This is a genomic window from Haloferula sp. BvORR071 (assembly GCF_000739615.1).
Lineage (GTDB): Bacteria > Verrucomicrobiota > Verrucomicrobiia > Verrucomicrobiales > Akkermansiaceae > Haloferula.
Genome location: NZ_BATP01000034.1, coordinates 115,344 through 173,014, shown reverse-complemented (window position 1 = coordinate 173,014; position 57,671 = coordinate 115,344). Strand labels below are relative to the sequence as shown.

20 protein-coding genes (2 of these 20 cut by a window edge) are annotated in these 57,671 nt (G+C 62.9%); 6 read left to right on the top strand and 14 right to left on the bottom strand.

Annotated features, from left to right (window positions below; all coding sequences use genetic code 11):
- Together BV071_RS19345 and BV071_RS19340 are read left to right on the top strand one after the other, a co-directional pair.
- Positions 1-1,273, top strand: the 3' end of a protein-coding gene (locus BV071_RS19345; protein ID WP_052573599.1) for a DUF1553 domain-containing protein. Its footprint begins 1,955 nt before the window's first position; only the last 1,273 of its 3,228 coding nucleotides appear in the window; its start codon lies off the left edge, out of view; it ends in the stop codon at positions 1,271-1,273.
- A complete protein-coding gene (locus BV071_RS19340) occupies positions 1,270-2,727 on the top strand; it encodes a DUF1501 domain-containing protein (RefSeq protein ID WP_035610789.1) in 1,458 nt (485 codons plus the stop codon). The genes BV071_RS19345 and BV071_RS19340 overlap by 4 nt, the downstream gene beginning before the upstream one ends.
- A 9-nt stretch (positions 2,728-2,736) precedes the next feature.
- On the opposite strand, the gene BV071_RS19335 is transcribed toward BV071_RS19340, so the two are convergent.
- The 5 genes from BV071_RS19335 to BV071_RS19315 all read right to left on the bottom strand — a co-directional run bounded on the left by BV071_RS19335 (position 2,737) and on the right by BV071_RS19315 (position 14,257).
- On the bottom strand, positions 2,737-5,448 hold the full coding sequence (locus tag BV071_RS19335) for a hypothetical protein (RefSeq protein WP_035610787.1): 2,712 nt from the start codon (positions 5,446-5,448) through the stop codon (positions 2,737-2,739).
- Between the two features lie 145 nt (positions 5,449-5,593).
- Entirely contained in the window at positions 5,594-7,810 is a 2,217-nt protein-coding gene (gnpA, locus tag BV071_RS19330; protein WP_035610871.1) for a 1,3-beta-galactosyl-N-acetylhexosamine phosphorylase, read from the bottom strand.
- Positions 7,811-7,824: 14 nt separating this feature from the next.
- The gene (locus tag BV071_RS19325) at positions 7,825-10,776 is read right to left on the bottom strand and encodes a LamG domain-containing protein (RefSeq protein WP_035610868.1); all 2,952 of its coding nucleotides are present in this window, start codon (positions 10,774-10,776) and stop codon (positions 7,825-7,827) included.
- A 111-nt stretch (positions 10,777-10,887) separates the two neighbouring features.
- Complete coding sequence (locus BV071_RS19320; RefSeq protein ID WP_052573595.1) at positions 10,888-12,924, bottom strand: hypothetical protein; 2,037 nt, start codon at positions 12,922-12,924, stop codon at positions 10,888-10,890.
- A gap of 4 nt (positions 12,925-12,928) precedes the next feature.
- Entirely contained in the window at positions 12,929-14,257 is a 1,329-nt protein-coding gene (locus tag BV071_RS19315; RefSeq protein ID WP_052573593.1) for a Gfo/Idh/MocA family oxidoreductase, read from the bottom strand.
- Between the two features lie 85 nt (positions 14,258-14,342).
- Here BV071_RS19315 and BV071_RS19310 point away from each other — a divergent pair, with 85 nt between their 5' ends.
- A complete protein-coding gene (locus BV071_RS19310) occupies positions 14,343-15,248 on the top strand; it encodes an AraC family transcriptional regulator (RefSeq protein WP_035610785.1) in 906 nt (301 codons plus the stop codon).
- 11 nt (positions 15,249-15,259) lie between these two features.
- Here BV071_RS19310 and BV071_RS19305 read toward each other — a convergent pair whose 3' ends face one another.
- Positions 15,260-16,039, bottom strand: coding sequence for an AraC family transcriptional regulator (locus BV071_RS19305; RefSeq protein WP_052573590.1), 780 nt, complete (start codon positions 16,037-16,039; stop codon positions 15,260-15,262).
- A 75-nt stretch (positions 16,040-16,114) separates the two neighbouring features.
- Here BV071_RS19305 and BV071_RS19300 point away from each other — a divergent pair, with 75 nt between their 5' ends.
- Positions 16,115-18,358 (top strand): PSD1 and planctomycete cytochrome C domain-containing protein, encoded by a 2,244-nt coding sequence (locus BV071_RS19300; protein ID WP_052573588.1) that lies wholly within the window; start codon positions 16,115-16,117, stop codon positions 18,356-18,358.
- A gap of 5 nt (positions 18,359-18,363) precedes the next feature.
- Positions 18,364-19,812 carry a DUF1501 domain-containing protein gene (locus BV071_RS19295; protein ID WP_035610855.1) on the top strand — a complete coding sequence of 483 codons (1,449 nt, stop codon included), beginning with the start codon at positions 18,364-18,366 and terminating at the stop codon, positions 19,810-19,812.
- A gap of 22 nt (positions 19,813-19,834) precedes the next feature.
- Here BV071_RS19295 and sulP read toward each other — a convergent pair whose 3' ends face one another.
- The 4 genes from sulP to BV071_RS19275 all read right to left on the bottom strand — a co-directional run bounded on the left by sulP (position 19,835) and on the right by BV071_RS19275 (position 30,746).
- Positions 19,835-21,535 (bottom strand): sulfate permease, encoded by a 1,701-nt coding sequence (gene sulP, locus BV071_RS19290; protein WP_035610783.1) that lies wholly within the window; start codon positions 21,533-21,535, stop codon positions 19,835-19,837.
- 365 nt (positions 21,536-21,900) lie between these two features.
- Positions 21,901-22,587, bottom strand: a complete 687-nt coding sequence (locus BV071_RS19285) for a hypothetical protein (RefSeq protein WP_035610780.1) — start codon at positions 22,585-22,587, stop codon at positions 21,901-21,903.
- The gene (locus BV071_RS19280) at positions 22,584-26,189 is read right to left on the bottom strand and encodes a hypothetical protein (RefSeq protein ID WP_035610778.1); all 3,606 of its coding nucleotides are present in this window, start codon (positions 26,187-26,189) and stop codon (positions 22,584-22,586) included. The genes BV071_RS19285 and BV071_RS19280 overlap by 4 nt, the downstream gene beginning before the upstream one ends.
- Positions 26,190-26,507: 318 nt before the next feature.
- On the bottom strand, positions 26,508-30,746 hold the full coding sequence (locus BV071_RS19275; protein WP_265594629.1) for an autotransporter-associated beta strand repeat-containing protein: 4,239 nt from the start codon (positions 30,744-30,746) through the stop codon (positions 26,508-26,510).
- Between the two features lie 439 nt (positions 30,747-31,185).
- On the opposite strand from BV071_RS19275, the gene BV071_RS19270 reads away from it, so the two are divergent.
- Positions 31,186-33,360, top strand: coding sequence for a PQQ-dependent sugar dehydrogenase (locus BV071_RS19270; RefSeq protein ID WP_052573586.1), 2,175 nt, complete (start codon positions 31,186-31,188; stop codon positions 33,358-33,360).
- Positions 33,361-33,395: 35 nt separating this feature from the next.
- Here the strand turns inward: BV071_RS19270 and BV071_RS19265 are convergent, their stop codons facing one another.
- The 4 genes in view from BV071_RS19265 to BV071_RS19250 are tightly spaced (at most 57 nt apart) and all read right to left on the bottom strand, a layout consistent with a single transcriptional unit that may run on beyond the window.
- Positions 33,396-45,236, bottom strand: coding sequence for an Ig-like domain-containing protein (locus tag BV071_RS19265; RefSeq protein ID WP_035610772.1), 11,841 nt, complete (start codon positions 45,234-45,236; stop codon positions 33,396-33,398).
- A gap of 29 nt (positions 45,237-45,265) precedes the next feature.
- Positions 45,266-46,276 (bottom strand): peptidyl-prolyl cis-trans isomerase, encoded by a 1,011-nt coding sequence (locus BV071_RS19260; RefSeq protein WP_035610769.1) that lies wholly within the window; start codon positions 46,274-46,276, stop codon positions 45,266-45,268.
- Between the two features lie 27 nt (positions 46,277-46,303).
- Positions 46,304-48,928 carry a cadherin-like domain-containing protein gene (locus BV071_RS19255; protein ID WP_035610767.1) on the bottom strand — a complete coding sequence of 875 codons (2,625 nt, stop codon included), beginning with the start codon at positions 48,926-48,928 and terminating at the stop codon, positions 46,304-46,306.
- 57 nt (positions 48,929-48,985) lie between these two features.
- On the bottom strand, positions 48,986-57,671 hold the 3' portion of the coding sequence (locus tag BV071_RS19250; protein WP_035610765.1) for a hypothetical protein. 107 nt of this gene lie beyond the right edge of the window; 8,686 of the gene's 8,793 nt are visible here — the last part of the coding sequence; its start codon lies off the right edge, out of view; its stop codon occupies positions 48,986-48,988.

Here is a 57,671-nt window from a genome sequence, read left to right as displayed (position 1 = left end):
CAACATGATTTCCCATGACAGCGTCCTGCGCGGCCTGGTGGAAGTGCCCGCCGGGAAGCGGACCAAGGAGCAACTCGAGCAGGGATTCCAGCACTACCTGGCCGCCACCGATGGTCCGGCGCGGGAGCTACGCCAGATCGCCAACAACCTGAAGGCCGAGCAGGCCAAGCTGAAGGAAACAGGGAACGTCTGCCTGGTGATGGAGGAGAAGAAGGATGCCAAGCCCTTCGCCCATGTGCTGACGCGTGGCGTGTATTCCGACAAGGGCGAGAAGGTGGAGCCCAATACCCCAGCGGTCTTGCCGCCGATGGCTGCGGATGCGCCCCGCAACCGCCTCGGCCTTGCCCGCTGGCTGGTCGATCCGGCGAATCCCTTGCCAGCGCGAGTGACGATGAACCGGACTTGGTACTACTTCTTTGGTACTGGCATCGTCGAGACCACCGAGGACTTCGGGGTCATGGGTGCGCGCCCGACTCACCCGCAATTGTTGGATTGGCTGGCCGGCGAGTTCATCGCCTCGAAGTGGGATTACCGCCACATGATGAAGCTGCTCGTGACTTCGGCGACTTATCGCCAATCTGCGGCGGCCAATGCCGGGAAACTGGAGAAGGATCCTCTCAACCGCTTGCTGTCGCGCGGCCCGCGGGTGCGGCTTGATGCCGAGCAACTGCGCGATCTTGCCCTCTCTGCCTCCGGGCTGCTGGTGAACAAGGTCGGCGGCCCGCCGGTGAGGCCCTACCAGCCCGAAGGCATCTGGGAAGCGGTGGCGATGAAGCAGTCGGACACGCGGAACTACAAGCAGGACAGCGGCGAATCGCTGTATCGCCGCTCGCTCTACACGCTATGGAAGCGCACGGCTGCGCCGCCCTCGATGGAGCTCTTCAACGCGCCGAGCCGCGAGGTTTTCTGCGTGCGGCGCGAGCGGACCAACACGCCCTTGCAGGCGCTGGTGATGCTCAACGACCCGCAGTTCGTGGAGGCCGCGAAGATGCTGGCGGCGCGGGCGATGGAGAGTGCGCCCGGTTTTGATAGCCGTCTCGACTTCATCACCGGCAAGCTGATCGACCGCAGCCTGAAGCCGGAGGAGCGGAGCATCACGAAGGCGACGCTCGACGAAATGCTGGAAGTCTATCGAGCGCAAACCGAGGAGGCAAAGAAGCTGCTCGCCACCGGCGCGACAGCTGCCCCGCCGACCCTCAATACCCCTGAGCTCGCGGCATGGACCATCGTTGCCAGCCAGATCATGAACCTCGACGAAGCCGTGACCCGATGAACCCGATCGAACAATACAATGCGGCACTGACCCGCCGCCAGTTCTTCCGCAAGTCCGGCACCGGACTCGGCGCAGCGGCGCTCGCTTCGCTGATGGAGCGCGCCATAGGATCGGGCGATGCCGGCACACTGAGTGGCGGGCTGCCGCAGATCCTGCCGAAGGCCAAGCGGGTGATCTACATCTCACTGATCGGTGCGCCCTCGCAGCTCGATACCTTCGACTACAAGCCCGGGCTGCAGAAGCGCTTCAAGGAGAACCTCAAGGACTGGCTGGAGAAGAGCGGCCAACGCCTGACCGGCATGACCTCCGGGCAAGCGGCATTCCCGCTCGCTCCGACGATCTTCAAGTTTTCCCAGCATGGCCAGTGCGGAGCCTGGGTCAGCGAGTTGCTGCCGTGGACCGCCAAGATGGCCGATGACCTGTGCGTCATCCGCTCGATGCACACGGATGCGATCAACCATGAGCCGGCGAACCAGTTGATTTGCACGGGCTCGATGCAATCGGGCAAGCCGTCGATGGGAGCCTGGATGTCCTACGGACTCGGCTCGCTGAATCAGGATTTGCCTTCCTTCGTCGTGCTGCACGCGACGCATTCGTCGCCGTATTCGGATGTGCAGGCGATCTCCTCGCGTTTGTGGGGCGCGGGCTATCTACCCGGGAAGCATGGCGGGGTAGCGCTGCGCTCGCTGGGTGATCCGGTGCTGTTCCTCAAGGATACGCCCGGGATCTCGCGGGAGGTGCGGCGGCGGATGTTAGACGGGCTCAATGATCTCAACCGCCAGTCCTATGAGGCTGTCGGCGATCCGGAGACCCAGACCCGGATCCAGCAATACGAAATGGCGTACCGGATGCAGGCCTCGGTGCCGGAGCTAGCGGATATGTCCGGCGAGCCGGAGGCGGTCCACGCGCTCTACGGGCCGGAGAGCAAGACCCGCGGCACCTTCGCCAACTCGGCGATGATGGCGCGCCGCCTGATGGAGCGCGGGGTGCGCTTCGTGCAGATCTTCCACCGCGGCTGGGACCAGCACAGCAACCTGCCGCGCGACCTGGCCTCGCAATGCAAGGATGTGGACCAAGGGTGCTATGGCTTGATCCAGGACCTCAAGCTGCGCGGGATGCTCGAAGACACGCTGGTGGTCTTCGGCGGAGAATTCGGGCGGACGATTTATTGTCAGGGCGGGCTCTCTGAGACGAACTATGGGCGGGATCACCATCCGCGATGCTTCTCGCTGTGGATGGCGGGTGCGGGGGTGAAGGGTGGACTGAGCTATGGGGAGACGGATGAGATGAGCTTCAACATCACGCGCGATCCAGTGCATATCCGGGATCTTCATGCGACGATCCTCCATGCACTGGGGCTGGATCATGAGCGTCTCAGCATCAAGTTCCAGGGTCTCGACCAACGCCTCACCGGGGTCGAACCGGCGAGGGTGGTGAAGGAGATCTTCGCCTGAGCGAAGAGGTCAGCAAGCCGCGCGCTTCCAGAGGGTATGCAGCGGTGAGCCATTCGGCGAAGCGCCGCGATCCACGTCGACCCGCAAGATCCGCGTTGCACGCGGGGCCAGCTCGACGGAGAAGCGGGACGAATCTGCCAGCAGCAGGCCAGTCTCTCCCAACGCATTCGATTCGGAGACGCGGCACTTGGATAAAGCGGGCAGTTCAACCGCGGTGCTCACCGTCTGGTTGGTGACGTTTTGCAGGATCAGCAACAGGTCCCCAGTGCTATCGTCGCAAGGCGAGAACTGCTGTGGCAAGACCGCCGGATTCTCCACACGGAGGAAGTCGCGTGCTACAGGTGCCGCATTCATCACCGGGTGGACCTCGATCGGGCAAGCGGCATCGAGGCCGGTGCGGGTGGAGAGCACTGGATCGAAGGCAGCGTGGGTGCGGAGTTCGTAGCGGAAGCGCATCGAGCCGGGCTGGCAGGGGCGGAAGTTGGTCATCCAGTAGTTGTTCACCGGCCAGCCGAGCAGCAGCGGCTTCGCGTTGTTCCGGGCGAAGCCTTGGGGACGACCGAAGCCGAAGTCACCGATCTGCACCAAGGGTGCATCAGGGGTCGCAAGCGTCACGCCGGCTTCGGCATTGTGGACACTGGCCCAGGAGCCGGTGGTGACCCAGTTCTTGCATGAGCCTTCGAGCTGTTCCTCATCCCAGCGCACCGGCACGCCGGCGGCATCGTAGTGCGCGGACCACTGCGGGAGATTGAGCGGGAAGGTGAAGTAGATCGCCTCGGCGCAACGGTTCTCGTCCTTGGTGAAGGTGGCGGTCAGCTCAACCACTGGTGCCAAGGCACTGAGCTTGATCCGCTGGATGAGATCGCCGGGCAGGTGGGCGAAGAAACCCTGCGAGGTGCCCGTGGCGCCGCTGTTGTGCTGGACGCCGGGAGCCTCGCGCCGGGTGACCAGGGTGATGCCATCGGCATGACGTTCGATCTGGAGGTCGAGCAGCTTGCCTGCGGCGCGGTGCTGCGCCTTCCAATCGTATTGCCAGCAGTCGATGTCAGCGTGCAGGAGGTCCCAGATGCTCTGGTAGTAGGCATCGCGGCCAAGCTCACCGGTGGTGAGGTCGTGGTGATTGGGGTCCGGCTGCTCGTGGACGAAGCCGAAGAAGGGCCACTTCGCATCGGCATCGATGAATTCACGGCCGAGCTTCTTATCGTAGAGGCTGGTGGCGTAGCCGGTCTGCGGATCGTAGGTGAGGCGATGGAACTCGGTCTCGATCACGTTGCCCTCCGTTCTGAGCGATGCGGATGGTTCAGCTGGCACCAGTTTCTCCACAGGCAGGGAGATGGTGCTGCAAGGCTCGAAGATGAAGGGGCCGCTGAGGTAGGAATTCGAGTCGTCCCAGAGGAAGCGGTCGACCTCGATACGGGCGACGTTGCTGGAGCAGTGGCGCCAGGTGCCATCGGCCCAGGTCTTCGGGATGCGGACGAAGCACTCGCGGCGCTGGGGAGAGGGATTGAAGCAGAGGACGGACTTGGGAGCAGAGAGGTTGGTGGGATTCCCGACCAAGAGGTCCAGCGAGTCGCGGAACAGGAGGCCGGTCATCGAGCGTGCGCGCCACGCGTAAGCGGCATCGAGCACCCATTGTTCGTCGATCGGATCCGAGCTGCCGGACTGTACGGTGCGGTCGGGTCCCCAGGTGTGTTCATCGAAGAGCAAGAGATTGCGCCAAGCATCCAGCGAGCGCACGGTGGTGTCTTCGCAGACTGGCAGGGCGGTCTGGAGCAGGCCAGTGGCCACGAGACGGCGCGCGGTATTGCGGTTCACGCGGGTCTCGGTGGCAGAGCTGGCGGAGCCGAAATTCCAATAGTCCGACCAGTCGCCGCGGACATCCGGAATCGGGATTGCGGGCTGCTCGTGGTAGTAGTCGAGCAGGTCTTCCGGCGTGATAAAGCGGATCGCGGGGAAGCGGCCCTCATCGTTCCAGCGGCGGACCATCTGGACCAGCAGCGGGTCCGGCGGGTAGTTGTCGCTGTAGACCGGATGGGTGGAGGTGAGCATCACGAAGTGGCGCGGATGCCCGGCCTCTTCTAGGCGGCGGAGATAGGCACCGATGCCTTCTTGCATGATATCGGTGCTGCCTTCGGCATAGCGGCTTTCGCGGCCGAAGGTATTGTAGTGCATGCCGTTGTAGGTGAGCAGCGGGCGGCCATCGGGGCTGTGCCAGTTCATCCAGCGCGGGCGCTGGTAGGGGAAGCCGCCGCTGTGGACATTGATGCCCATGAGGAAGGCATCGATACCGGCATCTAACAGGAGGTTGGTGAGCGGCCAAGGGACGCCGTTCACATCATGGCTGATCGCGGTGCGGATCGGCACGCCGAGCTCATCGCGCAGGAGTTTCATCGCGCGCAGGCCGTGGGCGAACTGAGGGGTATTTGCCAGTGGTGAAAGGTGGATGGGCAAGGCGCCGACGGAGATCCGGCCGGCCTTGGCCAAGGCGCGGAAGCGTTCGATCTGCGAGGACTTCGCGCGGTTCAGCCAATGCATCACCGGCCAGGTGGTCTCACAAGTCCAGCGTGCGGCGGAGGCCTCCGGGAAATCCGCGGTGCTCTCGCAAAGATCGAGCGCCTGGTCGATGATGCGCCGCTGGAGCTCCCAGAAGGCCGGCTGCGGGTGGGTATAGCCGACGTCGGTGTGAGAGTGGTGAAGCAGGAGAATCTCTCGGATTTGCATGGTGACAGTGGAAAACTGAGGGCCGGCTGAGGGCGCTCCGGGCTTATAAGGGGACGCTATCGCTTGCGGCCCTGGCGCGCTCTGTCCCATTTGCAGAAAAACGCATACGGAGTTGCGCAGGGATGATGGGAGGCGAACGGGATGCTCAGTTTTGCGGCGAGAACCAAGCGCTGGCGTAGGGAGCCAGACTTAGCTCGGAGGTATGTCCGACTCCGTCGAGCACGGTGGTGAGCTGGGCTTCGGGCGAGTTGTTGATGACTAACAGTTTCGCGACTTCCGGATACCATGCGCATTCTGTTTTGGGGTTGGTCGCGAACCATTGTCCGAGCGATGGTTCCTGGCGGGCGGCCCATACGAGGGTGCGAAGCAGTAGCCGGTAGTTGTCGAGCGTGGCGGGCAGGCCGGCGAAATACACGGCGCGGCCGGCACCGCAATCGCGGGCGGAGGCGAGGACATGGCCGCCGGGACCTGTCGCCAGGATCTGGGTACCCGGCTCGACCGGGGCGACGTAGCTCTGGCTGATGCCGAAATTCAATTCCAGCGCTTCTCCGGCGAGGATGAAGTGATCGCGGTTTTCCTGCCATTCGGCAATGGATCGCTGCGACGGTGAGTGCCCGAGTTCCTGATCGACACCGAGCACATCGGCGAGTTGGAAGACGCGGCCCATCGCGGCGTGAGCGCTCGGCTCGCGCACGCCGATGAAGCCGCCGCCTTGGTGGACGAAGCGCCGCACTGCGGTCACGATTTCAGGTTGTGCCCAGTAGTGCCCGCCGGACTGGGCGGTGCCGGCGTCGCCGTCGTTGATCAGCACGTCGAGATCGTCTGGAATGCCGTCGGCGGCCACCTCGTCGAAGCTGAGGAAGGTCACGTCCACCGGCAGGCCCGCCAGGCATTCAAGCAGGTAGCTGCGGGCCAGCAGGAACATGTTGTCGCTGTAGGAGACGGCGAACTTCTGGTCGCGCCCTTCCATGGGGATCCATGAGCGGCAGGCACCCCAAGCGTTGAGAATACCGACCTTCACCGGGATCCGCCAAGAGCGGGTCGAGCGGGTTACCTCGATCAGGGTGCGGAACTCCTGCGCGAGACCGGATACCTGGGCCACGAATTCCGGATAGCGCGCTGCCAGGCTGAGATAGCCGCCGTAGCCGATCCGGTCCACCGGCGCGCGCAAGAGGCCGCGGCGGACATTTGCCCAGAACAACTGCGAGTCCCGCAGCGGTTGGCCGCCGTGGTCATTGAAGGTATCCGGGAACAAGTACGGGTAGAGCCGTAGTTCCTTGATCTGGCTGCCCGGCGCTTCTGCACAACGCCGAGCCACCACAGCGCCCTCGCAGGCATTGATGTGGATGTCGATGCCCATCTCCTGGAAGCTGGGCAGGTAGGGCTCCATGCCGATCCAGTGATCGCCCCAGAAGATGGCCGCCTTTTTCCCGGCGCGATGGATGCGGTCGGTCAGGTCACGGCCGAAGCGCACGACGAACTTGTGGATGTGCTCCATCCACTGCCGCTGCCGCGGTGTGGGAACGCGGTGGGTATTGCGATAGTAGCCCTGGTCAACAAAGTCCTCGCTTGAGGGGCGGTAGCCATAGGTCTTCTCGAAATCCAGCAGCGCCGGGATACTGACGGTGTCGGCGTAGCCCTGGCCGTCGAAGTAACGGGTCTTGCCATCGGCTCCGCTATCGATGGGAAAATGGTAGCAGAGTGTGGTGAGGCGCACCACGGTGGTCGCCGGATGTTCCTCCAGCCAGCGGTCGAACCACTGCATCAGGTGATCGTAACAGGCGGGGTGCCACGGATCGACGCTCATGATCGGTGCGCAGGTCCAGCCATTCGTCAGATGGTTGTGCATCGAGGTCGAATCCCAAGTCTGCTGGACCAGGAAATTCACCGTGTACTGGTGCCAAGGCGTGATGCCGTTCACCGTCACCATTCCCGACTCTGGATCGAATGCCCATTGCGAGCCGGGCAGCTTCCGGCCGGTCGTGCGGTCGTGGACTTCCCACCAGACGGCGGGATCGTTCAGGGTGTCGATGCGATACTTGCGCGAATCGAAACCCCGCATCGGGTCCAATACCACACTGTAGGTGGTTGCTGTCACCGGATCGGAGCGGAAGAACTTGCGAATCAGGAACTCCGAATGGGCGCGCACAAACTCCTGGTCGGCACGGGTCAGCAGCACCGTCGAGAAGATGTCGAAGCCAAGCGCGGTGAGCGAGGGGGATAGCTCGGTGCCGTCCGAGTCACGGATCGTATCCGCACCCCACTTGGCGGCGAGATCGAGAACCAGATCGTCCTGGCCAGCCTCAGTGGGAAGAGTGAAACGCCCACGCGTCGGCACGGCAGCAGGAGCAAAAGGTTGCATGGTCGGTCGCGCGCTCATTCGAAGGTGACCCAGGTGAATCCTCCAGCCGGCAGGGTGACCGGGATGCGGGCCTGCTCATCCCGATCCAGTTTAAGGCTTGAAGCGGAGCCGTCCTTCTCGCGCACCGACGCGCTTCCCACCAGGCCGGTGTAGTAGAGCGGCACGGTGAGCTCCTTCTTCACCTCCTGATCGAGCGGATTGAAGACCAGGAGCATCCCCTTCTCCTTCCCGCTGGGATTCACGTGCAGGTAGTAGTCGAGCCCGCGGCCATCGGGACGGCGGAGGTGGATGATGTCACCGAGGATGACGTCGGAGTGACGCTTGTACCAGTCCATCCACTTCCGGAGCATGGCCTGGCTTTGCGGGCCGTCGTAGAGCCGGTGGCCGCGGACCCAGACCTGGGCACCCGAAGCCAGCATGCCGAAGAAGGTGCGCTCATACTTGTCGAGGTTCTTCTCCATGCCGCCGTGCAGCACCTCGGTGTTCAGGTTGACCCAGCCCATCTGCGCCGTCTTGTGCCAGGTGGCGTCGTAGATGTACTGGCGGTAGATGACGGTCTGCAGGTTGATGTCAATGTTGTCGGTCGCCTCGCGGTACCCCATGCCGGTGCAGACTTGGCCATTGAGGAAGTACCAGTCCGGGACAGTCAGGTAGAGATTGCGGCGCTGGCCCTCGTGGAGCACCGAGCACATCCACTTCCACTGCGCCCATTGCGAGTCCTCCAGACCCTTGTGGTGCGGGTGGTCTTTCGCCGCGCAGGGGTCGCCGTGGTAGGGACCATCGGGTTTGAAGGCCCCCATGCCGGCAGCCTCGATGGTTTTCCACATGTTGTCGTAGTACATGTCCGCCCAAGCGCTGGCACCACAGGCACTCTGGCCGAAGAGGCTGCCGGGCTTGCCGGTGGCCGGGCTGATGCAGTTGTAGTTGTCCTCCGGTTTGCCCCAGCCTTGCGAGGCCATCATGAGCTGATAGGCGCCAACGCGGACGCCCTTGGTCTTCGCGTAGTCGCAGATGACCTTCATCGACTTCACGTTGCCTTCCGAGCTATCGGCGTAGTTGAAGCTGCCGGGATGTTCCGGCGCCTGGAGCAGGTTGAAGCCGATTTCCTCCATCTGGTCGATCAGCGGCTTGAGCACGTTCGGGTCGCGGGTGACCGGCGCGTGGACTTCGAACATTTTCTCGTTCGTCTGCGGCGCGAGCTTGCGGTAGAAGCGGCGCTGGGCGAGGTGGAAGCGCTCCTTGTCGGTGCTGTCGTTGAGGATCGTGAAAGTGCGGAAGGCATCGAAGGACTCGCCGGCTTTCACGGTCCAGTTCGGGCCGACGGTCGGACGGCTGAGCAGCAGCGCGTTCTGGGGGTCGTTGAGGAAGATGTCCTCCGCCTGATTGAGCGTGGCCATTGAGCCCCAATTCGGATCGCGGACGAAGCGGGTAGTGCCGCCGCCGAAGGAGTAGTCGTAGAACTCGGATTTCCCGCCACTCATGTGGATGCCGAGGCCGCTGCCCTTGTCGGTGGCATTGGCCATGGCGAAGGAGTAGTCGCTCTCCACGTGCATCATCCGCGAGTTGCTGGGCTGCACCGCGAGATGCTCGCTTTCGAACTTGGTGAGCACGACCTCCTTCCCGGACTTGTTGACGAATCTGAAGGTCTTCATCATCACCGGGATGCCGTCGTAGATCTCGTAGCTCACGGCGACGCCGGTACCCTTGTAGGGACTGCTCTCGGGAGCGACGAAACGGAAGGTCAGGCGCTGGCCCTTGGCGGGCCACGCGATGTCCTTCGGCGCGTTGCACTTGGGCTGCCACTCGTAGGGTTTCACGCAGGCACCGCTCTCCATGCCGATGAAGCGGAAGCTGTCGGGCTTCGAGCGCAGCAGTGGCAACCAGCTTGGCGTGAGGAATGCCTGGTCCGGCGTACCGGTGAGACCACCAATCTCCAACCAGTTGCCATCGAGGCAGATGCGCGCTTCCGGCTTGATGGCGCGGACGAACTCGATGTCCTTGTCGATGCGGCGGAAGCTGATGCAGCCGAGGTTGCCATCGGTGAGGTGAAAGGTGCGACTGACCAAGCCATTCGTCAGCAGGACCTGGGCGAACTGCTTCTTGTCATCCACACGGAGCTGGATCGATGAAGGCTGCGTCGGCGGCTCAATCAGCCAATCGGCGGTGGCTGGCTTCTCGACGAAATCTTTCACCACCTTCACCCCGGGTGTTTGCAGCAGCCCCTCCATGAAGCGGGCGCGCTCGGCGAGGTCCGCATCCTTGAGGGACTTCAGCTTGGTCTCGTCGAGCAGGAAGTCGGTAACTTCGAAAGCGCCGGGCTTGAAGGTGGAGACGCGGGCCTCCGAGATCCAGCCGTGGAAGGCTTCCTTGCCGGGTGCGCTGGCACCAAGGGAGAAGTTGGCGGTGCCGCCGCCGAGGCCGGGCAAGTCACCGGCGCGTTCGCCATTTATCCAGGCGCTACAGTTGCCGCCTTCGCGAACGATGGCGAGATGGGTCCACTTCTCGGGGGTGACCTTGCCGATCGGAGTTCCACCGACACCGCCGACGAAGACCTGCCACTGGTCACCGCTCTGGGCGATGAGGAAGCCGCTCGCGCCGTTGCCATTGGCGAGCGCTGCATGGAGACCGGGGTCGTCGCCCTTTGCCGCATAGGCCCAAACCTCGACCACGAAGCGGTCACCGCTGGCGAGGTTCCTGGCGGTGCTGTAGCACTGGTCGTCGTTCTCGAACTTGATCGAGGAGTCGGAGACCTGACGGCGCGGCTCCGGGCTATTCGACATGATCCTGGGGGCACCTTGGCGGGTCAGTGCGGGAGCATCCTTGACCTGCCCCGAAAGGGTCGCCGGGGCGGCGGTGTCACGAACGCCGCCTTCGCCCTGAAGGTTGTATTGGGCGAGCGGCTGGACTTCAGCCAAGGCGGGGTGCGCGAAGGCAAGGGCAGCGATCAGAGAACGGGTGAGCTTCATGCTGGCGAAGAGAGCGGAGTGAGCTTTAGGGAAGCGAAAAGAACCACGGATGAAGGGCAAGGAGGTCTGCCGGAGCTGAGTCTTCATTCGTGTTGATCGGAGCAATGGGAGTCACGCGGGGTCAGCGGCCTTGTCGGGAGTGATGGGCCCGGTCGTTTCAATGGCGGCGGAGCCGGGAACTGTGCCGTCGTCAGAAGCGTGGCCAGTTTCCTTGAGCAAGCGGAACATGGTTTTTAGATCGCGGATGCCACCCATGCCGAGCCAAACCGTGCTGATCACCAGCAAGCAGGCTAACGCGATGAGGTAAATCTTCCAGAATCCGGCCCAGTCCGCATTGCCGACCTTTCCGGAGAGCGAGAGGGCGATCATGATGACGCAGGCGCCGAACCACGCGAAGACCCAAACGTAGAAGGCATACACCGTGCGGCGGTCGCTGGTCGAGAATTCCGGGGTGACGCCACAGATCCGCTTCCACAGCGAAAGCTGCGGCTCGTCATCGAGCGATGAGTCCGCGTCGCGCCAAGCACCGCGGTGGAGCAGGCGATCGAGATCGAAGCTGGCACCGCGACGGGTGAGCAGGGACACGCCGACGTAGGTGGCCGTCGAGACCAGCATGGTGATGAGCAACCACCACTGTGGGTTGAGTGCGATCGCGTGGCCGGCGATCGAGAGCTGTGGCGGCGATCCGGTCCATTTTTCCCAACCCTGCATGAGGGCGAAACCAGCGAGACCAAAGACGCCGCCCACACCCATGGCTGCGTAGGCACCCTGGGTCGTGCCCTTCTTCCAATAGAGCCCGCCGATGAGGATTGCGCCGGAGCCGCCGAGCCAGAGGGTACTGCTGAGCGCAAAGTACATCAGGATCTTCTCGGTCTGGCGGTAGAAGCAGCCGAAGAGCACCGCGAAGACCGTGACCCCCAGCATCGACAGGCGCAGCCAGCGCAATTGCCGCGCGGGTTCCGGCGAGGTCTTGCGGAAGGGCAGCACGACATCCTGCACGAAGATCGAGCCGAAGGAGTGGATGAAGGCACTCTTGGACGAGATCATCGCCGCGATCATGATGGCGAGCAGCAGACCCTTGCCGCCGACGGGCAGAATGAAGGCGAGTGCAGTGCTGACCGTCATCTGACCGCGCACCGCCGCGCCGTGTTGCCGCTCCAGCACGTCGAGCCATGCGGTGATCGATTGGCCAAGCGAGGCGTGGGCGGGGTGCTTGAGCGCCACTTGCGCGGCCAGCACCATCACCATGAAGAAGAGACAGAGGGTCTGCCAGCGGATGAGGCCGAGGACATTGCCCATGCGGCCTTCGTGCGGTGTGCGGGCCGCGGCATCGAAGGCCTGTCCCTGGAAGTTCGACAGGCGGTTGTAGAACATCCCGATGGTGGAGATGACGAAGTACCAGACATTGAAGTCCTTGACGTTCGAGGTGCGCGCCGGGTCGAGCAGAGATGCGTCGGCGGGAGCTTGGTTGAGCACGTCTAACACTTCGCTCCAATTGAGCCAAGTGAAGCCGATCACCAGCACCAGGAGGACGGCAGCGATATTGATGAAGAAGCCCTGGCAGAAATCCAGGACCAGCACGGTGACGTGGCCGCCGTGGAAGACGAACAAGAGGGTGACCGCCATCATCGCGACCATTAGCACGGGAAAGGTCGGCAGGGTCAGGCTGGCCAAGGCGAAGTCCTTCGGCAGGCCGCAGAAGCCCATGACGAAATGGGCGCTGACCGCGGGGAAGATGCCGAAATTGATCATGCCGGCGATCCACGAAACGATGCCAGCGCTGACGCGGACGCCGGGGCTGTAGCGCATCTCGAGGTATTGCGGCACGGTCATGGCCCGCGTTTCGCGGAAGCGATACACGGCCCAACCGGACACAGCCATGATCACGGCAAGCGGTGGCTGGATGATCAGGCCCCAGCTCATCGCCGGGAAACCGCCGACGAAGTACAGCTCGAACATGCCGATGATGTTGATCGCATCGATCCACACCATGCCGGCGGCAATGGTGAGCAGGTAGCGTCCGGCGCAACGGCCGCTGACGAGGAAGCCGGAGACACTCTTGGCTTGGCGGCCGCTCCACATGGCGATCCCGGCGAAGGCCAGGAAGGAAACGATGACGATCAGCCAGTCGATGAGATGAAGGTGCATTCGGTCAGAAGACGGAGGATTGCAGGAGTTCGGCGGGAACAATCACCCTGCCGGTGTGGAAGGCTGCATCTGCCGCAAAGGCGATGAGGTGCCCAGCCATGAAGTGGCTGTTATCGAAGGGACCGGGCGCGGAGATGAGCTCGTGGAGAGAATCGACCAGTCCGAAGTCTCCGCCACCGTGGCCGGCATAGCCGTTTGCGGAGGGGTCTTCGACCTCGATCTGCTCGGCCTCGCCACCGTGATGAAGACGCAGCTCCAGCCGGTGGATCTCGCCGTCGGCATGCAGGCTGCCTTGCAAGATCGCCTCGGTACCGTGGATGCGAATGCGGCGGCCGCGGTCAAATGCGGTCATCAAAAGCTGTGCTGTCACGCCGGACGCGAACTGGAGCGAAACGACCTGGTGGTCCGGCGTGTCATGCCCGCAGGTATACACGCAACGGCCCCAATCGCCCTTGCGCAGCCAGTCGAGGATCTCATCGTCGCTGGCGTTGGCCCAGCCCGGCATGACCTGCGGCAGCCAAGGCTGCTTCTTGTCCGTGAGGTAGCGTTGCGCGGGGAAGGGGCAACTGCTGTCAGCCGCGTGCGGGCATGGATCGGTGCAGCGTGCGGTGGCACCTGCGGGCGCATTTTCCGGGCGAAACCATTGGTTGCCGGCGAAGCTGGAGACCGCGGTGCATTCGGAGCCCGCCAGCCACGAGAGGATGTCCGTGTCGTGGCTGCATTTTTGCACGATCATCGGCGTGGATTTCTCCCTTACCGACCAGTTGCCGCGGACAAAAGAGTGCCCGAAGTGCCAAGGCTCCACGCCCTCGGTGGCCTGGATGCTCACCAGCTTGCCCAGACGACCGCTGTCCAGGACCCGCTTGACCGCGCGATAGAAGGGCGTGTAGCGGAGAACGAAGCACAACACGATCCGCCGGCCCAGCTCGTTGGCGAGGCGCACCAGATCATGGACTTCCGCCGAGGTGCAGGCGGCGGGCTTTTCCAGCAAGAGGTCATAGCCGGCACGCAGGGCGAGCATGGCCTGGCGATAGTGGAACTTGTCCTGGGTGGTAATCACCGCCACATCCCCGAGACGACCTGCCGCCAGCAATTCCTCCCCGGTCTGGAACTCCCGAACTCCGGTGTCACCTAGAAGGCTCCGCACATCGGCGCGCTGGCTGGCGAGGGGATCCGCGATGGCGACGGCCTCAAGGAGTTGCGGCCGGCTGGCCACCACTTCGGCATATGCGCGGGCGCGGGAACCGCAGCCGACAAAGCAAAGCCGCAGCGGAGCGGCCGGTATTTTCTTGGGTTGCCCGGGGAGCGTTGCCGTCGCGATGGAAGACCTCATGAGAATCCATCTAGCCTAGAAGGAATCCGAAAGCGAGGCTGCTACGGACTTGCCTCGGGATGCATACGGAGTTAACCACGCGGAAATGCAGGTGGTTCCCTCGATCTCCGGTTACGGCCAGCCCAGCTTCACCGTGCTGCCGCTGACCAAGACGCGGGCCTTCACCGCCACGAGCTATTGCGAACCCACTTATCGCTTCTTGTGGCACTACCATCCGGAGTGGGAAATTGTCTTCACCCGCAATGGTTGCGGCACCCGCCACGTGGGGACATCGGTGGAAAAATTCGGGCCCGGGGATCTCGCGATGCTACCTGGCAATGTGCCGCATACTTGGTTTTCCAGCACGGACCAAGTGGGCGACACGCGCTGCACAGTGATCCACTTTCTGCCGCAAGTGTGGGGGGATACCTTTTGGAAACTGCCGGAGATCAAGGATTTCCATGCCCTGTGCCAAAGTGCGCAGCGCGGGGTCCGCTTCAGCGGCAAAGGCAGCGAAGAAATCGGGCAGCGAATGGAAGCGCTGGCGGCACGCGACTCCGCCTCACTCGAGGGCTTCGCCGAGCTGTGGAGCATCTTCAAGCTGCTCACGCGGCTGGAGGTGCACTCGCTGCACGCGGTCGAGGAAGGCAAAAGCGATTGGCAGAACGCGCGTCTCGACGAGTTGCTAGCCTGGCTGGAGAGCCGCCTGGGCGAGCCGGTCACCCAGCAAGAAGCGGCGGCCCGCGTGAAGATGTCGCCCGCCGCATTCAGCCGCTGGTTCAAGGTGAACATGGGCTGCGTCTTCAACCGCTACCTCAATGAGATCCGCGTCGCCAGGGTATGCTCCGAGATCGCCCACGGCAAACTGTCGATCACGGAGGCCGCATTCCAAGCCGGCTACAACAACCTCTCCAACTTCAACCGGCGCTTCCTGGAGGTGACCGGTCTGACGCCAAAGGCATTCCGGCTCCAGATCCAGCAGCCGGACAGCCGCAAGGCACGGAGCTCCTGAGCCTCCCGTGACTAGCCCTGCGCCGGGCGGCCCGAAGGAGCATTCAAGCTCGCCTGCCGCTCCTTGCGAAAGGCAGTGGGCGTCTTACCCTTGAGCGCCACGAAAGCCTTGGTGAAGTGAGCGTGGTCGTAGTAGCCGCAGCGCTGGGCGATCGCCGCCACGGTATCCTCCGACTCCACGAGAAAGAGGCAGGCGTGCTCGATGCGGACCCGCTGCAGGTATTGGCGGGGACTGCTGCCGAGTGCCTTGCGGAACAGGCGCTCAAACTGGCTGGTCGAGAGTCCGGCCTGCTTGGCTAGATCGGCGGTGTCGAAGCTCTCGGCGTAGTGCTGATGGATCTGGTCGACTGCCGCGGCCAGCTTGCGGATCACTGTCGTCGCGCAGCGGAGGTGCTCGACCCGCCTTGAGAAACCAGCCACACCGATGATGCTGCCATTCCGGTCACGCACCGGGATCTTGTTGGTCACGACCAAGCGCGGGGAGCCTTCCATCTCAGGTGCCGGCTCAATGCGGTTGACGATCGGCTGGCCGCTCGCGATCACGAGACGATCGTCCGCCATGTACTCGGCGGCGCGACTCTCCGGGAAGAAATCGAGGTCGGTGCAGCCGAAGGCGTCTTCCTCCGTTTTGACGCCACAGAATTCGCAGCCCAAGCGGCTCAGCGCCACGAAGCGCCCCGCAGTGTCCTTTATGAAGAAGGAGACGTCCGGCATCAGGTCGTAGAGCGGGTGCAGGACAGCCGCGGCCATCTCCGCCAAGAAGGCTTCGCGCGAGTAGGGCGGCGGATTCATGCGGCCTTTTTACAAGTCTTTGCGCAGCTCTTCCAAGACGATTGGGCATGGATCGGTCAAATTCCGGGCAGAAAAATGAAGTTCAGGATCCTGATCGCTGCGGGCGGCGCCTTGCTGGGAATCGAGGCCACCAAGGCTGAAGCGCCGCAATTCAACCGCGACGTCCGGCCGATCCTTTCCGACAAGTGCTTCTACTGCCACGGCTTCGATCCGAACCATCGCAAGGCCGACTTCCGCCTCGATACCCCTGAAGGCGCACAATGCCTCACCGATAGCAAGAAGGCCGGCATCAAGCCGGGATCGGCCGTGGATAGCGAGGCGTGGCGCCGCATCCTCTCGGACGATCCCGAGGAGGTGATGCCGCCGCCGGAGTCGCACAAGACACTCTCCGCCGCTGAGAAGGAAGTGCTACGGCAATGGATCGACGCGGGCGCGCCTTATGAAAAGCACTGGTCCTTCGTGCCGCCGCAGCGTCCTGCGGTTCCACCGTCAGGGGAAGCGAATCCGATCGATGCTTTCCTGGCTGCGCGCCTGAAGCGAGAGGGTTTGGAAAGGTCACCGGAGGCCGGCAAAGAAACGCTGCTGCGGCGGGTGACGCTCGATCTCACCGGGCTGCCGCCTTCGGTGGAGGAGATGGATGCCTTCATCGCGGACAGGGCAGCGGGGGCTTACGAACGGGTGGTGGATCGCCTGCTGGACTCACCGCGCTATGGCGAGAAGATGGCCTCTCAATGGTTGGACCTCGCGCGCTACGGCGACACCAACGGCTACCTGCATGATATCCTGCGGACCGGCTGGCCGTGGCGAGACTGGGTGATCCGGGCCTTCAACGAGGACATGCCCTTTGACCGCTTCGTGATCGAGCAGATCGCGGGTGACCTGCTGCCGAATGCGACGCCGGAGCAGGTTCTCGCCACTGCCTTCTGCCGCAATCACCTGATCACCGCCGAGGGCGGAACGATCGCGGAAGAGTATCTCAACGAATACGCCGCGGACCGTGTGCAGACCGTCGGCACCGCCTTCATGGGGCTGACGATGAACTGTTGCCGCTGCCATGATCACAAGTTCGACCCACTCAAGCAGGACGACTTCTACAGCCTGAAGGCGTACTTCAACTCGACCACTGAGAAGCACGTCGAGAACAACAGCTCAGCGGCCTACGCGCCCTTTATCGAGATTGCCTCGCCGCTCGTGCCGCAGGGCCCGAAGGCGCAGGTGATGGTGATGCAGGAAGCAGCGGCAGCGGTGCCGGCCTTTGTGCTCACGCGCGGCCAGTATGACCAGCCCGACAAATCGCGCCCGGTGACGCGGCGGCCGCCCGAGGTATTGGGTGCACCTTTGCCGGATGCTCCGGCAAACCGGCTGGGCTTGGCCCAATGGCTGGTATCAGAGCGGAATCCCCTGCTCGCACGGGTAACAGTGAACCGGCTGTGGCAGCAGTTCTTCTCCACCGGCATCGTGAAGAGCGCGGACGACTTCGGGCTGCAGGGCGAATATCCGGTGCATCCGGAATTGTTAGACTGGCTGGCGATCGAATTCCGTGAGGGCAGCGGCGATGCGAAGCCATGGAGCACGCGCCACCTGGTGCGCCAGATCGTGACCAGCGCCAGCTACCGGCAATCATCGCGGCTGCGTCCCGAGGTCACGGCGAAGGATCCGGACAATCGGCTGCTGGCGTTCTTTCCACGGCGCCGTCTGGCGGCTGAAGAAGTGCGTGACCAAGCGCTCTTCGCCGCGGGGCTGATGTCCGGTGAACTCGGAGGAGCACCGGTCTTCCCCTATCAGCCACCGGGCTTGTGGGAGGAACGCTCGAATGGTGGCAGTAATACGAAGGTCTATGTGCAGAGCAAGGGCCAGGCTCTGTATCGCCGCAGCCTCTATACCTTCTGGAAGCGGACCTCGCCGCCGCCTTTCATGACGATCTTCGATGCGCCGGAGCGGACGTCCTGCTCGGTTCGCCGGCAGGCGACGAACACACCGCTCCAGGCGCTCGCCGCCTTCAATGACGAGCAGATTCTCGAGTGTTCGAGGCAGCTCGCGGCGACGATCCTCAGCGATCCCCGGCCAAGCCCGGAGCGCCTTGCCTTGCTCTACCGGCGGGTGACCGGGCGCAGTGGCGCGGCTCAAGACCTGAAGACTCTGGAGGAGGGATTGAACTTATTGGTGGAACGTTTCCGCAGTACTCCGGCCGATGCCGCGGAGCTGCTGAAGCAAGGGGCGGCCCCTGTGGATCCCGCGCTCAATCCTTCCGAACTCGCGGCCTGGATGCTGGTCGCGAGCACCGTCTTCAATCTCGATCAAACCCTCGTCCGAGACTAATGCCGATGAATCACAGCAGCGATCATCCCCTCTTCCACGTCAATCGCCGGCAATTGCTGAAAGGCATCGGAGCGGGCGGGCTGTCCTTGCTTGGCAGCACCGCTTTGTCGCAGTTGCTGGCGGCGGAAACGAATCCCGCAGCGGCTTTTCCGAACTTCGCAGCGAAGGCGAAGCGCGTGATCTACCTTTTCCAGGAAGGCGCGCCGTCGCAGCTCGATACCTTCGACTACAAGCCCGGCTTGAAGGACTTCTTCGACAAGGATCTACCAGAGTCGGTCCGGGGCCAGCAACGCTTGACGGGCATGACCTCCGGCCAGACGCGGCTGCCGGTCGCGCCATCGATCTTCAAGTTCGAGCAGCATGCCAACCGCCAAGATGGCCTGTGGGTCTCTGAGCTGATGCAGCATACCGGACAGATGGCGGGTGAGATCTGCATGGTGAAGTCGATGACCACGGAGCAGATCAATCATGGCCCCGGCATCACCTTCATGCAAACGGGCAACCAGATCCCGGGTCGTCCGTCGATGGGAGCGTGGATGTCCTACGGTCTCGGCAGTGAGAACCAGAACCTGCCGACCTTCGTGGTGATGATCAGCCAAGGGCGGGGCCAAATGCAGGCGCTGTTCTCGCACCTGTGGGGTGCGGGCTTCCTGCCGGGCGAGCATCAAGGGGTGCAGTTCCGGGCGGCGGCGGATCCGGTGCTCTTTCTCAACGATCCCAAGGGGATGCTGCGCAGCGATCGCCGCAAGATGCTGGACATGCTCGGTGAGATGAATCGCCGGGAAGCGGAGCGTAGTGCGGATCCGCAGGTGCTGGCACGGATAGCGCAGTATGAGATGGCCTATCGGATGCAGGCCAGCGTGCCGGAGTTGACGGATCTGCGCGGTGAGCGGGAGTCCACGCTGGCGCTGTATGGTCCGGATGTGAAGAAGCCGGGGACTTACGCATACAATTGCTTGATGGCGCGGCGGATGGCGGAGCGCGGGGTGCGATTCATCCAGCTCTATCATCGTGGCTGGGACCACCATGGGAGTGTGGTGAAGGACTTGCCGCTACAGTGTCAGGATGTGGACCAGGCGCAGGCGGGATTACTGCAGGATCTGCGGCAGCGCGGGCTGTTAGACGATACGCTGGTGGTGTGGGGCGGCGAATTCGGACGGACGGTGTATTGCCAGGGCAATCTCACGCCGACGCAGTACGGGCGGGATCATCATCCGAGATGTTTCTCGATGTGGCTGGCTGGCGGGGGGATCCAGAAGGGGATCAGCTATGGGGCGACGGATGACTTCTCCTACAACGTCATCGCGGATCCCACGACGGTGCATGATTTGCATGCGACCATGCTGCATTGCATGGGGATCGATCACACGCGGCTTACTTTCAAGAGCCAGGGTCTGGATCAGAAGCTCACCGGAGTGGAGCCGGCGAAGGTGATCAAGGAGATCCTGGCATGAACACGGAAGTGACCAAGGGTCATCAGGGTTTCCAGTCGACGGAGTGATCCACAAGGTAGGCGTCCACGGCGCTGCCGATGGTGGCATAGAAGTCGGCCGCGCCGATGAGCTCAAAGAGCCCGAAGCGCTTCAGCTGATCCTTGACCACGTCCTTCATTTCCGCAAAGCGCAGTTCGATGCCGGATTCCGTCAGCGCGTGATCGAGCTCGGCTAGCATGTCGGCCGAGGTCACGTCGATGTCGGTGACGGGTTCGGCTGTGATGACGATGCGGTGCACGGGGGTCGGCGATCCCTTGATCGCGCTGAGCACGCACTGGTGGAAGAATTCGGCGTTGGCAAAGAACATCGGTGCCCCCCAACGGAACAGCACCAGGCCGGGAACCAGCCGCGCATCCGGATAGCGCTTGATATCGTGGTAGCCGCGGATCCCCGCGACCCGGCCGAGCACGGCGTAGTTCGGTCGCCAAGCGTCCCACAGGAATTCAAGGAAGGCGATGGCGATCGCGATGCCGATGCCGGGAATCACCCCGAAAAGGACGACACCGATGAAGCAGGCAATGGAGAGCCAGAACTCCCATTGCTGGATGCGGAAGATCCGGCGCAGGTCCGCGATTTCGAACAAGCCGATGGCCGCGGAGATGACGATGGCCGCGAGCGCGCTGCTGGGCAGATTCTTCAGCAGGTTGGGCGCGACCAGCAGGAGGAGCGCGACCGCGAGAGCGCCCGCGACTCCGGCGAGCTGGGTCTTCGCGCCGGCAGCTTCAGCCACCGGAGTGCGCGAGGAACTGCTGCTGATCGGGAAGCCTTGAAAGAACCCGCCGGCTAAGTTCGCCGCGCCGAGGCCGATCATCTCCTGGTTGGGATCCACCGGTGTCTTGTTTTTGGCGGCATAAGTCCGCGACAGGACACTGGTGTCGGCGAATGAGACCATGGCGACGGCACAGCCGCCGATCACGATGTTTGAAAGGTCGGAATAGCTGAATCTCGGCAAGGTAAAGGACGGCAAGCCTTGCGGCAGTGGACCGAGAACTTTCACCCCGGCGGTGGCATCAAGGTTCAGCACCCCGACGATCACCGTCGCGGCGACCACCGTGAGCAGGAGGCCGGGGATGCGCTTGTAAGGCTTGAGCAAGAAAATCGCGGCCAAGGTCCCGGCGCCGATGGCGAACGCCATCCAGTTCGCCTGTCCGCTGACGATGCCCTTGCCGATTTTCACGATGCCATCCAATGGGCCCGAGCTGCTGACCGAGAAGCCGAAGAGTTTCGGCGTCTGGCTGATCAGGATGGTGAAGGCGATGCCGTTCATGTAGCCATAGCGGATCGGCTTCGAGAGCAGCTCAGTCACGAAACCCAGGCGCAAAAGGCCGATGAGGATACACACGAGGCCCGAGGTCACGGCCATCATGCTGGCGATGGAGATCGCACGCCCGGGGTCGCCGGCTGCCAAAGGCGCCACCACGGCGAGAATCAGGGCCGCGAGCGATGAATCCGGCCCTAGTACCAGGATGCGGCTGGGACCGAAGAGCGCGTAGGCGAGCAAGGGTATGATCGTGGCATATAACCCATAGATACCGGGAACGCCCGAAGCCTGCGCATAGGCAATCCCCACCGGCACGAGCATCGTCGTCAGCACCAACCCGGCCATCAGGTCGTGCGGCAACCACGCCATCTGATATTCCTTCAGGGTCTGGAGTCCCGGCAACCAACGCTTCAAGTAGTTCATGGCGAATGAGCTCCTTTCGCTTGCAAGGTGATGCGTTCTCGCCCAGCCCATAACGCGTAGGCTCACACGGCGTCATGTAGGGCAACGCACCCTAACTTATGAGCCTGTCTGCGGCGGGATGGAAGCTCGAATTCAATTTGCCGGGGGAACGTCGGTGGGTGCGGCCTCCGGGGTGAACTAGTTCGGAAACCCGAGGGATTTCCTCATCTTTCCCACATGATACGAAATCCTGGAGACAAGGTGACCTTACCCGAGGAGAAGAGAACCACGGATTAACACCGATGGACACGGATGAAAGGCAGGGAAGACCGCCGCAACTGAGTCTTCATCCGTGGTTGAGCTCCGGTCGATCCCCTTGAATGCGCTCAAGGTGCCGCCTTCTCCACGAAGTCGGCGATACCGCGGAAGTCGGGAGCGCCGGTCTTGGGATCGCGGACGACGAGAATGAAATTGCGCACGCCCTCCTGGACGATCAGCCGGCTGGAGTAGAACGGCGTCTGGCTCCACTTGCCGTCCTTGCCCTGCTGATATCCGGCCATGGAGCGGGTGCCCTCGGTCTTCTTGGAATGATAGATCGCCGACTTGCCCATGGGCACCTGAAGTTTTTCCCCGGCGATCACAAAGGCGACATTCGATCCGCTGTAGTTGACGAAAGCTTGGTCGCCGGAACCAAAGCCTCCCTCGGGCATCGGCACGGGATCTACCTTGTAGGCCGCCTGCCCTTCCTTGGGATCCGGGAAGAAGACCAGGATGAAATCCTTGCCACTCGCGGGGAGCTCCACTTTTGCGAGAGGCGCAGGCGTGGTGCCAGCAGCCTGGAAGACAAGTGCGCGTGAACCAACCGACAGGGGCGGCGAGAGCTGTTCGGTCGGCAAGGCCAGCGGCTTGTCGTGAAGCGGTTTGCCATCGGCACCGGCGACCATCACCTCGCGGGCGTCTCCCACCCGGCTGAAGGCCAGGAGGCGGATGGTGGCACTTTCGGATTGGGCATGTAGGGAAGTGCTGGCGCAGGCCAGAACACCCAGCACTCGGAACAGGGAAAGGAACTTCATGAGACGGATTTCAGTTCTTGGGGATTGAGCCAGCGGAACGAGACGATTTCGAAGCGGCGTCCGAAGCGCGCATTGAGAGGTTTGAGAGATGTGGCTGCGACAGACGCGGCATCCGCCGGATCAATGTAATCGGCGCCACGCTGGATTACGGCCTCGCACCAGACTCGGACCTGGACCTTGCCGTCGGGATCCTTGGCCTCACCCATGGCTCGGACGGTGAAGGTGTCCGAGCGCGGGGTGATTGAGGTGCCGAGCGAGGCCAGCAGATCGGCCTGGGTGACATAGCCGGTGATACCCTGCTTGCGCGGACCCGCGGCGGCAGCAGCAAACTTGTATTGCGGCCTGCCCTTGGACGTCGACTCCGAGCCCGTGATCGCTTCATCGCGCAGCGGCTCGTTGATGCTCACGTTCGAATCGTCGAGCGCCGCTTGGAGCGCCCCGGAAAGCGCCAGATTGTTGTCGCGGCTGAGCCTGCGATTGACGAATTCACTGAGCGAAAGGAAGGGCCCGCGTTGCTTGACCTGCTTGACGATGGCGGCGGCCAGTTCGCGGATCTGCTTGGCCGTCACCTCACGCGCACCATTCCAGTAGCGGTCGTCCTCGTCCTTGCCACCGCTGCGGTCTGCGGGAGGGGCATTCACCAGCGAGTTGCGGGAGATCAGGAATTTTCCTTTCTCCGGCCCGAGCACCGAAACCTGTTCCTTGCCAGTGACGGACTCCATCATCAGCACCGGGCGCGACAGGAGATTGGAGAGGAAGTGAGCCCATGCCTCCTCGGAGACGGAGTTGATGTTGAAGCCGCCTTCGACACGCAGGTATCCGGCAATCTTCTCAAAGGCATCACGAGTCGGATTGCCGCTGCCATCGAAAAGCGAGCCGAGCAATTCATCCAGATTGCCATGGAAGGAAGGCTGGATGGCATCGTTCGGCAAGGGTGTGGTGCGATCAAAGAAATCCTCCGCCACCTGTCGGGACTTGCGCTTGTCGCCGTCCTGCGTGAGCAGCAGACCGTCCTGCGCTGCGAGTGAGGAACAGAACCAACTGTCCCACAGCACCGAATTCGCCACATAGGAGCGGTCCACCCGCAGGTGATTTGCCTGCGCGTTGAACTGGGACTTCCAGCCCGCCTGGTTCAGCTTGTCGGACGGGATGCCGGGACTGGCATAGGAATTGCCAATCGCGTGGTTCTGCGGAAATTGAGTCACCTTGCCCTCGTGGAACCAATAGTCGCCGGTGTACCACTGCGGATAGTTGAAGGACTTGAGCCCGGGATCGTAGGTCGGCCGGTAGTCGAACAGGGGCAGATGCTGGAGCTCGGCCAAGGAGGTCAGCGGTGACAGCGGGATCTCTTGGTCGACGACATTGAGCTGGCCGCGGGGGGAATAGCTCTCACCAAAGTAGACCCGGTCATCGCGGTCGGGCGGAAGCTGGAAGGTCTTGGTGACGTCGACCCAAGAACTTAACGACTTGAAGCGGAAGGAATAGGGACTCTCAAACCAAGGAGTCACCACGTCGGTATTGCCGAGCGCCTTGCTGGTGAGCGCATGGATCGGATTGCCGGGCATCGAGAAGGAACCATTCTTCGAAGGGAACAGATCTTCGTCGGCAGGCTTGCGATAAATCTCGTAGAGGAGCAAGGGAGTCGGCCGGTTTTCGAGTTGGCTGAAGGTCCGCACTGGAATCTCACCTTCGGGAATCAAGCTAACTTGAGGCGAGCCGGTGGCGCTTTCGACCTGGAACCTCACCGAGGTGGTCACGCCGAATTTTTGCAGGCTGTCCATGCTGTCTGTGCCGGTGCCGTTGTTGCCCCACCAGTCACTGTGGGTGCCGTCGACGCCGAAGGATCCGCCGTTGCCGGCAGGATCCGCGACCGAAGGATTGACCGCGATGCTGACGGTTTCGCCCGCCGCACCGGCAAATTCGTCGGCCGCGACCGAGCTGAAATTGGCGACCGACTGATTGCCGCGGAGGTTCTTGAAAATCCCGCCGAAGTTCGAGTCACCCAAGTCGAACTTCTTGGCTTGGGCCCACATGTAGTACTCCCAGACGAACTTGCTATTGCGATGCTCCTGCGGGTGGGTCTGCCAGCGCACCGGCTGTGGATAGAGGACTTTGGTCGCGCCGGCAGGGATCAACAGATTGGTCAACTTCTCGCCACCCATCTCCGGGCCGAAGGCAAAGCGGGTGCCCGATTGCTTGCGGGTGAGGTCTAGGGTGATGGCATCCGGCTTGCCCTTGTTGATCTCGAAGGTGAGCGGGCAGATACCTGCCACGCAGTATTCCGGCACCTCGAGGTCGACGTTGTAGGGATTCCACAGCACCGCCATCGGGTAGAGGAAAAGGCGCAAAGCGAAGGGCTTGGAGGGATCTGCCGGGGCGGTCAGCTTCTCAGTCGCATAGCTGACCACGTAGCAAAATTTCAGCAGCACCGGTTGGATTCGAAAACGATCCTCTCCGATGATCGGATTCCACTCCTTCTCATTGGCATTGCCGGTCTGCTTATGGGACCGAATCTTCGGACGCTTCGTCGCCGGATCGATGGTCACCATGCTGCCAGCGCGGGCAAGGCTCTCGTAGTTTCGGAGCTGGTCCCACGAGCAGATGCGATAGTCCATCGTGGCGTTGCGCATCTTGCCAATGGTGCCGGCGGAAGCACGGGTGGAAGGCGACTGGGCTGCCAGCCAGTCGAGGTAGACGTTCATGCATTTGCGCAGGCCACCGGTAGTGACATCCACCGGCACGATCTCGCTGCGGGTCGTGAGGTCGTGGATCAGTTCTTCCGAAACGCTTTCGCCAGAATTGGCGGAGGTCACCGCCGCATCGGTGGTGGGCAAGTCGACCAGTCGGCCATCGAGACCTTGGTCGCGGGAGGGAATCCGCGGATCGAGTTCGGCATGGCCATTGCCATTGCCGCGCCGGCTACTGACGAGAGTATCGAACTTCGACGAGGACTTCGTTGCCTCTCCAGGTCGCAGGACTGCCTTGGTTCCGTCATCGGAAGTCCACCAGGCAAAGCCCGCGTGATCTCCGGGCAGCAGCGGCACCGCCACTTCACGGTGATCGCGCTTTCCGCTGCCTACGGCGATCCGGCTCTCGTCACCGGCAGACACTCCGCTCTTCGCGAAGTCCAGCGTGCGGATCTTGGCGGGATCACCCGACACCAGCCAACTCCGGAAGGTCTGCTGCTTGTCGTAGGAAGGTTTGTCGAGGGTCCACTTGTTGAAAGGGGATTCGGTGGCGTCCCAAACCCCGGTAAAGTGAGGTTGGTTCACGCCGTCGGGCTCCGGGGAGTCGGGACTGCTATCAAGAATGCCAGCAGGCGCGCTGATCCGCCGGTCAGGCCCCATTTCCTTCTGGAGCTGGTTGATGGCCAGCATCAGCGAAAGCCGGGCATTCGCGCGGGCCTCGGCCAGCATCGTGCCATGAGTTGCAGTCCGGAGCGATACACTGCTCAACTGAAGCAGGCCCACGGTCAGCACCATCAATAGCACCATCAGGACCATCACCACGATCAGCGCGAAGCCGCGATCATGAGCATGGCGGCAGTGCGGAAACTTTCCCTGGCGGCAGCCGAGCGCGGTCCTTTGGAATCCGGGCGTCATGTGAGCATAGTGCCTATCCTCCCCTGCTACGACCTCCTTTCTGTTGCGGAACTTTGCATACTCATTTTCCCATCAACCGAAGGATCATGACGCGCTCCTACTTCACACCTAGTACTTCAGCTTCATTGTCGAAGAGATTGCCGGCGGCGATCGCGGATTGCACATCGGCACGAAGCCCGGTGAGCAGGGACACAGCAAGGGATGCGACGTTCATTTCAAGAACGTAAGAGGGAGGCCCGCCTTTCGACGTGCCTCCCTCTTTTTTTTTGCCACCAGAACCCGGGCGGGACCTCGACGAACCACGCGGGCCGGGGAAATTCAGGGATTCACCTTGAGCCGCGCGAAGAGCTTTACATTCGTCTGCTTGGGAATCGTGACCGTGACGGTGTCGGGATTCGCTCCGTTCTCCGTCACCACGATGCTGCAGTTGCTGCCCGAGACTGCGGTGGTCCAGACATCGGCAAGATCCGCGTCGAACTCGACACTTGGATTCAAGTATTCCGCATCGTCGCGGCGGGTGTAGGTGAATACGAGATTTGTCCCGGAAGCGCTGACCGTCGGCAGATTGGTGATGGCTGGATTGACGGGATTGCCGTCGAGGATGAACTCGAGGACATTCGGCAAGCCGTCATGATCGGGATCGCCGAGCGCAGCACGATCCGCGGGATTGGCGATGAGCGCAGCGGCCCAGACGTTGAAGGGCGTGGCAGTGCCGGGGGTGTAAACCAGCTCAAGCTTGTTGCCATTTTGCTGGATGCCCCAGCTGCCGTAGGAGCCGGTGGCCGCGACAAAGGCGGAGGCATCGATCCGGAAGGCAGAGGCATCAAAGCCCTGGCCCGGCTCGGTCCCTTGGACCAAGGTAAAGGTCTTTGCCGTTTCGGTGAACCCGGTCAGGCCTTCGGGGCTGATCGTGATGACCGCAGGAGAGACGCTATCGGAGAAGACGCCGAATCCCTGGCAGTGGATCGAATCCGCCGTGGGTGATGCCCATGAACTGCCAACTTGCCAGGTGATGTGGGAGTCGAAGCTGAGGTCGCAGTAGCCGGTGCAGGTCAGCGTGCCGATGGTATCGCCGGGTGACAGAGTGCCGCTAACGCTGAGGCCACCTGCAATCGTCCCGCTGCCAGCCAAGGTTTGAGCAATAGGTACGGTGTAGGTTCCGGTGCCATCCACATCCACCTTCAAGGAGCCGCCTGCGGATACATTGAGCGCCGGGGATCCGGACATGGTAGTCGAACCGAGCAGTTGGAGCGTGGCACCATTTCCCACGGTGACCGCCGAGCTCTTGAAGCTGCTGGCGCTATCCAGCACCAGCAGACTGGTGCCACCGATCTGAGTGGTGCCGGAGTAGGAGATGCCTGGACCTTGAAGAATCTGTGTGCCGGCCCCTGTCTTGACCAAGTTGAGCTTGTTAGTGCCCGAGGGATTATTCTGGTCGCGCAGTTGTCCGAAGTAGGTGTGATCGCCGCTGCCATTCAGGATCAGGGTGCCATCAGCCATTCCGTTGGCATCATTTCCGCCATCGTAACCAGCGTTCTCAATGATGCAGAAGGTATTGTTCGTGCCTTGGCCGCTTTCCAGCGACTCGATGCCGGCCAAGGTCTCGGTGTGGCCGTTGAGGCGGACGTCGTAGGCATTGTCGGTATTCTCGAAACGCAGCACCGCACTGTCGGCGATCTGCTCGTCGGTCATGATGGTGAGGCCGTGGAAGGCCCAGTTGCCAGCCTTGACGACGACGTTCCCGCCCATGCCTCCGTTTGCGGTAGGACTGTTCAGGAAGATCCGGCGGCCATAGATCTGAGTGTCGCCGGAGAAGGTATTGGTGCCGGTCAGCGTCAAGCCGGTGGTCGCGCTGGCCCCGGTGCCATCGAGTCGCAGCACGCCCGTGCTGCCGGTGATATTGCCGGTGCAAGTGACCGCATTGCCACCGTAGTTCAGGTTCAAGGTTCCTCCGGCAATCGTGAACGGCATATCCACCGTGCCTGAGGCCAAGCTGAGAGCGAGTGTGCCTACGCCGGCCTTGGTAAGCGTCCCACTGCCGGAGAGGCTACCCGCGTGAGTGAGCACGGCGGCGGGATCAGTCACGGCGATGGTCCCGCCGGGGGCATTGACTGTGGTGGCGCGGCTCCAGGTGGCGCTCGCGCCAGTGTATTCCAGCGTGCCACCATTCAGGGTACGGTTGCCGGTGCCCAGCGCCGTTTCGTTGGCGATCGAAACGGTGCCACCGCTGAGGGTCGATCCACCGGGGAAGCTGAAGCTACCGGAGATGGTGAGCTTGCCGCTGCCGGTCTTGACCAGGCTGCCGGTGAGGATGTCCTTTCCGTTTGCCTGGGTGAGCGTGTAGTCCTTGCTGCTGTTGTTGAAGGTGATGATGCCCGGGCTGATGTCGGTGAGGCCCACCGTGATGGCGGTATTCCCTGCTCCAACGCCGTCGTCGAACAGGGTATTGTCGAGGGCGAGGAAATCCGTGCCGCTGCTGTCGGAAGAGAGCTTCCAGTTGCCGCTGCCACCATTGGAGCTCCAGTTGCCACTGCCGCCGCCGGTCCAGATCGGATAGTTCGAGCTGTTGATGGCCACGTCGATGAAGTTGCCATTCTGCTGCAGGCTCATCGCGCGCACCGGCGAGGCGAACTTGAAGTTGCCGATGCTGCCGCCGTACGAACCGAACTGGACCAAGTGATACGTTCCATTTGCGGGTACACCGCCGGTTAGACTCACGGAGATGGAGCTTGCTCCTCCCGAGGTGGTCAAGGCACCGCTCACAACCAGCGGCGTGACGCTGGAAGAAAGCGCACCGGCGATGGTGCCGGCTCCGTTGAAGGTGAGGCTTCCTGCCGTCAGGGTGCCGGTGCCGTTGTAGCCGCCTTGGACAATGCCGCCCGCTGAAGCGGTAACCGCTCCTGCAGCAGCGGTGCCGGCGAAAGATGCCCCACCGGCCACGCTGACCACGGGCGCGGTCGTGAAGCCAGTCGAGTTCAGGACCAGCTTGCCTTCGGTCACGGTCAAGGCGCCAGAAGCGGTGCCAACAAACGAACTGCTCGCGGCAGGGCTGAGAACCACGGCGCCCGGGCCGACCTTCTCGATCTTCGCGGTGGTGGATCCGCCCGTGATCTGTTTAGCGAAGGTCCAGGTGTCTCCCGCGACCGCAGCGTTCAACTGCAAGGTCGGCGTATTCGCCGTGTCCGTGCTCACCGCGACATTGCTGTTGCTCCAGGTGGCGGCGTTGGCCCGCTTCAGCCGGAGCGTGCCATTCGTCAATGTGGTAGTGCCGGAGTAGGTGCTGGCACCATTCAGTTCCTGGGTGCCGGTGCCCACCTTGGCGATCCCGAAGCCACCACCGATATTGCCATTGTGCACCCCGTTGCGGTTGTTATTCCCGATCGTCAGGCCGATGCTATTGAGCGCATTCTGGTTGTTGAGGGTGATATTGCCCGGTCCATTGAGGGCCCCGATCGTCTCACCGCCCCAAACGAGAGTCCAAGTGGTTGAGGCGACCCCATCGCCAACCGTGATATCGTTTTTAACGAAGCCAAGGTTCTGGTTGACCGCGGTTTGGGCGAGATAGGTCCGGTTCTGGGTCGCGACCGTACCTTTGATCAATACGTCGCCGGTGAAATCACTCGCGTCCGAGGTGTTGCTCAATTGGCTGGTCCGGAGAGACTTTGAAGTGCCGTCGAGTATCAATGCGGTGGTTCCGGCGGGAATGCCGCTTCCTTGAATGCGCCAGTTGACGTCCTGCGCCGTGCTGTGGCTCGTGCCTGTTTGAGTGGCCTTGAGCGTCACCGGCACGCTGCCTGCAAGACTGAGAGTAGTGGCCAAGCCCGCGGCATTGGCTCCCAGGGAGGAGCCTCCATTGATGGTGATGGTCTGGGCGCTACCGAAGTTTGAACTCGAGATCGAGGGCAGATTCAGGGTGCCGGCGATGCCGCTATCCACCTTGAACTCCGCGGGGTTTGCACCGCTGTTGGCATCACCAAGCGTCACGGCATTGGTTACAGCACCCATGGCCAGCGCGTGGTTCAGGGCAAGTGTTCCCTGGCTCACGGTCACTGCCGCGGCGAAAGTATTGCCGTTCGATGACAAGGTGGCAGTACCGAGACCGGTCTTCGTCAGGGTGAGCGGCGTGCCCGTAAGAGCGCCTGACGTGGTCAAGCTGGTCCCGCCAGCCACGTTCCAAGTTTGCGCCGCATTGAGAACAATCGGTTGCGCGAGCACGAGATTCTGGGTCGCCACGCTCATGTCGATGCCGAGGCTCCCCAGGGTGTTGCCGGCATTGATCGTGACCGGACCCCCTGGGTTGGAGACGCGGATACCGGCCCAAGAAAGATCGCCGCCGAGCAAGGTTGTGTTTTCAGCCGTTACAGCCGCATCCCAAGACGCGACATCGCTGCTGCCGGGAGTCACTCCTCCCAACCAGCTCGAGCCGAGGTTCAGGTTGTCAGCATTGTCGAGCTTGGCGATGACAGTCTCAGCGGCATGAGCTGCAACCGCGAGGCCAAGGCTGGTGGCAAGAAGTGCCGTGCGGGAAATGGCGAGTGTAGGAAAGGAGGTTCTCATGGAGGTTTTTCTGGCGATACTTTCCCGGTAGAGCATCGAAGCGCGCATTCGTCGCGAGGTCGCCGCGTTCTCCATCGGTCCCTGCTAACATGCCGATTCCGGCGCTAGAAACCTCGCGTCTCTTGCAGAAAAACCGATACGCAATTGACCAGTGGAGCCAGCAGGACGAGTTCCCTGCGGGGAGCACGCTCTAACAGATCTCTGGCGGACTACGGGAGAGGGCGTCCAGTCAGGTTGACTGTTGCCGGAGTCGGCTCCGCCCTCATCCTGCATGGCTCCCCGCTTGGAAGAGCACGTTCCTCGCAAGCGCTTCGAGATCGTTTGGCGATAGACCTTCATCACGGCGCATCCGCAAGGAAGTATCAGATTTCGCGCAACAGAGAAGAAGCACCCAGCACGCGATTCCCTAGAATCCTGCCGCTTAAGCCCGATCGTTCGCATGAGTCTCTTCCCTTCCGTTTCCACCAGTACCCTTCTCGCGCTTGCTGTCTCCCCTGTTCTCTCTGCGGAGATCCAGAGCACGATCGTCGCCGAGAAACTCCACGATCCGATGGAGATCGCGGCGGCACCGAACGGCGACCTGATCGTGATTGAACGCGAGGGACGTGTACTACGGGTTCGCCCCTCCACTGGCGGCATCTTCGAACTAGGCACTCTACCGGTGACAGCATTGCGCGAGACGGACCGGAATTCTCCATGGGCGCGCGAGGACGGCTTGCTGGGTCTGGGACTCGATCCCGGCTTTGCCAAAAACCGCTGGCTCTACCTCTACTACAGCCATCCGGAGAAACTGCTCAACCGCCTGGCACGCTTCGAACTCAAGGACGGCAAGCTGGATCTCTCTTCGGAGAAGGCGCTGCTCGATATCGCCACGGACCGCCGCGACAAAGTTTGCCACCAGGCCGGCTCGCTCGCCTTCGGGCCGGATGGGCTGCTCTACCTGAGCACGGGAGACAATACCAACCCCTTCGAAAGCGGCGGCTTCGCCCCGATCGACGACCGTGACGGCCGCGAGCACACCAACGCGATGCGCAGTGCGGGCAATACCAACGATCTGCGCGGCAAGATCCTGCGGATCCGCCCGACCGAGAATGGCGGCTACGAGATTCCGAAAGGCAACCTCTTTGCTCCCGGCACCGCAAAGACCCGTCCCGAGATCTATGCCATGGGCTGCCGCAATCCTTTCCGTATCTCGATCGATCCGAAAACCCGTGTGGTCTACTGGGGCGAGGTCGGGCCGGACGCCGGTGGCGAAGGCCCGAACGGCCCTCGCGGCCACGACGAGGTGAACCAGGCGAAGCAGGCAGGCAACTTCGGTTGGCCTTTCGTCATTGCCGACAACCGCCCCTACCCGATCGTCGATTTCACCACTGGCAAGCCCGGTGAGATGACCGATCCGGCCAAGCCGAAGAATCCCGGCAAGCACAACACGGGACTTGTGGACCTGCCGCCGGCACAGAAGGCATTCATCTGGTACCCGTATGCGCAGAGCACCGATTTCCCGGCGGTGGGCGGCGGCGGGCGCAACGCGATGGCGGGCCCTGTCTTCTACTACGATTCCCGTAGGAAATTCAACCTGCTTGGCAAGGAGGACGACCACACCCTGCTGACCTACGACTGGATGCGCGGCCGGATGTGGAAGGCCAAGCTCGGCCGGGAGGAGAAGCTTGAGAAGCTGGAGCCCCTGATGGACCAGCTGATGCACCCGATGGATCTCGAGGTGGCGGCCGACGGCACCTTGTGGCTGCTCGAATACGGCGGCGACTGGTATTTCAACAAGAACGGCCGCATCCGCAGTCTGCGTCCGGCCGATGGCAACAAGCCGCCGACGATTTCGATCGTCGCCAACGGCAGCAGCTACACGGCGACAACCAATGATCCGGACGGTGAGCGCGTATCAATCGAATGGTGGCTGACCCAAGGCACCCATGAAACCAAGGTCGGCAGCGGCACCAGCCTCAACCTCACTGCCGACGGCTACGAGCTGCGTGCGGTGGCAACCGATACCAAGGGTGCCATCGCCGTTGCGCGCGTCTCCCTACAACAAGCACCTGCTCAACCAGCCCTTGCGCTCGAGCTTGCCGGCAAACCGGACAAACTCGGCTTCGGCGAAGAGGTCAGCTTCACGATCCAAGGGGCAGCCGATCCCGCCAAGCTGCTGGTCCGTGCCCGCTACATCCCGCCAACCGGCCACGATGCCGGTGGCCCGCAGCTTCCGGCCGAAATCGAGAAGCTGGCCAGCTCCCGGCAGTGCTTCGCCTGCCACCAAGTCGACAAGACCTCGGTAGGACCGGCCTATCTGGATGTGGCCATGAAATACCGCGACCAGGCTGACACCCCGGCGCGCTTGGAAACCAAACTCAAGACCGGCGGCGGCGGCGTTTGGGGTGAGGTCCCGATGCCTCCGCAAACGGCGGTATCCGACGCTGAGCGCGAGTCGCTTGTCCGCGCTATTCTCGAGCTCTCCCAAGGCATGGCTGAATCCCGTGGCAGCGGCTCCGGCAAGCTGCGCTTGTCACCCGCACCGGAGTCCGCCCAGGCGGGCGGCGCTTGGGAGTTCACCGCCGAAGCCCCCGGCTACACCGCCGCTCGCCTGCGAGTTGCGGCGAAGTAAGCGGATGCACCGGGACCCACAACGGGAGGAGCCGGTCAGGGCCCCAGATTGACCCGTGCGACGAGCTTCGTCCGCGGAGCTGGGAGCGTGATCGTCGCGGTCATCTTGAAGTTCCCGCCACCGATATCCTGGGAGCCGAGGACCACACCGGAGCTATCCCAAGTCGTCATATCGCCGGACCACTGGACATGCACGGCATCCAGCGGGAAGGCGCCGGAGCGTGTGAAGGTCAGCGTGGCCGAAGTCGGGCTGACGCGGGTGATCGCGAGGTCGCCGTTGTCGGCCTGCTTCGGATTGGTGGCGAAGAGCATCTCCACCACGTTCGAGTTGCCGTCCTTGTCCGGATCGGCATCCATGCCCCAGACGGTCGCGGCGAGCGCGGCATTGCCCAGTTCCTGTGCGGTGAACTTGCCCGCCGCCCAAGCCGTGTAGGCGCTGGCCAGATCGTTTGCCGGCGGAAGCTGAATGCGGAAGACATTCGATGCCACCGTCGATCCCAAGGGGTTCGTGGCGGTGAGCACGAGCTGGTAGTCCGCACGATTCGCGGCGGTCGGGGTGCCGGTGAAAGCGCCCGTTGCCGCATTGAAGGACAGCCATGCCCCGGCCGGGAGCGGATTACCATCGGACTGGCGCAGCGAAAGCGTCAGCGAACCCGGGTAGATCGGATCATCGAAGGTCGCCGGATTCACCGTGAACTGGAAGGCCGTGTTGAGCTGCGCCAACTGATCAGGCACCTGCAGCGTGAGGCGCGGTCCCAGGTCATACTGGAACTGGTAGGCACGCGCGCTGCCAGCGGTGGTCGCACTCAGCGGGTTCACGCTGTCATCCGCGGCACCGGCGACGGCGGAGAAGCCATCCATCGCCAGCGCATTGCCGAAGCGGTCCGCCGTGGCAGTCGAGGTCGAAGGCACGAAGCGATCGATCTGCAGCCATGCGGGTGTGCCGGTGCTGCGGCGGCGGTGGACTTCCACGTAGCCGCGCTTGTCCACCGAACCGGAATCCGAGCCGGGCGAACCGATCATCAGCAGCTCACCGGAGATCGCCACCGAGTAGCCGAAGTAGGTGGAAGGAATGCCAGTGCCTGGGGTGAACTTCTGGACCAGACCCCACTGGTTCGCGCCGTTCTGGTTGCGCTCATAGATGCGCGCTCCGCCTGCCTTGAAGGTGCCGATCGGCGAACCGCCGGAGTAGACACCCAGAGCGAGACGGTCACCGGAGAGATCCACAGAGAAGCCGAAGCCAGCGTAGTTCGTGCCATCCACATCGAGGAACTCGTCGAGGCGCTTGAGCTCTGTCCAAGTGCCGGCGGAATTCGGACGGGTGTAGATGTAGGCGGCACCGTAGTTCCAGTTGGTGCTGGCACCACCGGCGGCATTCGCGCCGGGTGAGCCGATCACCGCGGTGTTGCCTTCCAGAGTGACGGAAGCACCATACATCTCACTATCCCCTGTCTGACCCGTCGCTTTGTTTTCGGCCGCCACGAGCGTTTGCTGGGAGATCCAGGTGGTGCCGTTGGTGGAACCGAAGATGAAGGCCCTGCCGGAGCGGGGGGCTCCTGTCAGGTTGGCATTCGGAGCACCCACGAGGATCGTCATGTTGCTGATTGCCACGGCGGAACCGAAGCTATCGCCACCACCGGAGTTGAAGGCCGGCGGCAGGATCTTGGCCACTTGGTTCCAAGCATTCGGATTCGCGCCATCGCGCTGGAAGACGTAGGCGGCACCCGCGTTGCTGGCTGCGGCATCGGCACCCGGAGCGCCGACCACCATCAGGTTGCCATCAATCGCCACCGATTCACCGAAGCGATCGCCGGCAACCGAGTCGGATCCGGCGAACTGCGCGACCTGCCCCCATGGCAAGCCAATCCCGGCATTGCGCTCATAGACGTAGGCGCGGCCGATATCCGCGGTGACGCCGTCACGGGCCGGGGAACCGACCACCATGGTATTGCCGCTGATGGCCACCGAGCTGCCGAAGTTGGCGGCCACTTGGCTCGCATCGGCACCGCCGGTTGCAAGCGGCAGGATCTTGTCCACCTCGCCGTGGAGGACCTGCACCGTGGTTCCGGCATTCACCACCGCGGCGGCGAAGCCGTCATTCACACTGAGGGTGAAGGTCACCGTCTCCGGTGAGGTCGGAGTCACCCGGGTGCCCGGTGTGGGCGTGAAGAGCAAACCACGGAGGGCCGCTGCCGAAGCCGCGGGCGTGCCAGTGAAGACATAGCTGCCGCTGCCCGCCGGAGTCTGGACGAAGCCACCGAGGTTCGAGAAGCCACCCTTGATTGCATTGTCGAGGCTGACCGTCACCGTCTGCGTCTGCACGCCGAGGTTGTCGATGTCGGTGATATTCACGCCGGCGAAGGGTCGCAGCGAGGAATACTGATAGAGCTTCTGGCCGCCCACGATGCCGGTGATCACCGGCGGATCGTTGACCGGAGTCACGGTGGTCGTGGCATTCACCACCACCGGAGTGCCCACAAAGCCATCGTTCATGCTCGCGGCGAAGACCGTATTCTCAGTGGTGCCCACCGGGATGCGGTTGTTCACCGGAGTGAAGACCAGGGCCCGGAGTGCGGCGGTGATCTGGGCCGCGGTGCCTTGGAATTGCAGGACCCCCGGCGAGAGGATCGTGAAGCCGCCACCGAGCACGCCTTGGCCCGGAGGATAGGTAATCGTCAGGGTTACGAGCTGCTGGCGCTGCTCGTCGAACTCCACCACCGTGGCATTCGCGAAGGGACGGACCGTGCCGGTATCGAGCACGGCGCTCGGATCGGCATTCAGCAACTGCGGCGGATCATTGATACCGGTCACGGTGACCGTGGCCACAGCGCTGCTGCGGTCGCCGCCCTGGGGCATCACGGAGACGGTGGCGATGCCTGGATAGGTGCAACCGCCGTCATCCTCCACCCAGTAGGTGATCGCAGCCTTGCCTTGGAAGTTCGATGCCGGCGTAAAGGTCACCACATCGCCGGTCACGGCGACGGCACCTGCCGCTACGGGATCCACCGTAGGAGCCTTCACCGGAGTCAGGGTGAAGTCGGCCTGTGCGGCTTGCTGGCTGGCGGGGAAGGCCGTGCGCAGGACGCCATCGTTCGCGGTCACATTCAGCGCCACGGCGCCGCCACCGGCGAGCACGGTGTAGAGGTCATCGCTCACGCTGATATCGCCCACCCGGACCGTGACTTCACCGGAACCGGTGCCGCCGAGGCCATCCGAGACACGATAGGTGAAGCGCACGCTACCGACGAAGCCCGGCTGCGGCACGTAGATCAGATTCGTGCCGACGATCTGGACCGAGCCACCACCGGCGGCCCTGCGCAAGACGGCGGGAGAGAAGGCATCTTCCAGCAGCAGGCGGTTGAGCACGATCAACTGCTCACCGGCCGCGCCGAGTCCGAGCAAGGCCTGAGTCTCGTCGCGCAGCGTGATGCCGGCGAAGCGGGCGCTATCGTAGATCGACGCCGGAGACTTCGCGATCGCGTTGAACTCGGTGACCAAGGCTACCCGGCGCTGCACATCCGAGGAGGAAGCACTGGAGAATACGCTGCGCGAGGCTGGCGCAAAGCGGGTCCAGAGGAACTGCGTGAGCGGTGTGCCCTGTGCGAAGAGCGTGGTGCAAAGCGTGGCCGGATCCGGGAAGTCGCCCGTCACGAAGGGCGAGCAGACATTCGAGGTCGGCACCGTGACATCCGAGATGATCCAATTCGCTGCGCTGGCTGGCAGCACGCTGTCATTCGCCAGCACTGGCAGGAGAGTGCCGAGCGAATCGGCGCGCACTGCGAAGGAGTCGTTGTTCGTCTCCAGGTTGCGGCTGCCCACGCGGTCGAGCACCTCGATCCGGACCACCGCCGCGGCACGAGCCGAGCCGCCGGAGGAGATTTCGTAGGTGAAGGTTTCGACGTAGGGGTAGGTCGTGTTGTCCGGGCTCGGGGTGTAGCTCAGTGCCGCACCGCCTTCGATGATGTCCAAGGTGCCGCGATGCGGCGGGTTGGACAAATTGCCGGGATCGGTGCCGGTGGCCAGGATCAACAGGAGCTGGCCGGCATCCGGGATCACGCGATCGTTATCGAGCACGGCCAAGCGATTCGCGGAGCTGCCGCGGAAGGCGAAATACTCGTCCTCACCCGCGACCATCTCGCCGGTGGTGACGCGGACAGTCACGCGAGCAGTGTCGCTGCTGTCGCCATCCGTGACCGTGCAGGTGAAGGTCTCGGTGCCGCTGAAGCCCTGCGCCGGAGTGTAGATCAGGCGCTTGAAGTCCTCGCTCATCTCCACCGTGCCGCCATGGTCCGGAGCATTCGGTCCGGTGCCGATCGCGGCCACAGAGAGATCGCCGGGGATATCGGAGATCCGCAGGTCGTTCGCCAGCACTGGCAGTTGGTTCTGCTGGCTGTCCGTCTGCACGGTGTAGAAGTCACTGCTGGCGCGGATTCCATTGGCGATGACCACGACGGTCACCGTCCCGGTGGCCGTGCGGCCGCTGGCATCGCTGATCGTGTAGGTGAAGTCGCGCTGACCGGTGGCTCCCACCGCGGGATCGAAGCTCAGTGAGCCACCGCCCGGGGTGATGCTCATCTGGCCGAGCGAGGATGAAGCCGGAGTGACCTGCGTGATCGTCACCGCGCCAGCGCCGGCTTGGAGCACGTGGTCGTTCGCCAACACGTCGAGGATCGTGACGCCATCGTCCGTGCTCTTCGCGGCATCATCGAAATGGACACTGAAGATGTCGGTATTGGTTGTGAGGTAGCCGACCTTCACCGTCACTTGCGCGGTACCGGTGCCACCGAAGCCATCCGCAGCGGTATAAGAGAAGGTCGCATTGCCCAAGAAGCCCGCTGGCGCGGTGTAGGACAGGGCCACGCCATTGGCGATGCTCACGCTGCCGTAGGTCGGCGCAGTGACTGAGGTGATCGTCAGCGCATCGCCGGTGCCGGGCAGGATGTTGTCATTCTCCAGCACGTTGAGCGTCACCTGGGAGCTGCCGATTGCCACGCCGAAGGAGTCGGCGCGGACATTGAGAGTGCCCACGCGGTTCTCCACTACCACGCTCACCGTAGCCGTGGCGGTGGTGGTGCCGCCACCGGACATGGTGTAGGCGAAGGTTTCCGTGTAGGGGAAGCTGACTGCGGAAGCGGAAGGCGTGTAGCGGATGCGGCCGTTCTCAACCACTGCGGCACCAGCGTGATCCGGAGCGGTGGAAACGGAGACCAGCGTCAGCGGATCGCCGGTCGCGGGAATGATGCTGTCATTCGCCAGCACATCGAGCAGCGGCGACTGGCCGGCCGCCACGGTGAAGCGGTCGGCATTGGCACGCAGGTTGCCATTCAGGCGGTCGACGGTGACGCGGGCGGTTACCAGCGCAGTGTCGCGATTTCCCAAGCTGTCCTCGATCGTGTAGGTGAAGACCTCATCACCCACAAAGCCGACTTCCGGCGTGTAGATCAGCGATTGGTCGCCGTTCATCGTCACGATGCCACCCGCGTTTGGTGGACCCACGGAAACGATCTTGCGGCTGGTGGCCACGCCATCGAGGCTGGTGTCGTTGTCCAGCACGCGTAGCTCAATCGCGCTGCGGTCCGCCTCGATGCGATAGATGTCGTCGTTCGCGAAGAGGAAGCTGCCGTCGAGCAGCGTGTAGGTGAAGGTGTCGTTGTAGGTCTGGCCCTGGGCGAGACCTTGCAGCGTGAAGGCTGGACCACCGGTCGGGCCCGGGAAGATCGAGCCACGGGGGTCATACTGGAAGGTGCTGGCCAGCACGCGCCAGTTGCCAGCGAGCGAGGAGAACCCGGCATTCCAGGCCACTGGCACCGAGAAGCTATCGGCATCGATGCGGGTCAGCACATACTGGCCGGTGAGGGCGCCGCTGGCAGGCAGCACCACTTCCTCACCGCTCTGCAGGCCGTGGGCGGGTGCGAGCACCTTCGTGACCCCGGGCGCGCCGGACACTGCAGCGAAGCCATTGATCGAGCCTTGGCGCGATTCCAAGAGGACATTCACCTTGGCTCCGCTGACCGTGGTGCTGGCATCGGCGACCGGCAGCAGGAACTTGCGGTTGTCCGGCAGGTGAGTGTTCTGGTCGATCTCAAGGCCGCTGGTCAGCAAGCCCGGCGGATTTACCGTGAGCAGGTTTTTTTCCGGTGTGGTGAAGGTGGCATTCGAGGCGATGGGCTTGTCGTTGCGACCCTCCACCAGCACGGCGACAAGGACATTCACCCGGGCAATGCCGTCGAAGACGGTGACGTTGAAGGTGTCGATGACACGCTCCTTGAAGGCGAGGGCCTGAAGTTTCGGCGCAGCAGTCGGATTGTAGGTCAGTGTCGCGCCATTGCCGCTCAGACTGATCGCCGCTCCTTCGCGGCTGAGATTCTGGCCCGCGCCGATCTCAAGGCGCAGCACATCGCTGCGATCGACATCGGCATCATTGGCGAGCAGTGTGGCACTCGGCAGGGAGAGCGCGACATCCTCGGGCGTCCAAGCGACAGCGGGGATGACCACCACATCACCCGTGGCTCCGCCCGGCGGACGGATGGCCACATTGAGCGAACCGGCGGTGCTGCTGGAAGGCAGAACGTAGAGGATCTCTGAAGCTGCGGTGAAGGCGGGCAGGGTCTGGCCCGGGGGCAGCAGTGGCGTGAGCACCCCGAGACCCGGCGGGTCATTCACTGGCACCGGCGCATCGTTCACGCCCGTGACATTGACGGAGATCTTCGCCAGCGAGACCGCACCGGCATTGTCCTCGACCGCGTAGTAGAAGCTATCGGTCGCAGACTCACCGTTTGCCAGACCATTCAAGTAGGTCGAGGGGCGCGGGTTGAAGACGATGTTCGTCTGCGCGCGGTTGGCGCGGATCTCCAGGGTGACAGCCGCACCTTGGACGCTGGTCGTCGTGAGACGGTTGGCATCGGTCAGGACCGTCCACAGGCCCTTGGCCGCGGAATTGTCCACATAGGTCACCGGAATGGTGAAGGTGTCCGGTCCGGCAACGGTCACCACTTGGTAACCATTGTAAGAGGTGTGGCCGCCGTAGCCGGAAATCAGAATTGTGGTGCCGGTAGCCAGACCGTGCGCTGGCGCGGTAACGGTCACCGGAGAGCTGCCCGGAGTGCCGCTGTAGCCGGTGATTGCGGTGGCTTGGCAAACTCCGACCACACGCAGCTTCGAGTAGGGCTGGTCGTTGGTGTCCGGATCGCTGTCGTTCGCGAGGATGCCGGCGGTGGCAAACTGGCGCGGCAGCGGGTAGAGGGCATCCGTATCCAATGCGGTGCCACTGCCGGGATCGGCCAGGATCCGCAGCACGGTTTCCTCGGTCGTCGTGACCAAGTCGGCTGCAGGAGCAGGCGGATCGTTACGACCGAGGACCTCGACTTGGACCAAAGCTTCATCGCGCGCGCTGGGCGTGCGGGCTTCCACCGCTTGCCAGCGGCCGCGCTGAAGCACGGGCGGATTGACCGTGAAGGGCACCGGGATGCGGAAGCTGTCGCCATCCACCAGCGCGATGCTGAAAGTGCCATTGTAAGCAGCCGGGCCGGCACCACTGATGATGACCATTTCGCCCGCGGCCAGACGGTGGGAAGGAGCGCTGACCACGGTGGTTCCAGCACCGCCGTCGGCGAAGGACCCAATCGCGCCGCTACCGACATCGATGATCGTGTAGGCGAAGGTATCAGTGACGCGCGCACCTGCCGGCAGGTAGTTGAAAGCCGTGCGCGGATCGTAGCCCAAGGCAGTGCCACGCAGCGGGCCAGTAGCCGGCGTGATGCTCACGGTGGCACCAGCGGGGGTGGTCAAGGTCGCCTTGTTGGAGGTCGGCGGGGTGACGGAAACCGCGGCATTCAAGTCGACCGCGAAGACTTTGTCCGAGCCATCGGAATCAAGGTCGTTGGTCAAGACATTGAGCGTGGAGAGTTCGTCCTCGGTGACTTCAAAAAGGTCGGCGACGGCGATCGGGTAGGCATTGGCTTCACCGAAGGGCGTGCCGCCGCTATCCGCGCCGGGAGAGGTCTTGGCACCGTTGAAGTTCGTGATCACACCGCCATTCGGAGGCGGCTGGACCAGGCCGTGTGGCACGAAGGCAGCGCCTTGGAACTGCGGCGCGAGGGTCAGCGAGTGGAGATCAAAGTCGAGCGAAGCCGAGGGCGAAGCCGAGTTCACGAAGATCCCGACGTAGTTGACGGACTCAACGGTCTTCGCGCCATCAGCCGTAGGCGCGCGAAGTTCGATGCGACCGCGCAGGGCGAGATCGAGATTCGAGGAGATGGCCGTTTCGGAAGGCAGCACCACCGGCGTATTGGCATTCGCGGGCGTAAACAGGGTATCCGCGACGATGACGCCAAAGCCCGGCCGGACGATCTGGCCTGCGGCGAAGACATGGCGCTTCAAGCCATCAATCCAGACCTCGAAGCCGCTGAGATCAACAGCAGCCTGGTCGCGCGGATTGTAAAATTCGATGAACTGGGGAGCGGGCGAAGTCTGGGAGGCGAAGATCTCATGAATGACGATCTTGCCGAGGGCATTCGCATCCACCGCCCCAATGTCCGCGCTGGCATTCCGGATCACGCCGCGCTGGTCCACCATCGCTTGACCTGGGATTGCGGTGCCGATTGCCGGACTGTCCGCAAGCAAGCGGTAGCCGCGACTCGGGCCTTCAAGCGTGCCTAGCGAAGCAAGCTTCGGATCGAGGCTGCGCTTGTCGGTCGCGTGATTGAGCAGGATGGCCTGTTGCGGAACACCAGCCTGAATGAAGGTGGTGGTGGTATTGTCGCGGGAGAGGTTGCCGCCCAGCGACTGGATCTCGCCGCCACCGGCTACCTGCAGGTTGTGGGCCGAGACATCGCCGAAGATGTCGTTGGAAAGGATGACCCGTGTATTCGAGACGTTGCTGTGGATTGCACTGCCCTTGTTCGCCGCATCGCTGTTCTCGGCGAAGGTGCAGTGGGTGATCTTGGTCTGGAAGAGGTGGTTCGGTGAGAAGTTCTCCGCGTAGATGGCGCCACCACCGTAACCGGTCGGAGCGGACTGCGCGTTCCCCGAGAAGGTGCTATTCAGGAAGGTGCAGGTTGCCTCCGTATATAGAGAGACAGCACCGCCGCCGAGGCCGGAGGAAGGATGCAGCGTGTTTGACTCAAACAAGCAGCGGTCCACGTTCAGTGTGCCCTCTTCCACGTCAATGGCACCGCCCCACTGACTGGCCATGCAATTTGCGATCGTGCAATCCTCCAGCGTCAGGCTACCTGCGGCCAAGCTGGGATCCAGGCGGCCGACGTAAGCCGCACCACCGGTAATCGCGAATCCACGTGCGAGGCGCAGGCCCTTGATTTGCACGCCGGCGAAGACGCGGAAGATCTGAACATCGCCGGAATCGGTGGAGCTATTGCCATTCGAGTCGCCGCTCAGGGTGAGTTTATCGGCACCCGGGCCACGGAAGCTCAGGTGCTTGTCGAGCACCAGTGGGCCGCGGGCCTTGCTCAGGCGGATCACCGCCGGATAGCTCGGCAGGGCGAAGGTGATGACGTCGTCGTTCTTGGCGTTCGCCACGGCATGACGAAGGGTGCCGGGCACTGCGGGATCATCCAGCAGACTGGTGACCATGAAATTCCGCGTGTCGCTGATCAGCACGATCGGCAGCAGTCGGCTGGTCAGGTTGAGCGCGGAGTCGCTCGCGGAGATGGTGAAGTCGGTGCGGCCCGGCTGATTCGGCGGGAAGATGTAGGTCTCGCTCGGCACGAAAACGATCGCGCGGATCTTCGTCTGGGCATCTGTCGCGGGCCCTGTGTAGGTATAGGTGCCCGGTGAGCCCGGTGATTCCACGAAGCCATTGAGGTTCTGAAGTTGCCCCTTGGCGGCGCTATCGATCTTAATGGTCACCACCACTTGGCCGTCTTCGACGATGCCCACCTTCTCGAAGGGCTTGGCAGATGGCACTGGATCGATCTTTGCCGGATTGGATGCCAGCGGGAAGGTGCCCGCGCTGTTGCCATTCGCGACATTCCAGGTCACGGCGGGCGCACCGTTGATTGAGGTGACTTCAACCTTGGTCAGGTTGTTGTTCCGGGTGGCGGTACCATCGCTGACCGTGATGGTCAGGGTCGCAGTCTCGCTCTGATTGAGCGGAATGCGGCCCGTGGCCGGACGGAAGCTGACCTCGCGGAGCTTGGCAGTAATTTCCGGAGCGGTGCCGACAAGCTGATTCAGAGCATTAAAGTCGCCGCTGAAGCTGCCCTTCGCCGGATCATCCAGAGCGAGGGTCAAGGTCAGCGATTGGCCAGGATCGGCATCCGTGATGGTCACGGTCGAGAAGGGGAAGACCGGCGGGATGGAAGGATCATCCGTGGTGCGGATCACCTCCGTGGCGGTGCCAGAGATCTGCGGCGGGTCATTGGAAAAGGTGATGGTGAGCGAAAGCGTCTTGCTCACCGGTGTGCCACTGCTTCCCGAAGGATGCACATCCGAAACATTCACCGCAAAGGTGGCAACCTGTGTCGCCGACTGCGCCTGGGGCTGGAAGCGAACCGCACTCATCGCCGCGGACACGCCCTCGGCGGTGCCCGTCATCGGGTTCGTCGGCGGAATCAGGGTGCCGCGCGGGGTCGGGCTGGTTTCCGCGATCGTCACGGAAAAGCTTTCACCGGGATCCGGATCACTGACGGAGAGGCGGAAGGGCGAGACCTCCCCGCTGTCGGACACAGTTCCATTCGTAAGGGAGGCAGCCACAATCGGCGCGTCGTTGATCGACTCCACGTTCAAGGAACCACTGATCGGCGTGGCTGTGCGCGCGGTGCTGTCGCTGACTTCGACCTTCGCGGCAAAGTTGTAAATGCCGACCGGCTGCGCATTCGCCTTCGGCGTGAAGGTGGCGGCACGCAGGCGGCTCTGGGCCAGCGCGGGACTGAGGTTCGAGAGAGTGTAAACCGTGTCCGAGGCGTTGGTAACCGAGCTGGAATTCAACAGAGCAAAGGTGCCGTAGAGATCCGCGGTGTTCGAGATGGTTACGGTGACCGTCTGATTGTCGTCATCGGGATCGCTGATGGTGAGCTGGCTGAAGGGATCGCCTGCAGCGGGCGAGCCAGCCTCACCCACCGCGGAGTCCGGGAAGGGGTTGGCTGCGGTTCCCTTGAAGACTCCGCCGAGGACCGGCGGATCGGGGACAGCGGCGATATTAATCGTGAAGCTCTGGGTGGCTGACTCGTTGTCACCGCCATTCGCAGTGCCACCGTTGTCGGTCAGCTTGAGCACGATGGTCGCGCTGCCATTCTTGTCTTGGCCCGGCGTGAAGGTGAGGGTGCCACTGGGGCTAACCGCGGGGGCAACGGAGAAAAGGCTGCTATCGCTGTTCGACACGATGACGAACTGAACCGTCTGGCCACTCTCGTTGGGCGCGCCCTTGCTGGTCACCGTGGCCCAACCCGCGCTGCTATATGCTCCCGAGTCTTCTAAAACGGGGACGTTGGGTCCCTTGGTAAAGGTCGGCGGGTCGTTGACCGGGGTGACGTTGATCTTGACGATGATGTCGGTGCTGGACTCCACGCCGGCGGCGTAAGCGCGCACTCGGAAGGCATCGATCAGGCCGTTGGCATCGTTCGGCGGCGTCCAGTTCCAAGTCTGGCCCGAGTTGAGGGTATCATCCGGATCGACCGTGTTGCCATTGCGGCGGAGCGTGCCGTTGATGGAGGATTTGAAGCGGAAGGAGATGGTGTCGTTGTCGACGTCCGCGGCGTTCGAAGCAGACAGCAGGGTCGCGAAAGGAATCGAGCTCACGCCGTCCTCATTCCCACCCGTAAGATCGGAAATCGTGGTCAGCGTTGGCGCGGAATCGGCCGCGGCAGGGCCAGCAAGGGCGAGGAAGGCGAGCAGCGGGAGAAAGCGGAAGGACAAGTCCATGGGCTAGCTAGGAGGAAAGGGATCAGCGCTCAGCGGGCAGCGGACGAACGGGAGGTGCCGGGAAAAGCAGGCGGGGCAGACGGCGCGGCGGCCGGAGCCGGGGTAACCGGCAGCGTGACCTGGCGGGCCGCCTCGGGATTAGTGGTGACCTTGGCGGCCGCCAGCGTGTCAGCGACAAAGTGTTCTTCGAGCGCGCGGCGCTTCTCTAAGAGGAGCCCCTGCTCAAGGCGCTCGGCGATCTCTTCGAAGGGCCGGGCACCGCCGGGGCGCGCATCGGTCTTCATGATCACGTACAGGCCGCTCGCATCTTCAATGATTCCGCTGCGGCTGTTCACGGCGAGAGCCCGGCCGGCCTTCATGACCTCGGTGGGCCAGCGGGTCTCCGCAGCCTCCGTCTCGATCCAGCCAATATCACCGCCACGGTAGCGGCTGCTCTGGTCATCTGAATATTCCGTGGCGATCGTTCCGAATCCTTGCGCCGCGGGTCCCCTGCCCCCTTGGGCGGGATTTGCATCCGCGGCGGCCAGGCCAGCCTCAAGCCGCTGGCGGGCCTCGGCCTTGCGGGCCTCGCTGCTTTGCGCGGGCAGGGCTTGGAACAACAGCGCGAAACGATCGACACCCTTGCGCGAGAACTCGGCCTTCCGTGCTTCGTAAGAGGCGCGCACTTCTTCATCGCTCACCGTAACCTTGGCCACCGCATCCTCGAGCTCACGCTCACGCAGACGCGTGATCAGCACGCTCTCGATCCGGCGGCGGGTATCCATTTCCTTCTCGAGCCCCGCGCTGCGGGCGCGCTCGACCATCGCAAGACGTTGGACCATCTCATTGAGCAGCACTTCCGCGGAGGGAACGGCCTGATGATTGACCTTTCGCCATTCAGCTTCCTCGCGCAGGTCCGTCGCGGTGATGGGCCGGCCCGCGACCACCGCAAGTGCCGGTTCAGAGGCCGGAGCAGTGGTGCTGACAGGAGCCTTATTGCACTGGCTCAGCGTGCCGATGGCAGCGCTCAGGCAAAGGAGCGGGACGAGGCGACGATACATGGATAGGATAGAGTCGATGGAGAGCTGTCAGTTCCCGGATTCGCCGGGCATGACGAGACGGACGCGCATGGCGGCCTTCGTGGCTTCGGAGATCGGGCGCTTGGCGCGGAAGACCGCGGCCGCAGGATCGTTCGGCGAGACCTGCGGGGTGATGTCCTCCACCACCGCGGGGCCGCTGCTCCAGTTCACCAGGTCATTGGAATACTCGACCTGATAGCGGGCATCCGTGATGCCCGGCTTGCGGCGGAAGCTGAGGGTCAAGCGATCGTCCGCGGTGGTATATTTCGGCAGGCGCGCCAGACTCGCCGCGTCACGCGGGCGGTTCGGATCGATGGCGAAGCCGTAGTTCAGGAGAGCCTGATCACTGCCACCTGCGGGCAGGCTGTTTTTGGCCAGCCACCCTGAGTAGGTGAGCTTCTCGGGCACCACCATGAGGCTGGCAACCGGAGCCGGCAGGGCGTAGGCGGCATCGGCCTTCAAGGTCATCTTGATGGTCTTGGCTTCGGCGGTGCCAAAATTCACCGCCGGCTTCGGCACGAACTCGATCAGCCGCGTTGATTGACCCGAGGCCAGCGTCAGGTACGGCGTGACCGTATTGTAATCCACGCCGTTCACCGCCGTGCCACTCAGTGTGAACTGCACGAAGACCTCCGGCGAAAGCAGGCCACCACGACGCATCAACACAGCCGCTGGAGAGCCATCAGCCACCCCCGCCAAGCCATCAATGACTTCAAGGCTGAGCTGCGGCTTGAGGTCTTCGATCGCCATCTGCGCGGAGGAAGCAGTTCCCAGCGCGTAAGCCGGTGAACTGCCGAGACTCAGGAAGACGATCTCGTTGAACTCCACCTGCGAGTCCACGTAAGGCAGGATCGAGATCTTCATCGCCACCTGACCGGCCGGGAAAAGCAGCGTGGCAGGAATCGACTGGTAATCCACGCCGTTGGTCGCATTGCCGCTGAGCGAGATGCTGACGTAGAGATCGTCCGCAGTGCTGCCTTCGCGGGTGATGGTGAACTCGCCCGCCGTCGGGCCGTTCTCGCTGGCCAGCGGGCTGGTCGCAGCCACGCTCAGGCGCGGGGGCAGGCCAATCGCTCCGCTCTCGATATTGCCGGCATAGTGCAGGCTGGCGAGGTCCTCGGGTTGCAGTGTGGAACCTTGCAACCGGATTGAGAGATCGGTGAAGCCGGTCTTGGTCCCTGCGGCGCAGACATCGAGGTAGGCATCGCTACCACTGCGACGAATGCGCAGGTAATCGGTGAGCAAGGTCGAGCTGCCGTGAAGCAATCCGCTGACATCGATTACGTCACCCTGGGCCGGAGTGAAGTCGGTAATGGTATCGACCGCCGTTGATGGGTCGGTGAAGACGAAGGTATCGGCACCCGTTCCACCAGCGAGGGTATCGGCACCGTCATCGCCGTAGAGGTAATCCGCGCCGTGGCCACCGGTGAGGACGTCAGCGGAAGGTCCGCCCAGCAGGATATGCGGGGCGTCATCACCGAAACTCGTCTTGTAGGTCTGGTAAGCCGTGGTGCCCAGGCCGGCGCTGGGCGCCGAAATACGATGTGGTCCCGAAGCCGCACCGAAGTCCGCCACGAGATAGCCGTTTTCGCGCGCCAGGCGGAGGGATTCGTAACGCAGGCTCTCCACCGCTGTCACGGCGGGCAGTGTGGGATCGGAATCGAAGAGGCGGACCAAGACCTCACCACGAGATTCCTCGTGCTGTGAATTCTCATCGCGGACCCCGACCTCGAAGGAGCCGGTCTCGCTGCCGTCCGTGTGCTGAAAGACCACGCGGCCTGCCATCACATCGGCACGGGTAAAGGTATCGCCCACGACCAAGGACCGGCTCGTCGCCTGGGGTAGCGTCGCGGCGTTGCGGATCACCAGGTGGCCGCCCTCTGGCAGCGTATATAGGGTGAAGGTCAATTGCGCCGGCGTGCTATCGCTGTCTGCCACTTCCAGCGGCACCAGCGAGGTGGAACCAGAGTAAGCGAGCACTTCCTTGGTCAGCAGACGCGGCTTGAGCGGGTCGGCATCGGGATCATTGCCGGCGAGGAACTCGGCGAGGTTGTTCAGGCCGTTGCCATTGCGGTCGGCGAGAGCGTCGGCAGCGTTCTGCTTGTCCAACCCGTGCTCATCTTCCCACCAGTCCGGCATTCCGTCGCCATCGGTATCGAGCGCGGCGGCATCGACCTCGAGGTCGAGACGCAAGGCACTCGCACGAGTGAGCTGGTCGAGATCGAAGCCCGAAGTTGAAGGCGGCAGGATCTGCGCCGGGCTACCATTGAGCGTGATCGCCGTATGAAAAGCGGTGGCCTTGGTCGTGCCAAGCGGGAGTGTCTGATTCACCGGGGTCTGGCCGAGCATCACCGCCTGGTGCGGGATCCGCAGCAGGTAGGAGTACTGGCCACCACCCAGCGAATCTACATCGCCAGAAAGCTTGATCAGGGTGCCGTCCGGCTTGCGGATGGTCCAGCGCAGCTCGCCTGCGGTGACGAGCTGCTCCGCATTCGGATTGCGGCGATTAAGGATGCGCCCGTAGACCAAGGTCTCGGGTTCGCCGATGAAGGCCGCGGCATCAGCAAGTGGTGCCATCAGCCAAGCGACGGCGGCGGCGGCCATCCAGGCGGGAGAGGAATTCCGGGAGATCATGGGAATCAGATCGGAGGTTCGTTCGGAGGTAGGTGCAGCAGTTCCGGAGTTTTCAGTTCAGCCGCCGCTCTGGCCGTAGGAGTCGAAGATCATCTTGATGTCGGAGACCTGCTCGATGAAGCGGTCGAGGCCGACATTGGGATCCGCGTTGAGGGTGGCCCCCGGGATGATCATCAGCCACTCGGTGTTCCAGATCGAACGACCGAGCAGGCGGGTGTCCATCGTCGGCTCTTCCGCGCTGTCCGAGTAGGCCCGGAAGTCGGAGAAGCGGCGCTGGTCGCCGAGGCGGCCGTTCAAGCCATCAAGCAGCGGGATGTAGCCGCTCTTGGAAAGCAGCGAGTTGGTCGCCGGGAAGGGCACGGGGACATTCTGCTCCACCACTTTCCAGGTGCGGATGTCATCCGGGCTATCGGTGCGGGAGACCCGCATGATGTCCATGCCAGCCGGAATGAAGTAGATGCGCGGCGCGGCAGCGAGTCCGGTAAGAACGTTGTCACTGCTATAACCGTCGAAGGTCACGCCCATGCCGAAGATCTTCGTGGCATAGTGGCTGGTGCTGTAGGCTTGGTCGCCACCGCTGAGCGGCTTGCCGAAGAAGTTCTTCCCGGAGCTGATGTCCGAAGAGAAGCGCAGGACGATCCCCGGCTGCGGCACCTGCTGGCCCGCCGAATTGCTGGCGGCCGCGAAGGGTCGGCAATGCTCGCGGAACTCCGGCACCTGCCAGAGGTCGGGCACACGAGCCTTCTGCAACTGCGCTTGCCACACCGAGTCCGAATCTTCGCCAGGAGCCGGGAATTCGTTCGCCGGCTCATCGGGCTGGGTTTCCCCGGAATCGAGGATGCGCATGAACTCGCGGCGCATCGAGATCTCGCCGATCTCGCGTTGCTCGTTGTTCAGGCCGAGCTGGGCCCGGAGCACATCATGGTTGAGCCTCAGTTTGTCGAGCGACTTGCTCAAGTCGTCGAGGCTGCGCGCCCTGATGATCTCGCCGAAAGCATCGGCCGGAGAGGCCGGGTCGGTGATCGCGAAGTTGGTTTCGTAGTCGTAGGCCGTAGCCGCGAGATAGGCATAGCGGGCCGCGAGATCAAAGGAGCTGCGATAGGTCTGCAGCGCGTGGTTGCGGGACACCCGGAAGGTCATGTCCTGGTAGCGGTTGCGCTGGGCCTGCGCGGCCACGCGCTTGTTGAAGGCAGCGCGCTCGTCCACCAGACGACCGCCTTGGTCGAGCAAGGTGCGGTACTGGTTGGACAGAGCTTGGAGCGCTTGCACCTCCTTGAAGACCGCAATCCGCAGGACCGGCTCGTCGCCCACCTTGTCCTCGATATCCTTCAGCCATTCGCGGATCTGGAGCTTCCGGTCATCCGCGGCCTTGGCGAGGTTCAGTTCGTTCTCCGCGACATCCAGCGAGATCTGGGTGGCCGCCTTCACGATCTTCAAGGTGTCATCCACAGCATTGAAGCCAGCAGTGGCCGCAGTGAACGAGAGGCCGACGCCAGCACGCGCGGCGGAGAGCGCGTCACCAGGCGACACCGCGAGACCGCCGGTCGGCAAGTTCAGCGGGATCGCCGAGGAGACATCCCTCTCGACGTTGTAAGTGACCTCCTTGGCGCTATTCGCGATCTCGATCCCTGTCTCAAGCGCCAGGATCACACTGTTGATGATCGTCTTCGCACGGGCGAAGTCCGCATCACGGCCCTGATTCTTATTGCTGACCGTGAGCCGGGCATCCACCAAGCGCAACAGGCGGACGATCTCCCCGGACAGGGCATCCCAAGCGCCAATCGCCTTCGCGACTTCGGCCTCCTGCTGGATCATCTGGTTGATGACATCCTGCAATTCCCCCGTGGCCGCCCGCTGGCCCCACGCCGGCGGTGCCTGGAAGGTGTAGCCCGCGGCCATCACCGGCATCTGGCCGATCAGGCCGCTCAGATCCACCTTCGGCTTGCTCAGGTCGGTGTAGTTCACCGCAAACAGTCCCGAAGTCGTATTCGATCCGTAAGTGAGCGTATTGGTTGCGTTGGCGAAGGTGGAGTTGAACAGGTTGCGGAGGTTCGCATTGTCCAAGCCGATCTTGAACGGCAACGCCGCGTTGAGGGCGTCGAGGGTCGTTTGATCGAGGTAGCCCTGACTGTTCAAGGTCGAGTTGAGACTACTGTAGGCGCTATAGAGATCCCCACCATTCAAGGCGCCGTTGCTTCCGAAGCTCGCGAAGGCGGCCGACGGCCCGGGGACCGTGTCCTTGTTGATCCCGCGCACCGGCACATACATGTAGAGTCCGAGATCGGGACCCTCGTAGCCAGCCGGATAGAGACGCCCGGCTCCAATGGTTCCGGCATAAGGCTTGCCGAAGATCTGGATGAGCTGGTTGCGGTAGGAGAGGTCTTCCTGGAAGGTGGAGTTGCGGAACTCCGCCTCACTGTTGCCCACCTGACGGAGCATGTTGCTCCTCTCGTTGGCCTTGTCCCAGACCGCGGTCGCGTTATCCATCATGCCATTGGCACGCTCCAGGATCTGGTCGAAGTGCGAGCGGCGGTCGCCACCGGAGGAGTTGTCGATGAAGGCGCGCTCGATATCGAAGACCTGAGCCCCGCGGGCCAAGCCCAGTGGGTTGTAGCCATGATCGGCCTGGTCCAGGGTGTTTTGGATCGCGTTCAGGTTCGCGGAGACCACCGCGATGTCGTCGTTGGTGGTGCGGTCCACCTTGCGAACGCCTTCGAGCGTCGTGTTCGGGTGCTCGCTCGGCAGCAAGGCATTCGCGGTTACCCAGTCGAAATAGGCGCCCTGACCGGCTCGGTGGCCCCACTCATCCACGCCCCAGGCGCGGTCGGGGTTCGAATCGGTGTATCCCTGCCACTGGGCATTTGGATCCGCCACGTAGCGGTCGCGGTAGGTCAGCGCGACGATCTCGGCACCGGTCTTGGCCTTGGCAGCAGCAGTGGCGGCGAACTTCCGTTCGTCGAAGAAATCTACCGAGATGACAATGTCCTGCAGGTTGTAGCTTTCCGAGCGCGAGACCCAGTTGAAGTACGGGTGGCGCAGCAGTTCATACTGGTTGCGCAGTGCCGTCAGGTAGTGGCCCCAGGCATCACCGTGACCCTGCGGGAACATCAGCATCGCGTCGTCCTCGTCGATGAAACCATCAGCGTTGACGTCGGTGATGTTGTAGTTGGTGGCGTAGGCCGCTTCGCCCTCACCCTTGGTGAAGTTCCAGAACAAGCGATTGTAGACCGGGCGGGCGTAGAAATCGTCCACGCCGCGCAGCAGATCGAGTTCCTCCTCGATCGGCGAAGACACCTCGTTCTCGAAGGCGTAGACGGAGGTCGAGACACTTCCTGGATCGACCGTATCGCTGCCAACGCCGATGGTCGGGTCGAGCGAGTCGGTATAAGCCTCGTTGCCGAGCAGGGTGTAGAAGTCCGAGATGCGGGTCGAAGCGAGTTGCAGGGCATTCGAGATCGCGGGAGTCGAAACCGGCTGCGAGAGATCCACGCTGAGGCCCTTGCCCCGATTCAGGATGGTTTCGTAGAGCTCAATCAGACCGACGTTCTCAATCACGTTCTTGTCCGGATTCAGCGCGACCGGCCCTTCGTAGCGGGCACCGAATTGCGCGATCATGCTACTGACCGTGGCAGGCGCGTCGCCTTCGAAGTCGCGGATACGGGCTTCGTACGGATTCACCGCATCCAGCACGCGTTTGATCCAGCCCTGCGCCAACTGGGCGCGGAAATCCGGGAAGCCATCGAGATCTGCATCCACGAATGGCTGCGAGTTTCCGGCACCAGCCCAAGTGAAGTTCACACCCTTGCGGCCATCCGGCTGGGTCGCCTTCCAGTTGGTGCCGCTGGCGGTATCGTTCCGGTGGCGATAGCGGACAAACCACCAGCTATCAGCCAAGAGGGCCTCAGGTGCATTCGGGTTGCCTTTCAGGGTCATCTGGTAGCGGCCACGGCCCGAGTTGCCGCTGGGATCCGGGAAGACTTTCCAAGGGTTGGTCTGGCCAGCAGGGATCAGGTCCGGCGGCGGCACATTGAGGCTGCCGTCATCCGGACGGTACCACCACTCGAAGATCAGGTCGTCGGCATTCGCACCGAAATCACCCGTCGAGCGCAGGACCACGTTTTCATCGAAGACGTTGTCCGAGAGGATGGTCTTGATCGAACCGCGATAGCGCTCGCGGCGATCCACCTTGATGATGTGCGGCGTGATCGGCGATCCACCCATGGCAGGATCGTTGTTCTCGACCACCGTCACCCAGCTTTCGTCCGGATACTTCACGCCGGCGGAGAGTTCGGCCAGCGGATCGAGGAAGTTGGCATTGGGGACCAGTGCCAAGCCGGGACCGAAGGCACGCATCGGTGCAGGAGTCGTCGGCGAGGCATAGATCACATTGCCAAGCGGATCCTTCATGATGCTGCCGTCCGTATTGAAGCGCGGCAAGCGCATCAGGCCGGTCAGGTAGTCGCCGGCATTGCCAGGCACGGACTCCGGATTGCGGGTGGCATTGTAGAGGGCGGTCACGGCAGCGACCCAGGCACTGCGCGCGCTGGAACCGGTATCGACCAAGGCAAGAATCGCATCGCGCTCGGCAGCAGTCAGGATGTTCGGCTCGAGGACATAGACCTGCGGCGGTGAGGCCGTGAGGGTGTCATCTCCGATCGCTTTGTCGTTCAGCAGGCCGCTGAACTCGAGTTGGCCATCCAGCGAGTTGTAGCGCAGTCGGCGCTGGAGTGAGGCCGGCAGCTCATTGAAGACATACTTGCCGGCCTTGACCGTGGTGCGGCCACTCGCCGGTTGCAGCTCGGACGGGAAGGCAGTGGTGGACAGGGATGCCTTGCGGAATTCAAGTGCCGGCACAACGCGGGCGGTCCAGCGGCTCTTGAGCAGATCCGGCACCGCCTCCGTATTGAGCGAGTCGAAAACGACTTCGGCAGAGGCAAAGGCCAGCAACTGCGGCAGGCCCGGAGTCTCAACGGTCTCGGACACACCATTGCGGACGATGGTTTTCGTCGGGTGATCGGCCCGATATTCGCCGCCGGAGAAGGTCAGCGTCTCGCCCGCCTTCAGGACCGCGGGATTGTCCGGCCATTCGGACTTGTAGATCACCTTGGTCGGCAGGTGCGCGGAGAGGAACTGCGCGTTCTGCGGCGCCCGCACCGCATCCGGCAGGAAGGACACCGAATCGCCGGTGAGCGGCACCTTCAGAGGACGCGTGTTGTCATAGGTCGCCGTGTAGGTGGCACCGCTCTTCACCACCTTGACCGGCGGCACTGTCAGGTCGGACGGCCAGTAGAAGTCCGGGGCCAGCGGATAGTAGAAGGAGACATTGAACCAAGCCTTGTCCCCGCCCGAAATGGCCCAGTACGAACCGCGCCAGTCTTCCCAGTATGCTTCCTGGGTGAAGAAGTTGTTCCCGAAGGTCTGCGGTGCCGGGCTCGCGCCGATCGCCACGCCGAGCGGATAGAAGGGAATCACCGGCTCGCCCGCCTCCATCTTCACGAAGGGCTGGGTCTTGAGGTTGGTTGTGGTCGCCGTGAAGTTGTTCGCGAAGCGATAGTTCGGGGTATCGCCCGTGGCACTCTCCTTGCGGACCGAGTAGAGGTTCATCTTCACCTCGTCCGCCGCAACATCGAAGTACTGGACCAGCACGAAGGGATCCGAGGTGTAGCGGGCGCTTCCGGTGGTGACGTTCGGGTTCGCGCTGTTCAGGTCCCCGGTGCGCAGCGCGTAGATCGCGGGCGGGCGCGGCGAGACATCGGCGAAGCGCAGCGAAGGTGCCACCAACGCGTGCTCTTCGTTCGGGTTGTAACCCGGAGCGTTGAAGTCCGGCTGATTGTAGATCTGCACCGCCTGCAAGCGGGAAGGATCATAGGTCGTCGCGGCTGGCACATCGCCGATCGCCGGGGCCACTGGCTGATCCTGGTCGGTGCGGCTCTTGCCTTCGCTGCCGTACTGGCTGGCGATGACGATCTGCGGAACCGAAGCCGCATTCGGCCAAGCCGGTTTATAGATCCGCGAAATATACGGCCACATCAGCGTGTCGTTGCGGCGCGGGTCATCGTACCAAACGACGATCGGCAGCTCATTGTTCGGCACGCCCGGATGGGCATTGACCGGAATGACGGGACCCGGCAGCGCGCCTTTGTTCAGCACCACCAGCGAAGAATTGTCGGCGCGGAGTTGCGCCATGTCGTAGATGTCGCGCGCGGCGAGACCTTCCAGCTTCGCGGCATCGTAGATGAAGGGGTTGTAGCGAGCCCTTCCGGCCAAATCCATGACAAAGCCGGTGCCGAGCTGGGCGGCGTCCACGCTCGGATCAAGGATCTTGGCGCCAACTGGAACTTCCCTCGGCACCGCGGTGAGATTCGTGTCCCAAGCGCGGGTGTCGACCACGCGCACCTGCAGGAACTCGCGCGGCTGGCCGCGGCCAACCCGCTGGATCTGTGAGAATAGAAGCACCGACATCCCCGGCTTCTGGGTCGTGAAGAGCTTGTTCGCATCCACGCTCGCACCGGCGGTGCTGTACTTGATCGACTTGAAGCTGAAATCGTCTTCCGGATCGGGATCGAGGGCGACCGCGGGGGTCCCCTGGATGTGCGGGTAGTGGCCGCGGATCTGGCGTTCGGCATCGAAGGGCAAGGTCGCGATCACACGAACCTCGACTGCCTGCGTCGAGGTGGTGCCGGGCTTCCACGGCACCGTGAAACGTCCCGGAATGGTCGGGAACAGGCGGCCGCTGACGGGATCCCACTCAGCCATCAGGTCAGGCCCCGGGGTAATTCCTCCCGCCACCACCGCGCTGGCATCGGGCACCGCATTGATGATCGGCTCCGGCTTGCGGGTGAACATCGTGGAGTACTGCGGGTAGTCCTCGAAGACGTGCTTGCCGATGACCACATTCACGACGATCGCCCCGGCACCGTAACGCCAGAGAGTGCGCGCCGGACGCTGCAGGTTCGGGATATCGTAGCCGCGATATCCGGCAGGTGAGCTCGCATTCCAAGCTGCGACGGCGCCGCCATTTACTTGTGTCGGCGCGCCACTGGTCGGCAGACCCGTGAAAGGGTCGATTTCGCCCAAGCCAGAGAAGTAGTAGCCGTCGCCGTTGACCCAACCGGTGAGAGCAAGACCGTTCACGCCAGCCTCGCTCGCGGCCGCCACGACTTTCACGTGGGCACCCGGATCGAACCAAGAGACTCCGTCTTGCACGGTGCGATCCACGGTCGTGTTGCCCACGACCTCATACACCTTCGCCAGTGAGCCGCGGATCGGATCATCGACGGTGACCTTCACGCCATACTGAATCTGCCAGACGTAGGTGATGCCGCCCGGGCCATACATGTTGAAGTTCGGCTTGATCTGCTGGCGCGGCTCGACGGTCGAGAAGGTGAAATCCTTGGTGTAGGTGACATCGCGCCATTTGCCCTTGGCGACCGGATTGCCGGTGGGTGTGCCCGGGAAGACGACAGGGATGGTGAAGGAAGTGTTGTCGATCTTGGTGACCGTGAAGATGCCGTTATAAGAAGTGTAGGCGCTGCCGGTGATCTCGATCTGGCTACCGGTGACCAAGCCGTGCTCAAGCGGTGCGGTGGTGGTGCCCGTGATGATCTTGGTCGCACCGCCGGACGCCGAATAGGAGGCGATGGTGCCTTCCTTGGAAGAGCGGATGTCCACTCCATTGACCCCGAGGCGGGCGTCGTTCTGCGTTTTGCTCACCAAGCTGTTCGGCGGGCCGTAGGCGCGGTAACCCTTGACGACATATCGCAGGTCGAGACCCGGGTGGCTGAAGGAGTCGAGCGAGAAGCCGTCGATCTGCACCACCGGCTGACTGCCGCGAAGAACCCATTGCTTGCTCACCGGCGGACTCGGATTGCCCGCGGCATCCGAAGCCAGCGGGCCAGCCCATGGCTTCCCGGCGAGGATCTCCTGGCTCTGCGTCTTGCTGAAGTCTTGGCGAATGGTCAGCGCATAGTAGTGCTGCCAGCGCAGCTGCACGTCGGTGTCACCGGTGATCTCGAAGTCGTAGTTGGTCGGGTCCGCCGTCTGGGCGATGTTGTTCACCGACATGCCGTTGGCGACAAAGCGCTCCTCGGCCTGGTTGTTGATCGCGTCGGGATCGTTGGCGCTGCTGCCGGTAAGATACTGGGAGTTAATGTCCTTGTAGACCTCCTTGGGAGCCGTGATCTGGACGCGGTCGCCGTGGGCGACCTCCATGTTCACGGAGTCCACATTCTCCGCAACGATGACACCGTCGCGCTTGATGGAGATGCCCTTGACCAGATCACCGCCACCTTCGCCACGGCTTTCGACCTTAAGCATGCGGCCCGGGCCGCGGAAGGTGAGCGTGGCCGGATTGTCCGGCAGGGTGCGAGAGGCACTGGCGGTGCCGGCATAGACCCGCGCCACGGAGTTCGGGGCACTCCCGTTGTTGAAGAACACCGTGTTGAAGTTCTCCACGGTGTCCTGCGGAGAGGCATCCTGGTCGACATCGACCTGTGCGGAGAAGGTCTTGCCCGGACCGAAGCCCGAGAGATTCACCACCAGCACATCGCTGCGGTAATTGGTGCTGCCGACCACGAGCGGCGAAGCCTGGAACGCAGCCCCCCCCGGAGGCGCGCTCACATTGACGGTGGTGCCATCAAAGTTCTTGTTGGTATCGCCGATGGTAAACTCGAAGCGGGTGATCTCCAGCGTCGGCGAGTTGTTCGTGACGTAGATCGTCGGCGTGTTGGTGTTCCCGTCGATC

Bases quoted from the DNA above. Each gene is read 5' to 3' on its own strand.
- BV071_RS19340 (WP_035610789.1), top strand. From the start codon at position 1,270: ATGAACCCGATCGAACAATACAATGCGGCACTGACCCGCCGCCAGTTC.
- BV071_RS19310 (WP_035610785.1), top strand. From the start codon at position 14,343: ATGCAGGTGGTTCCCTCGATCTCCGGTTACGGCCAGCCCAGCTTCACC.
- BV071_RS19295 (WP_035610855.1), top strand. From the start codon at position 18,364: ATGAATCACAGCAGCGATCATCCCCTCTTCCACGTCAATCGCCGGCAA.
- BV071_RS19255 (WP_035610767.1), bottom strand. From the start codon at position 48,928: ATGATCTCCCGGAATTCCTCTCCCGCCTGGATGGCCGCCGCCGCCGTC.
- BV071_RS19315 (WP_052573593.1), bottom strand. From the start codon at position 14,257: ATGAGGTCTTCCATCGCGACGGCAACGCTCCCCGGGCAACCCAAGAAA.
- BV071_RS19300 (WP_052573588.1), top strand. From the start codon at position 16,115: ATGAAGTTCAGGATCCTGATCGCTGCGGGCGGCGCCTTGCTGGGAATC.
- BV071_RS19285 (WP_035610780.1), bottom strand. From the start codon at position 22,587: ATGAAGTTCCTTTCCCTGTTCCGAGTGCTGGGTGTTCTGGCCTGCGCC.
- BV071_RS19305 (WP_052573590.1), bottom strand. From the start codon at position 16,039: ATGAATCCGCCGCCCTACTCGCGCGAAGCCTTCTTGGCGGAGATGGCC.
- BV071_RS19260 (WP_035610769.1), bottom strand. From the start codon at position 46,276: ATGTATCGTCGCCTCGTCCCGCTCCTTTGCCTGAGCGCTGCCATCGGC.
- BV071_RS19335 (WP_035610787.1), bottom strand. From the start codon at position 5,448: ATGCAAATCCGAGAGATTCTCCTGCTTCACCACTCTCACACCGACGTC.
- gnpA (WP_035610871.1), bottom strand. From the start codon at position 7,810: ATGCAACCTTTTGCTCCTGCTGCCGTGCCGACGCGTGGGCGTTTCACT.
- BV071_RS19270 (WP_052573586.1), top strand. From the start codon at position 31,186: ATGAGTCTCTTCCCTTCCGTTTCCACCAGTACCCTTCTCGCGCTTGCT.
- BV071_RS19275 (WP_265594629.1), bottom strand. From the start codon at position 30,746: ATGAGAACCTCCTTTCCTACACTCGCCATTTCCCGCACGGCACTTCTT.
- sulP (WP_035610783.1), bottom strand. From the start codon at position 21,535: ATGAACTACTTGAAGCGTTGGTTGCCGGGACTCCAGACCCTGAAGGAA.
- BV071_RS19280 (WP_035610778.1), bottom strand. From the start codon at position 26,189: ATGACGCCCGGATTCCAAAGGACCGCGCTCGGCTGCCGCCAGGGAAAG.
- BV071_RS19325 (WP_035610868.1), bottom strand. From the start codon at position 10,776: ATGAAGCTCACCCGTTCTCTGATCGCTGCCCTTGCCTTCGCGCACCCC.
- BV071_RS19320 (WP_052573595.1), bottom strand. From the start codon at position 12,924: ATGCACCTTCATCTCATCGACTGGCTGATCGTCATCGTTTCCTTCCTG.
- BV071_RS19265 (WP_035610772.1), bottom strand. From the start codon at position 45,236: ATGGACTTGTCCTTCCGCTTTCTCCCGCTGCTCGCCTTCCTCGCCCTT.